This is a genomic window from Leptolyngbya sp. BL0902 (assembly GCF_016403105.1).
In the GTDB taxonomy this organism is placed as follows: domain Bacteria; phylum Cyanobacteriota; class Cyanobacteriia; order Phormidesmidales; family Phormidesmidaceae; genus Nodosilinea.
Genome location: NZ_CP046155.1, coordinates 4,013,679 through 4,071,349 on the forward strand (window position 1 = coordinate 4,013,679; position 57,671 = coordinate 4,071,349).

The 57,671-nt window shown below is 57.5% G+C and carries 50 protein-coding genes (2 of these 50 cut by a window edge); 18 read left to right on the forward strand and 32 right to left on the reverse strand.

Annotation, left to right across the window (positions count from 1 at the left end; genetic code table 11):
* Window positions 1-36, reverse strand: partial view of a hypothetical protein gene (locus GFS31_RS17765; RefSeq protein WP_198806068.1) — the 5' portion only. It extends 243 nt beyond the left edge of the window; the window shows 36 of its 279 coding nt (coding positions 1-36); it begins with the start codon at window positions 34-36; the stop codon falls past the left edge of the window.
* 184 nt (window positions 37-220) lie between these two features.
* Here GFS31_RS17765 and GFS31_RS17770 point away from each other — a divergent pair, with 184 nt between their 5' ends.
* Both GFS31_RS17770 and GFS31_RS17775 read left to right on the forward strand, forming a co-directional pair.
* On the forward strand, window positions 221-970 hold the full coding sequence (locus GFS31_RS17770; RefSeq protein ID WP_198806069.1) for a class I SAM-dependent methyltransferase: 750 nt from the start codon (window positions 221-223) through the stop codon (window positions 968-970).
* A 31-nt stretch (window positions 971-1,001) separates the two neighbouring features.
* Window positions 1,002-1,601: a Uma2 family endonuclease gene (locus GFS31_RS17775; RefSeq protein ID WP_198806070.1), complete on the forward strand. Its 600-nt coding sequence runs from the start codon at window positions 1,002-1,004 to the stop codon at window positions 1,599-1,601.
* A gap of 7 nt (window positions 1,602-1,608) precedes the next feature.
* Here the strand turns inward: GFS31_RS17775 and GFS31_RS17780 are convergent, their stop codons facing one another.
* The 5 genes from GFS31_RS17780 to GFS31_RS17800 all read right to left on the reverse strand — a co-directional run bounded on the left by GFS31_RS17780 (window position 1,609) and on the right by GFS31_RS17800 (window position 6,746).
* Complete coding sequence (locus GFS31_RS17780) at window positions 1,609-2,517, reverse strand: AAA family ATPase (protein WP_198806071.1); 909 nt, start codon at window positions 2,515-2,517, stop codon at window positions 1,609-1,611.
* Between the two features lie 71 nt (window positions 2,518-2,588).
* Window positions 2,589-3,689: a bifunctional riboflavin kinase/FAD synthetase gene (locus tag GFS31_RS17785; protein WP_198806072.1), complete on the reverse strand. Its 1,101-nt coding sequence runs from the start codon at window positions 3,687-3,689 to the stop codon at window positions 2,589-2,591.
* Window positions 3,690-3,842: 153 nt separating this feature from the next.
* Window positions 3,843-4,724 (reverse strand): MBL fold metallo-hydrolase, encoded by an 882-nt coding sequence (locus tag GFS31_RS17790; protein ID WP_198806073.1) that lies wholly within the window; start codon window positions 4,722-4,724, stop codon window positions 3,843-3,845.
* Between the two features lie 191 nt (window positions 4,725-4,915).
* Window positions 4,916-6,328 (reverse strand): NupC/NupG family nucleoside CNT transporter, encoded by a 1,413-nt coding sequence (locus GFS31_RS17795; protein ID WP_198806074.1) that lies wholly within the window; start codon window positions 6,326-6,328, stop codon window positions 4,916-4,918.
* 238 nt (window positions 6,329-6,566) lie between these two features.
* On the reverse strand, window positions 6,567-6,746 hold the full coding sequence (locus GFS31_RS17800; protein WP_198808302.1) for a hypothetical protein: 180 nt from the start codon (window positions 6,744-6,746) through the stop codon (window positions 6,567-6,569).
* Between the two features lie 270 nt (window positions 6,747-7,016).
* Between GFS31_RS17800 and GFS31_RS17805 the strand changes: the two genes are divergently transcribed.
* Together GFS31_RS17805 and GFS31_RS17810 are read left to right on the forward strand one after the other, a co-directional pair.
* Window positions 7,017-7,268 (forward strand): type II toxin-antitoxin system Phd/YefM family antitoxin, encoded by a 252-nt coding sequence (locus GFS31_RS17805; RefSeq protein WP_198806075.1) that lies wholly within the window; start codon window positions 7,017-7,019, stop codon window positions 7,266-7,268.
* Entirely contained in the window at window positions 7,265-7,519 is a 255-nt protein-coding gene (locus GFS31_RS17810; RefSeq protein WP_198806076.1) for a Txe/YoeB family addiction module toxin, read from the forward strand. Before GFS31_RS17805 ends, GFS31_RS17810 begins: the two co-directional genes overlap by 4 nt.
* 108 nt (window positions 7,520-7,627) lie before the next feature.
* On the opposite strand, the gene GFS31_RS17815 is transcribed toward GFS31_RS17810, so the two are convergent.
* Both GFS31_RS17815 and GFS31_RS17820 read right to left on the reverse strand, forming a co-directional pair.
* Window positions 7,628-7,912 (reverse strand): hypothetical protein, encoded by a 285-nt coding sequence (locus GFS31_RS17815; RefSeq protein ID WP_198806077.1) that lies wholly within the window; start codon window positions 7,910-7,912, stop codon window positions 7,628-7,630.
* Window positions 7,902-8,198, reverse strand: coding sequence for a BrnT family toxin (locus GFS31_RS17820; RefSeq protein WP_198806078.1), 297 nt, complete (start codon window positions 8,196-8,198; stop codon window positions 7,902-7,904). The genes GFS31_RS17815 and GFS31_RS17820 overlap by 11 nt, the downstream gene beginning before the upstream one ends.
* 326 nt (window positions 8,199-8,524) lie before the next feature.
* Between GFS31_RS17820 and GFS31_RS17825 the strand changes: the two genes are divergently transcribed.
* Window positions 8,525-9,955: a DNA cytosine methyltransferase gene (locus GFS31_RS17825; RefSeq protein WP_225907489.1), complete on the forward strand. Its 1,431-nt coding sequence runs from the start codon at window positions 8,525-8,527 to the stop codon at window positions 9,953-9,955.
* Window positions 9,956-9,991: 36 nt separating this feature from the next.
* Here the strand turns inward: GFS31_RS17825 and GFS31_RS17830 are convergent, their stop codons facing one another.
* The 4 genes from GFS31_RS17830 to GFS31_RS17845 form a co-directional block, all read right to left on the reverse strand.
* Window positions 9,992-10,792: a hypothetical protein gene (locus tag GFS31_RS17830; RefSeq protein WP_198806079.1), complete on the reverse strand. Its 801-nt coding sequence runs from the start codon at window positions 10,790-10,792 to the stop codon at window positions 9,992-9,994.
* Between the two features lie 444 nt (window positions 10,793-11,236).
* Entirely contained in the window at window positions 11,237-13,147 is a 1,911-nt protein-coding gene (locus tag GFS31_RS17835) for a fumarate reductase/succinate dehydrogenase flavoprotein subunit (RefSeq protein ID WP_198806080.1), read from the reverse strand.
* An 83-nt stretch (window positions 13,148-13,230) separates the two neighbouring features.
* Window positions 13,231-14,229, reverse strand: a complete 999-nt coding sequence (locus tag GFS31_RS17840) for a phosphotransferase (protein WP_198806081.1) — start codon at window positions 14,227-14,229, stop codon at window positions 13,231-13,233.
* An 82-nt stretch (window positions 14,230-14,311) separates the two neighbouring features.
* Window positions 14,312-14,950: a trimeric intracellular cation channel family protein gene (locus GFS31_RS17845; protein ID WP_198806082.1), complete on the reverse strand. Its 639-nt coding sequence runs from the start codon at window positions 14,948-14,950 to the stop codon at window positions 14,312-14,314.
* A gap of 515 nt (window positions 14,951-15,465) precedes the next feature.
* Between GFS31_RS17845 and GFS31_RS17850 the strand changes: the two genes are divergently transcribed.
* The 5 genes from GFS31_RS17850 to GFS31_RS17870 all read left to right on the forward strand — a co-directional run bounded on the left by GFS31_RS17850 (window position 15,466) and on the right by GFS31_RS17870 (window position 20,282).
* Window positions 15,466-15,897, forward strand: coding sequence for a hypothetical protein (locus tag GFS31_RS17850; protein ID WP_198806083.1), 432 nt, complete (start codon window positions 15,466-15,468; stop codon window positions 15,895-15,897).
* A gap of 160 nt (window positions 15,898-16,057) precedes the next feature.
* Window positions 16,058-16,672, forward strand: coding sequence for a methyltransferase domain-containing protein (locus tag GFS31_RS17855; RefSeq protein WP_225907490.1), 615 nt, complete (start codon window positions 16,058-16,060; stop codon window positions 16,670-16,672).
* 17 nt (window positions 16,673-16,689) lie between these two features.
* Window positions 16,690-18,138 carry a sensor histidine kinase gene (locus GFS31_RS17860; protein WP_198806085.1) on the forward strand — a complete coding sequence of 483 codons (1,449 nt, stop codon included), beginning with the start codon at window positions 16,690-16,692 and terminating at the stop codon, window positions 18,136-18,138.
* 50 nt (window positions 18,139-18,188) lie between these two features.
* Window positions 18,189-18,857, forward strand: coding sequence for a response regulator transcription factor (locus tag GFS31_RS17865; protein WP_198806086.1), 669 nt, complete (start codon window positions 18,189-18,191; stop codon window positions 18,855-18,857).
* 150 nt (window positions 18,858-19,007) lie between these two features.
* Window positions 19,008-20,282: a glycosyltransferase family protein gene (locus tag GFS31_RS17870; RefSeq protein WP_198806087.1), complete on the forward strand. Its 1,275-nt coding sequence runs from the start codon at window positions 19,008-19,010 to the stop codon at window positions 20,280-20,282.
* A 26-nt stretch (window positions 20,283-20,308) separates the two neighbouring features.
* Here the strand turns inward: GFS31_RS17870 and GFS31_RS17875 are convergent, their stop codons facing one another.
* A complete protein-coding gene (locus GFS31_RS17875) occupies window positions 20,309-20,551 on the reverse strand; it encodes a hypothetical protein (protein ID WP_198806088.1) in 243 nt (80 codons plus the stop codon).
* Between the two features lie 275 nt (window positions 20,552-20,826).
* On the opposite strand from GFS31_RS17875, the gene GFS31_RS17880 reads away from it, so the two are divergent.
* The 3 genes from GFS31_RS17880 to GFS31_RS17890 are packed head-to-tail and all read left to right on the forward strand — an operon-like array spanning window position 20,827 to window position 25,395.
* Window positions 20,827-22,137, forward strand: coding sequence for a glycosyltransferase family 4 protein (locus tag GFS31_RS17880; RefSeq protein WP_198806089.1), 1,311 nt, complete (start codon window positions 20,827-20,829; stop codon window positions 22,135-22,137).
* Window positions 22,137-23,489 carry a glycosyltransferase family 4 protein gene (locus GFS31_RS17885; RefSeq protein ID WP_198806090.1) on the forward strand — a complete coding sequence of 451 codons (1,353 nt, stop codon included), beginning with the start codon at window positions 22,137-22,139 and terminating at the stop codon, window positions 23,487-23,489. The genes GFS31_RS17880 and GFS31_RS17885 overlap by 1 nt, the downstream gene beginning before the upstream one ends.
* 58 nt (window positions 23,490-23,547) lie before the next feature.
* Window positions 23,548-25,395, forward strand: coding sequence for an ABC transporter ATP-binding protein (locus GFS31_RS17890; RefSeq protein ID WP_198806091.1), 1,848 nt, complete (start codon window positions 23,548-23,550; stop codon window positions 25,393-25,395).
* 184 nt (window positions 25,396-25,579) lie between these two features.
* On the opposite strand, the gene GFS31_RS17895 is transcribed toward GFS31_RS17890, so the two are convergent.
* The 11 genes from GFS31_RS17895 to GFS31_RS17945 all read right to left on the reverse strand — a co-directional run bounded on the left by GFS31_RS17895 (window position 25,580) and on the right by GFS31_RS17945 (window position 39,685).
* Complete coding sequence (locus GFS31_RS17895) at window positions 25,580-26,071, reverse strand: DUF3368 domain-containing protein (RefSeq protein WP_198806092.1); 492 nt, start codon at window positions 26,069-26,071, stop codon at window positions 25,580-25,582.
* Window positions 26,068-26,319 (reverse strand): UPF0175 family protein, encoded by a 252-nt coding sequence (locus GFS31_RS17900; RefSeq protein WP_263974865.1) that lies wholly within the window; start codon window positions 26,317-26,319, stop codon window positions 26,068-26,070. Before GFS31_RS17900 ends, GFS31_RS17895 begins: the two co-directional genes overlap by 4 nt.
* Window positions 26,320-26,824: 505 nt before the next feature.
* Window positions 26,825-27,214 (reverse strand): VOC family protein, encoded by a 390-nt coding sequence (locus GFS31_RS17905; protein ID WP_198806094.1) that lies wholly within the window; start codon window positions 27,212-27,214, stop codon window positions 26,825-26,827.
* A 284-nt stretch (window positions 27,215-27,498) separates the two neighbouring features.
* Window positions 27,499-28,713, reverse strand: a complete 1,215-nt coding sequence (locus GFS31_RS17910; RefSeq protein WP_198806095.1) for an acetate/propionate family kinase — start codon at window positions 28,711-28,713, stop codon at window positions 27,499-27,501.
* A gap of 51 nt (window positions 28,714-28,764) precedes the next feature.
* Complete coding sequence (locus GFS31_RS17915) at window positions 28,765-31,290, reverse strand: glycogen/starch/alpha-glucan phosphorylase (protein WP_198806096.1); 2,526 nt, start codon at window positions 31,288-31,290, stop codon at window positions 28,765-28,767.
* Window positions 31,291-31,527: 237 nt separating this feature from the next.
* Window positions 31,528-32,838 carry an NAD(P)H-dependent oxidoreductase gene (locus GFS31_RS17920; RefSeq protein ID WP_198806097.1) on the reverse strand — a complete coding sequence of 437 codons (1,311 nt, stop codon included), beginning with the start codon at window positions 32,836-32,838 and terminating at the stop codon, window positions 31,528-31,530.
* Between the two features lie 144 nt (window positions 32,839-32,982).
* On the reverse strand, window positions 32,983-33,516 hold the full coding sequence (gene rfbC / locus GFS31_RS17925) for a dTDP-4-dehydrorhamnose 3,5-epimerase (protein ID WP_198806098.1): 534 nt from the start codon (window positions 33,514-33,516) through the stop codon (window positions 32,983-32,985).
* A gap of 43 nt (window positions 33,517-33,559) precedes the next feature.
* Window positions 33,560-34,690: a CDP-glucose 4,6-dehydratase gene (rfbG, locus tag GFS31_RS17930; RefSeq protein WP_198806099.1), complete on the reverse strand. Its 1,131-nt coding sequence runs from the start codon at window positions 34,688-34,690 to the stop codon at window positions 33,560-33,562.
* Between the two features lie 183 nt (window positions 34,691-34,873).
* Window positions 34,874-35,647: a glucose-1-phosphate cytidylyltransferase gene (gene rfbF / locus GFS31_RS17935; RefSeq protein ID WP_198806100.1), complete on the reverse strand. Its 774-nt coding sequence runs from the start codon at window positions 35,645-35,647 to the stop codon at window positions 34,874-34,876.
* Window positions 35,648-36,178: 531 nt separating this feature from the next.
* On the reverse strand, window positions 36,179-39,304 hold the full coding sequence (ppc, locus tag GFS31_RS17940; protein WP_198806101.1) for a phosphoenolpyruvate carboxylase: 3,126 nt from the start codon (window positions 39,302-39,304) through the stop codon (window positions 36,179-36,181).
* Window positions 39,305-39,457: 153 nt separating this feature from the next.
* Entirely contained in the window at window positions 39,458-39,685 is a 228-nt protein-coding gene (locus tag GFS31_RS17945; RefSeq protein ID WP_198806102.1) for a hypothetical protein, read from the reverse strand.
* 586 nt (window positions 39,686-40,271) lie between these two features.
* On the opposite strand from GFS31_RS17945, the gene GFS31_RS17950 reads away from it, so the two are divergent.
* Complete coding sequence (locus GFS31_RS17950) at window positions 40,272-43,409, forward strand: hypothetical protein (protein WP_198806103.1); 3,138 nt, start codon at window positions 40,272-40,274, stop codon at window positions 43,407-43,409.
* Complete coding sequence (locus tag GFS31_RS17955) at window positions 43,406-44,893, forward strand: MBOAT family O-acyltransferase (protein WP_198806104.1); 1,488 nt, start codon at window positions 43,406-43,408, stop codon at window positions 44,891-44,893. The genes GFS31_RS17950 and GFS31_RS17955 overlap by 4 nt, the downstream gene beginning before the upstream one ends.
* A gap of 49 nt (window positions 44,894-44,942) precedes the next feature.
* Here the strand turns inward: GFS31_RS17955 and GFS31_RS17960 are convergent, their stop codons facing one another.
* From GFS31_RS17960 to GFS31_RS17970, 4 genes are all read right to left on the reverse strand, one after another.
* Window positions 44,943-46,649: a SulP family inorganic anion transporter gene (locus GFS31_RS17960; RefSeq protein ID WP_198806105.1), complete on the reverse strand. Its 1,707-nt coding sequence runs from the start codon at window positions 46,647-46,649 to the stop codon at window positions 44,943-44,945.
* Between the two features lie 108 nt (window positions 46,650-46,757).
* Window positions 46,758-46,880, reverse strand: a complete 123-nt coding sequence (locus GFS31_RS21360; protein WP_263974866.1) for a hypothetical protein — start codon at window positions 46,878-46,880, stop codon at window positions 46,758-46,760.
* 10 nt (window positions 46,881-46,890) lie between these two features.
* Window positions 46,891-47,754: a universal stress protein gene (locus GFS31_RS17965; protein ID WP_198806106.1), complete on the reverse strand. Its 864-nt coding sequence runs from the start codon at window positions 47,752-47,754 to the stop codon at window positions 46,891-46,893.
* Between the two features lie 10 nt (window positions 47,755-47,764).
* The gene (locus tag GFS31_RS17970) at window positions 47,765-49,234 is read right to left on the reverse strand and encodes a SulP family inorganic anion transporter (RefSeq protein ID WP_410503871.1); all 1,470 of its coding nucleotides are present in this window, start codon (window positions 49,232-49,234) and stop codon (window positions 47,765-47,767) included.
* Window positions 49,235-49,714: 480 nt separating this feature from the next.
* On the opposite strand from GFS31_RS17970, the gene trxA reads away from it, so the two are divergent.
* The gene (gene trxA / locus GFS31_RS17975; protein ID WP_198806108.1) at window positions 49,715-50,035 is read left to right on the forward strand and encodes a thioredoxin; all 321 of its coding nucleotides are present in this window, start codon (window positions 49,715-49,717) and stop codon (window positions 50,033-50,035) included.
* Between the two features lie 78 nt (window positions 50,036-50,113).
* On the forward strand, window positions 50,114-50,659 hold the full coding sequence (folK, locus tag GFS31_RS17980; protein WP_225907491.1) for a 2-amino-4-hydroxy-6-hydroxymethyldihydropteridine diphosphokinase: 546 nt from the start codon (window positions 50,114-50,116) through the stop codon (window positions 50,657-50,659).
* Window positions 50,660-50,764: 105 nt separating this feature from the next.
* Here the strand turns inward: folK and GFS31_RS17985 are convergent, their stop codons facing one another.
* From GFS31_RS17985 to GFS31_RS17995, 3 genes are all read right to left on the reverse strand, one after another.
* Entirely contained in the window at window positions 50,765-52,516 is a 1,752-nt protein-coding gene (locus GFS31_RS17985) for a hypothetical protein (RefSeq protein WP_198806109.1), read from the reverse strand.
* Complete coding sequence (locus GFS31_RS17990; RefSeq protein WP_198806110.1) at window positions 52,516-53,952, reverse strand: PP2C family protein-serine/threonine phosphatase; 1,437 nt, start codon at window positions 53,950-53,952, stop codon at window positions 52,516-52,518. Before GFS31_RS17990 ends, GFS31_RS17985 begins: the two co-directional genes overlap by 1 nt.
* Window positions 53,953-54,496: 544 nt before the next feature.
* Window positions 54,497-55,414 carry a precorrin-6A/cobalt-precorrin-6A reductase gene (locus GFS31_RS17995; RefSeq protein ID WP_225907492.1) on the reverse strand — a complete coding sequence of 306 codons (918 nt, stop codon included), beginning with the start codon at window positions 55,412-55,414 and terminating at the stop codon, window positions 54,497-54,499.
* A gap of 407 nt (window positions 55,415-55,821) precedes the next feature.
* Here GFS31_RS17995 and GFS31_RS18000 point away from each other — a divergent pair, with 407 nt between their 5' ends.
* Window positions 55,822-56,340, forward strand: coding sequence for a hypothetical protein (locus tag GFS31_RS18000; protein WP_198806111.1), 519 nt, complete (start codon window positions 55,822-55,824; stop codon window positions 56,338-56,340).
* A gap of 125 nt (window positions 56,341-56,465) precedes the next feature.
* Here the strand turns inward: GFS31_RS18000 and GFS31_RS18005 are convergent, their stop codons facing one another.
* Window positions 56,466-57,671, reverse strand: the 3' portion of a protein-coding gene (locus GFS31_RS18005; RefSeq protein ID WP_198806112.1) for a hypothetical protein. Its footprint extends 3 nt past the window's final position; 1,206 of the gene's 1,209 nt are visible here — the last part of the coding sequence; its start codon lies beyond the right edge, outside the window; the stop codon is at window positions 56,466-56,468.

Genomic DNA, 57,671 nt, shown 5'->3' on the forward strand with positions numbered 1-57,671 from the left:
CGTCCAGTCGGGCGGGAGAGGGGAAAAAGCGTCCATAAACAAGGCAGCGCGACGATAGGCCACGCCCTAGAGCATACCTCCAATATTATGGGGTGCTAGACCATCCTAGACGATCTTGATACCGCGCAATTCCGCTGGAATCCGTCGGTCGTTAAGGGTTTGGAGGGCATTGGCCCAGTCCATCAACGCTATGATAGGGCGGCCCTGACGAGCCATCGCCATGACCTCCCCCTGGATTGCCTACAACGACCTCGCCTGGACAGAAGACTGGCTTGCCGATCCTGCCGACTACGAAGACGAAGTCGCAACCTTCGTAGGGCTAATTCAGCGGTATGCCGCCACGCCACCCCAAACCCTGCTGCATCTGGGAAGCGGGGCCGGGGGGATGGATCACGTCCTCAAGCGGCACTTTACCCTCACCGGGGTGGATCTGAGCGCAGGCATGTTGGCCAAAGCCAGAGCCACCCACCCCGATATCGAGTACCTCGAAGGCGATATGCGGACGCTGCGACTGGGGCGGCGGTTTGATGCTGTGGCTATCCCCGACAGCATCGACTACATGGCCAGCTTGGAGGATCTCCGCCGCGCCATCGCCACCGCCGTTGCCCACCTGAAGCCGGGGGGCGTTCTCCTGGTGGTGGGCAAACCCCAGGAGCAATTCCAAAACAACAACTTTGCCTACACGGGGGAGAGTCAGGGCATCCACATCACCGTTTTAGAAAATAACTACATCAATCCCCACCGCCCCAACACCTACGAGGCCACGCTCATCTACCTGATTCGCCAGGGCGGGGAACTGACGATGCATCAGGATCGCCACATCCTGGGTCTGTTCCCCCAAGCCACCTGGGAACAGGTCTTTCGGGAGGCTGGCCTGACACTACACCAACACACCCTCGACGGCATTTACGACCCCTACCTACTGGCTGATGGCTGCTATCCGCAAACCATTTTTGTCGGCGTAAACTAGGGGCAAGGCCAGTCCTGTGGAGCCATGACCGATGATTGCCGAACCCAAATTTATGCCCATGTCGCCCCAGGACTACCTCGCCTGGGAAGCTCAGCAGCATGAAAAATACGCCTACGTAGACGGCGAAGTTTTCGCCATGACCGGGGGCACCATTCCCCATAACCTGATTGCGCTAAACCTGGCTTCTGCCCTAAAATCCCATCTACGAAAAAAGGGCTGTTTGGTGGTGATGGCCGATGTGAAAGTGCAGGTTTCTCGCCATGGCCCCTATCACTATCCTGATGTGATGGTCAGTTGCGATCCTAGGGACAAAAAGGCCATCAAGCTGATTCAACACCCTTGCCTGATTGTTGAGGTACTGTCTCCCAGCACCGCCGCCTACGACCGGAGCGACAAATTCACCCACTATCGCAAAATTCCCACCCTGCAAGACTACGTCCTGATTGATGCCGAAGAAATTAGCGTTGATCGCTATCGCCGCATTGCCGACCGCCATTGGGATTTGCAAACCTACCTGGCCGGAGAAACCCTAGATTTACCCAGCCTTGATTGGGAAATTCCCCTGGATCACATTTACGAAGACGTACCACTCTCATCCCAAGACAGCGCAGACGATAACGAAGCCCCGTAGGTTAGCCCTAGGGAATTGGGGTCGCGTCCAGAATTTCGGTGATCAGATCCTTGGGGCGGGCATTGCCAACGGGGATCAGGCGGTGAGCAAGGACGTGGGGGGCTAGGGTTTTCACATCGTCGGGGATGGCGTAGTCGCGGCCTTCTAGGTAGGCGAGGGCTTGCACAGCGCGATAGAAGGCCACGGAACCACGGGGGCTGACGCCAAGGGTGATGTCTCGATGGGCACGGGTGGCGCGGACGAGGTCAAGGATGTATTGCTGAAGGGAGGCTTCAAGCGTCACCTGGGCGCACTGTTGGCGCAGGGCAACCACCTCTTCGAGGGTGATGCAGGGCTGGATGTCGCGGTTAGTGGCGCTGCCCCCTAGGCGATTCAGCATACTCAGTTCTTCAGATTCGGTGGGGTAGCCCAGGCTAAAGGAGAGGGCGAAGCGATCCATCTGGGCTTCGGGCAAAGGAAAGGTGCCCTGGTATTCCACGGGGTTCTGGGTGGCGACCACAAAAAACGGGTCGGGCACGGGGCGTGAGAGGCCGTCGGTGGTGACTTGGTGTTCCTCCATCACTTCCAGTAGGGCGGATTGGGTGCGGGGGGTGGCGCGGTTAATTTCGTCGGCCAGCAGAATGTTGGCGAACACCGGCCCCGGCATAAACTGAAATTCGCCGCTGCTGGGGTTCCAAATGCTGGTTCCGGTGACGTCGGTGGGCAGCAGGTCGGGGGTGCATTGAATCCGCTGGAAATTGCCGTCGATGCAGCGGGCCAGGGACTTCGCTAGCAGGGTTTTGCCCACACCGGGAACATCCTCTAACAAAGCATGGCCATCGGAAAACAGCGCCACCAGCACCAGCCGAATGGCCTCGTCTTTGCCCACAATGGCTTTACTGAGGTTTTGAACCAGCGTTTCAATCCGATCTCGCATGAGCCTTGCCTTTGGTGTTCTGGGTCTGGTGGCGGTTTTGGTGCCCTATCCTAGGCTTATCTTGACCCCAATTAGCCCCAATTGCCCACCGGAGTTTTTGCTAAAGCGGCCAAGGCGGTCTGGCAGTCCTGCTCAATTTGGGCCTTCAGGGCATCGAGGGAGGAGAAGCGCTGCTCCGACCGCAGGTGCTGGTTCAAAAACACCTGGAGGGACTTGCCGTAGAGATCCCCCGACCAGTGCAGCAGATGGACTTCCAGCGTGAGGCTCAAGCCTTTCACGGTAGGTCGAATGCCCAGATTCATCACCCCCGGTAGGCGTTGACCTGCTACCGGACTAGCCCCCTCCACCCACACGCTGTAGACCCCATGGGGCGGCAAGAACTTGTCGTCGGAGATGGCCAGGTTGGCGGTGGGAAAGCCCAGGGTGCGGCCTAGTTGTTGGCCCTTCACCACCCGCCCCGACAGACTATAGGGACGACCCAGCAGGGCTTCGGCGGTGGCGAGATCGGCTTGGGACAGGGCGGCACGAATGCGGGAACTACTGATGCGCTCTCCGCCGAGGCAGGTGTGGGGCGTAATATGCACGTCTACGCCGTAGGGACGGGTGAGGCGTTGCAGGTCGTCCACGGTGCCCTGGCGCTTTTTGCCAAAGCAGAAGTCTTTGCCGACACTGATGTGCTGCACCTTGAGCTGCTTGACCAGCAGGTCTTCCACAAATTCTTGGGGAGTCAGGTTTGCCAAGGCTTGGGTAAAGGGCAGCAGCACCAGTTGGCCCACGCCGAGCTGGCTGATCATCGCGGCCTTTTCGGTGATGGGGGTGAGGGCAGGGCGAGATTGGCCAGAGAAAAATTCCTGGGGATGGGGAAAGAAGGTCATCACCGTGGGGATCGGTGTGGTTCGCAGATCCCGTTCCCGCTGGGTGGGGTCTGGAATGGGAGACGCACCAGGAGCCTGCCCAGTGCGATGGCTCAGTCCTCGCAGGGGGGGCGGCGCAGAAACGGAGGTCACTGCTGGGGTTGAACCTGGAGCAATCAGATCAGCGGGATCTAACCCCAACACCTGGGCAGAAATCTGCTGAATGACAGCCTGGTGCCCCAAATGGACGCCGTCAAAGTTCCCCAGGGCAATGGCCGTTGGAGTAATGGCAGTCGTTAGGGAAGAGGTAATCCACACGCTTTACATTCTGACACAACCGCTCCCCCAGACCGCATCCTTGCCTCCGCAGATCCTCAACCCATTCGTTTACCGTGGCAGGGGCATTACAGAAGTTCCGGCTCCCCTCTCCTCCCTGGGAGAGGGGCTGGGGGTGAGGGCCACATAGACGGGCTAACGGACGGGCAACAGGGTGGCGGGGGTGGGGGCATAGAGATCGAGGGCCATGCCTTCGCGGGCCACAACGCTGTGGGGGAAAGCGGCCTTGGTGTCGGCAGCGATCTGATCCATAAAGTCGTCGTCGTGGGCAGGGTCGTGGTGGAAGATCACCAGGGTTTTGACGTTGGCGGCTTGGGCAATTTTCACGCCTTCCTGCCAGGTGGAATGCCCCCAGCCGACCTTGCTGGATTTGGGATCGCTGTATTCGGCGTCGGTGTAGGTGGCGTCGTAGATCATCACGTCGGCGTCGCGGGCGAGGGCTAACACGTTTTCGTCGAGGCGATCTGGGAAATGCTCGGTGTCGGTGATGTAGGCGGCGGCTTTGCCCTGGCAGGACACCCGATAGCCCACAGATTCGCCGGGGTGATTCAGCAGGGCGTTTTCCACCACCACATCGCCAATGGTGACGGTTTCACCAATGTCAATGTCATGGAATTTGAGGTCGGCCCCCATAATTTGCAGCGGCACCGGGAAGTTGGGGTGCAGCATTTGGTCGTTGAGGCGCTGCTCGATGGTGGATCCGTTGGGGGCGATGGTGCCGTAGATATTGAAGCGGTTGCCCTTGACGAAGGCTGGCACAAAGAAGGGAAAGCCCTGGATGTGATCCCAGTGGGAATGGGTGAAGAACAGGTTGGCCTCTAGGGGCATGTGCCGCAGCAGCGTCACCCCCAATTCCCGCAGACCCGTGCCACCATCAAAAATCAGGCGATGGTCGCCCACCATCATTTCAATGCAGGAGGTATTCCCCCCGTAGCGAACCGTGGGTGCCCCCGGACAGGCGATACTGCCGCGAACGCCCCAAAACCTGACTAAAAATTGCGGGTTTAGCTCGGCCATGAATCTTTAGGTATCAAAAGGAACGCGGGCAGGTATAACCAGTCAATTCTGCCTTGGGGTAACGTTATCAGGATAGTGCGGAGGATTCTTCTTATAGTAATGAAGTTTTTGGGTTCTGGTCAGTGATTTCTGTCAACACTTATCTTACTGAGCAACAGCCATCACCGTTGCTTTTCCGTATCGACCCTGTCCTATCGCCCTAGGACGGCAGCCCCTTCGTAGAAGAAGATTCCGGCAACGCAACCTGTCATCAGGGTCGCCAAGGTTCCGGCCCACAGGGCTTTCCAGGCGAGTTCGCTAATTTCGTGGCGGCGGGAGGGCACAATTCCCGACAGCCCACCCACAAAAATCCCCACGGAGGGCAGGTGGGCAAAGCCGCAGAGCACATAGCTGACAATCACCAGGGCACGGTCGCTGAGGGTGCCATCTTGGGAGAATTGGCCCAGAGCCAAGTAGGGGGGAATGGCGGTTTCTAAGAAGCGACTGCCAATTAACTGCGAAGAAATCCAGAGTTCTTGCCAGTCTAGGGACACTCCGGTCAAAAATGTGAGGGGCAGGAACACGGCTCCCATGATGTTTTTGAGCGTGACCACCTGGAACACCTGGCCAATGATTCGCCACAGGAAGAAAGAACTACCCGCCAACTGGGCCAACTGACCAAACACAATGTTGAGCAGCGCAATGAGTCCCAGAATGGCGATCAGCGCGGCGGCGATGCCCGTGGCCATTTTGACTCCGTCCAGTGCGCCGAGGATCAGGCTATCCATGGGGCTTTGGCGTTCCTCTTCGGCCATTTCCACGGCGGGCACCTGGCCTAGGGTTTCGGGCTCCTCAGTTTCGGGCACCAAAATTTTGGCCATCACAAAGGCGGCGGGAATGGTAAGCACCGAAGCCGCCATCAGGTGTCCGGCGATGGAGGGGAAGGAGCCCCGCAAAAATCCGGCATAGAGCCCCAACACTGTGGAGGCAATCGACCCAAACATGGAAGCCAAAATCGCGCAAAGTTCGCTGCGGGTCATCCGTTCCAAAAAGGGCTTAATGGCAATGGCCGACTCAATGCCCACAAAAATGTTCGCCGCCCCCGCTAGGGCTTCCGCTCCACTAATGCCCATCGCCCACCGAAAGAACCGGGCAAATACCCGCACCACGGGCTGGATCACCCCCAGGTTATACAGCAGGGCAAAGATAGACGAGAAAAACACCACCTGCGGCAGCGACCGAAAGGCAAAGATGTAGCCCAAATCTAAGTTTGCCGCCCCCAGCCGATCCCCCGGCACAGGCACAAAGGGGTCGGTTAGGGCACGGGCAATCCAGCGTCCGGCCCCCGCTGGCCCCGCCGGAGTGGCCGGGGGTACCAAAATATTGCCAAACAAAAACCGCGCCCCAGCATCGGAGGCATCGATCAACCCGTTCAACAGCCCGCTCAACCACACCACGGCATCGCGGCTGATGGGCAGCAGAAAAATCAGCAGCCCCACCACCAACTGCACCGCAATGCCCCACTGAATAATCTTCCAGGGCACCCGCTGCCGATCCTCCGACCCCAGCCACGCAATAAAGCACAGTCCAGCTAGTCCCAAGAGCGAAATGAAACGCAGAGCCATGGTGCCATCCTTAGCAAACCTGCCCCCGATTATGCCGAAGACTGCCCCCATCGCAACAAAATAGCGACGGAGCTTAACGTTCCCAACCAGCAGCAGATCTCCTCGATACCAAGAACTGAAGCAGCCCAACGGTGAAGTTATGCGGCGGCAAATGACCTTGAACACTCACCGATAACCTCCGCTCTGTCCGCACCAACGACGTGTTAGCTGGCTCGACAGTGCACAGGCCTTTACTGGCTCAGTGGCCTAAAATAGTGAGGATAGAATCGTCCCGTTGGGCTTCGCCATCGGGGGTTTGGTGTTCTTCTCGGAAGTGGCCACCGCAGGATTCTTCCCGTTGTAGGGCATCCCGTGCCATCAGTTCAGCGAGGTCGATGAAGTCGGCGACTCGTCTGGCACATTCGAGGTTTTTGTCGATGCTTTTGTGCGGTGTCTAACCCCATTCCCCTGGCTGACTATCAAGTTTATGGGGCTAGAAATCGACGCCGGGGTAGACCGCTATGCCCACCAGCAGGGACTATTTTGATGAAACAATCTGGGATACTGTGGTCATCGCTAACGCTGGAGTCAAGTCGCCGCGCGTAGAACAGTCGGCTTGAACGACTTGTTATGCCCCCAGTCTAACCATATTAGTTGTAGCTGTCTTTAATGTACATGTACAATATAATGTACATTAAAGAGGTGCCCTATGGACGCTATCTCGTATACTGCTGCCCGCCAAAACCTGGCAAAAACCATGGATCGAGTTTGCTCGGATCATGAGCCCATCATCATTACCCGCAACAATGAGCAGTCTGTAGTGATGATTTCCCTGGAGGATTTCAATGCCCTGGAGGAAACCGCATACCTGCTACGTAGCCCCAAAAACGCCAAGCGACTGCTTGAATCCATTGCTCAACTCGAAGCCAGCGGCGGCACAGAAAAGGAGCTGGATGATTGAAAATAATATTTGCTGAAGCCGCGTGGGAAGATTATCTGTATTGGCAGAAAACTGACAAGAAAATGCTTCAACGCATCAATGAACTTATCAAAACCGCCATCAGAACCCCATTTGAAGGAATCGGTAAGCCTGAACCCCTCAAGCACGGATTGAAAGGATATTGGTCTCGCCGAATCACAGACGAACACCGTCTTGTATATAAAGTTCAAGATGACTCAATCCTGATCGCTCAGTGTCGATACCACTATTAGCATAATGTTCCCAACCAGCGGCGGCAGATCCCCTCGATGCAGCATCAGCGGCTTTCGTCCATCCACTGCGTTGGGGTTGTTGGGATGTTGGCTGTACCCCAGTTCAAACTAACGCCCAGTCACTTCACCTAGTGACGCTTGAATCACCTCATCACTGACACCATGACGCTTAAGACTTGCAATCAATGCAGATACCGCGTCACCTTCCAAACGCTCTAGGTCAGCTCGCAACCCTTGCCCGATATAAGCACGTACTAAAGGTTGATACCCAGAAAAACCAAGCAGGGGTGCAACTTGCTTCAAGTCCTCAATCACATCTTCAGGCATCCGAATGGTGATTGTTGTCATGGGACGATTTCTATCCAATCGCTTCTTCAACGCTTCAGGCTTCATAAAATTCCCGATCCTTCCGTGTTGCTTTACGAGCTGAAATGATCCGAATGATGTCGTTTTCCCGCTCAACGAAGACAACATACAGCAAGTTCCAACGTCGATCTAGACCAATAACGGCATCTCGCGCTTCATCGTTACGACTTGCATCGACAACCACAAGCAATGGATCGAAGAAGACTTCTGCGGCTTGTTGAAACGTAACACCGTCGTGGTTTATCGGGTTGATCCCGGCTTTCTTGTCATTCCAGACAAACGTAATGCCATTGAGAACGAAATACACATCCATGCCTATAGTGTAGTCAGGACGTATTTACATTGTCAATACGTTTTAATGCTGCAACTGGGTTGGCGAAATCGCTTTCGGCACTCAACAGAAGCGATTTGAGTACCATCCCAACCAAGGACTGAATCAGCCTAACGTTCCCCTTCAGCGGCGGTAAGCAGCCTAGAACTCAGGACAAGCAGCTATCTACCGTCCGCTGCAAGGGGGTTGTTATACGGCTGTTGGCACTTAGGAACTTATAGCACTAACACAAAGGTTTATAGAACTTGAAAAACAACTGTACTTACCTTAAGATAGGGTACTTAATTCTAGTTTCGCAGGCGAAACCCATGTCTACAGGATATTTTTCTGTGAAAGAAACCTCTGAAATGCTTGGCTATTCAGAACAATACGTTCGCAAGCTGCTTAGGAGTGGTGAACTCAGCGGAGAATTGATCAGTAATAGATGGGTGATCGCATCAGAATCAGCTAATGAATATCGCTATAAAGAAAATGAAGTGGATTCTGTTATTCCAGATCATGAGAGACGGTCTTCTAGTAAACCTCATTTGAAGGCTTTAAGCTTTTTTTCTGGCTGCATGGGACTTGATTTGGGGCTGGAAAAAGAAGGAATTGAAGTAATCCTTGCTTGCGAAGTAGATAAAGCAGCACGAAGGACAATCGAATCAAATAAACCTGATATTGCTCTAATTGGCGATATCAGAGACTATTCAGCTAGCCAGATCAGAGAAAAGGCAGGATTAACCCTTCAAGACGATATTGATGTAATAGTTGGTGGTCCACCATGCCAAGCCTTTAGTAGTGCTGGCAAGAGACAAGGTTTCAATGATGATCGAGGTAATGTGTTTCTAACGTTCATCGATTTGATTATTGAACTGAGACCCAAATTTGCAATTATTGAAAACGTCCGAGGTTTATTATCTGCTCCGTTAAAGCACAGACCCCACGAAATGAGAGGGAGCCAATATCCACCACTTTCTCAAGAAGAACAAAGAGGGGGGGCACTTCTCCATATTATTCATAAATTGAAAAAAGCAGGCTATGGCGTGTCTTTCAACCTGTATAATTCAGCTAATTTTGGCTCACCTCAGCAACGAGAGAGAGTTGTCATCACTTGTAGTCGAGATGGAGAAAGGCTCCCTTACCTCACACCTACGCATTCCGAACAGGGCTTATATGATCTGCCGAAGTGGAACACCCTCAGAGACGCACTTGCAGGATTGCCAAAAGATGGACATAATTTTGTTAAATTCCCAGATAAGCGTCTTAGATACTATCGACTTCTCAAGTCTGGACAATACTGGCGTGATCTACCAGTGGAGTTGCAACCAGAGGCATTAGGAGCGTCGTATCACGCCGGAGGTGGAAAAACAGGTTTTTATCGGAGATTATCTTGGGATAAACCTTCTCCTACCCTCGTTACTCACCCAGCAATGCCTGCAACAGATTTAGCACATCCAGAAGAGGATCGACCTCTTAGTATTCAGGAGTATAAACGTATACAAGAGTTTCCTGACGATTGGATTATTGAAGGTACTTTATTAGATCAATATCGCCAGGTTGGAAATGCCGTCCCTTGTTCTCTGGGTCGAGCGATCGGAAGGGCGTTAGTAAACCATCTTAATGGTATAGAAGTAGTTTCTTATAAGGACTTTCCCTATTCTCGATATCTTAAAACTGATGATATCAGTTGGGAAATGGATATTGTAGGAAACACTCATTCTAGTTCTATGAAACAACTTTCCCTATCTTTGATATAGAGCAATATCTTTGATATAGAGCAATTTCCAGCATCCTTAAGTAGGATTCTTTTGTTGGAAATCTATGTAAGCAGCTTGAATTTTGAGTATCATTTGCTTTACATGAGACTTCAGTAGCTCATAATCAAGTCCTACCATAGACCAGAATTCAGCACCACAAGCGCGAGGAATACTTGTGCTTGAAAACGTCCAATTACCTCCTGTACAAAAAGCGGCTGCGAAAAGCCGATTTTGATGAAGTTCTAGCTCACTTCTTGATCTTGGTGCTTGACTTCCTGTAAGAGTATTCCGCTGTGTTTTGATTTGCACAAATACAGGGGCACCTTCTCCTTCTCTGAGAAGAATTGAATCGATACCCGTAATTTTGATCCCAAAATCTTTTTCTGGGCTGATCGCATAGGGACTAATATTGGCGATTGTCTCCCATAGATCTCCCATCGGTCTACTTAACTGTCTGGAGATCGAATTACTTTCAACAAAAACGGCGGCTCCACACAGTTCATAGAGATTGCGTGGGCTGGCTTCCATTTCCGCTGGTGATCTCACTAGTGCTGGAATTGCTGTGATAAAGCGACTTGCAAACTGTTCGCACTCGTTTGAGATTGCCGTAGACTGACGATCCCGTTCGAGAATAGATCCCTGAGAAATATCCACTTGAATCTGGTGGTGGATAAATTCAGGCAAAGCTGGTGTGAGTACGGACGAAATCTGGTAAGCGCGATGTAGGTCACTATTCAGTTCCCCAGGCACATTGACCAAGCTTGCAGATTCTTCGATCAATTTTAATCTGGCTGAAATTGAGAGCGGTATGAGTTGATCGGCTTGAATTGGTTGCATAGAACTTAATAATTGGCTGCTTATCAACTTTACCTGCTGTTGCTGGCTGATAACAGCCTGAGACTGTGAACTCAGCTAGGCAACCTAGATGTACTGCCTTCACATATAACTTGAAGCCGTATAACTCTTTATTAGAGGGAAATTTTCCGCCTAATACCCTTATACGGGATCTTAGGTGGAAATCTGTCCGTCTAAACACCCCTATAGGGATCTTAGGTGGAAAAAATTCAGCCTAAATGCCGAATATGGGATCTTAGGTGGAAAATTTCAGTATAAACACCCGACGCTATGGGCACCCTACAACTTAAGTTTTCCTTATGAATAGTACGAATTTACGTATGGATGCATCGCCTCCTCCACCTAAACGACTGCTTGACCAAGTGCGGGACGCCATTCGGCGGAAATGCTGCTTTTGCCGAGTAGATCAGGCTAAATGCAAAGGTGCTACTTATAGCTGCGCTGAGTAAGCTGTACATTTTCAAACGCCAGGTCTTCCTGATGCAGTTGTGGCACTTGTCCTTCGCCACGATATTCCCAGGCCGAAACCACGGCGAAGTTATCGTCGTCCCGTTGGGCTTCGCCGTCGGGGGTTTGGTGTTCTTCGCGGAAGTGGCCGCCGCAGGATTCTTCCCGTTGCAGGGCATCCCGTGCCATCAGTTCAGCGAGGTCGATAAAGTCCGCCACTCGTCCGGCAAATTCCAGGTTTTTGTTGAGGGTGTTGGCCTCACCGGGGAGTTTGAGGTTCTGCCAATATTCGGTGCGTAGGGCTTGGATTTCGGTGATGGCCTGTTCCAAACCTTCGCGATTTCTGGCCATGCCAACGTTGTCCCACACAATGCGGCCCAGCTCTCGGTGAAATTCCATCACGGTCTTTTCGCCCTGGATAGACAGCAGCTTGGTGATGCGGGCTTTGACCGTGGCTTCCGCTTCGCCAAAGGCATCGTCGTCGGTGGAAACAGGGGCGAGGGATTGGTTTGCCAGGTAGTCGCCTAGGGTGTAGGGGATGACAAAATAGCCATCGGCCAAACCTTGCATCAGCGCACTGGCCCCCAGGCGGTTGGCTCCGTGGTCGGAAAAATTGGCTTCCCCCAGCACAAACAGGCCGGGGATGGTGCTCATCAGGTGGTAATCGACCCAGAGGCCGCCCATGGTGTAGTGAACGGCGGGGTAGATGCGCATGGGCACTTCGTAGGGGTTTTCGCCGGAGATGCGCTGGTACATGTCGAACAGGTTGCCGTAGCGGGCGGCGATGGTGGCTTGGCCGTGGCTTTGGATCGCTTCCCGGAAGTCCAGGTACACCGCCAAGCCCGTTTCGCCCACGCCGCGCCCTTCGTCGGTGATGGCCTTGGCGTTGCGGGAGGCCACGTCCCTAGGGACGAGGTTGCCGAAGGTGGGGTAGCGGGTTTCCAGGTAATAGTCCCGTTCGTGGTCGGGGATGTCGTTGGGGTGGCGGGGGTCGCCCGGTTGTTTGGGCACCCAGACGCGGCCATCGTTGCGGAGACCCTCGCTCATCAGGGTGAGTTTGGATTGGTAATCGCCGGAAACCGGGATGCAGGTGGGGTGGATTTGCGTATAGCAAGGGTTGGCAAAAAACGCCCCCCGCCGATGGCAGCGCCAAGCCGCCGTGACGTTGGAATTTTTGGCGTTGGTAGACAGGTAATAGACGTTGCCATAGCCGCCCGTGCAGAGCAGCACCGCATCTCCGGCGTAGCGCTCATACTCCCCCGTCACCAGGTTGCGAACGACGATGCCCCGCGCCTGACCATCCACCAGCACCAAATCCAGCATTTCCCGGCGGGAGTAGACCTCGATGTTGCCCGCCCGCACCATCCGCATCATGGCGCTGTAGGCTCCGAGGAGAAGCTGCTGTCCGGTTTGGCCCCTGGCGTAGAACGTCCGCGATACCTGCGCCCCGCCGAAGGATCGGTTGTCCAACAGACCGCCATACTCCCGGGCAAAGGGCACCCCCTGGGCCACACATTGGTCGATGATGCCGTTGCTAATTTCCGCGAGGCGGTGAACGTTGGCTTCCCTGGCCCGATAGTCGCCACCCTTGATGGTGTCGTAGAACAAGCGCCAAACGCTATCGCCATCGTTGGGATAATTCTTACTGGCGTTGATGCCGCCCTGGGCCGCAATGCTGTGGGCGCGGCGGGGAGAATCTTGAATGCAAAAGCTTTTGACGTGGTAGCCCAGTTCCGCCAGGGAGGCCGCTGCCGAAGCCCCCGCCAGTCCGGTACCCACAATCAACACCGTATGCCGCTGCTTGTTTTTGGGACTCACCAGGCGGCAGTGATCCTTAAAATCGCTCCATTTTTGGCTGAGGGGGCCGGAGGGAATGCGGGAGTTGAGCATGGGGCCAGGGGAGGGAAGGACAAGCTCGGACAGTTAGCACTATTATCTAACCGAACTTCAGAAACGGCATGGTGGAGGCTGGATCAGCGACAAAGTCGTTGTTCGCAGAGGTCGATCAGGTGGGGGGTGATGGCTTGGCGGCTGGGCATTTGGTGGCTGATGGCGATGTGGCGCACCAGGGTGAGGGTTTTGTACGCCGCGATGGACTCGCGGTCAAGGGCTGGATTGAGGCGGCAGGCACCCTCGACAAAGGCGGCTTCCTGGGCAGAGTGGCCGTTGGGATGGCCGAAGGTACGGAGGCTGTGCTCTGTCAGGTGGGCGACGAAATTGCCGATATCTAGAGCCGGATCGCCTTCGCAGTACAGGTCAAGATCCAGCAAATACAGACGATCATGGTCTGATCGTTGGGACTTTGGGCCGTCCGCTATCAGCACTTGATCGGGGTAAAAGTCTCGATGGATGCCTGTGGGGGCGGCGGGGGCCAGGGTGGCAGCGAGAGCGGTGCAGCGCTCCAATAGACCCGTGAGCCGATCTCGCCAGTGGGGATAATCCGTGGCGACGGCAGGCAAGCGTTCGTGCAAAATCCGCAGTTCGTCCTCTAGGGTATGAGATTTTGCGGGGGCGATCTTAGCCTGGTGGAGCTTGGTGATGGCGGCGGCCACCTGTTCCCACAGCCCTGCGCTATGGGATTGTCCTAGGCAATCCGTGGTGATTTTCCCCGGCACCCAAGCCTGAAACCACAGGTGAAAATCCGGCAAAATGCCGAGGGGCTGCGGCACCGAAAGACCATCGGCACTGCCATCGTCAAAACTCTGGTGCCAAAGCTGCTGCTGGAGCTGGTAGGTGCGATGATCGGCCCCACGGGAGCGGCCCTTGCCCAGCAGGGTCAGGGTTTTGCCATCAGCCAGGGATACATCATAGGCTATCAGCGCCCGACGCCCAGGTTTGTGGCGCAGCACCCGAATGTCTTGCAGGGTCAGCGGTTGGCCCACCATATTCGCAAGGTGAGGCGCGATGGTGGCACCCTCCAGCGCCGGAGCGAGGGCCGCGAGGGCAGAGTCTTGCATGAGGGAAATCGCCATAGACAGAGAATCGAAATTAAGGTGGGCGGAGAGGGCTGGACTGAGGACAACGATGGGGCAACGAGCGGATCAAGACAAGCTCCTAGGGGTCGGGCGTGTCATCAAAATGGTGGGGATCTACCTTGAGGGTGAGGCGCAGGGGCAGAAATAACTGCCAGCGAATGGCCACCGCCCGAATACCAAAAATTAGCCCCATCGCCACAAGCCGACCCAGGGGAGCAGGCAAGGTTTTCAGCAGCAGCACGTAGAGGATACCGCCAAACACAATCGGGGTGGCATAGAGCTCCCTCGACAGCAGCATCGTAGGCCGATGGGTGACAACATCTCGCAAAATCCCTCCGGCAATGCTGGTAATCAGACCCATCACCACCGCCACCGCCGCCGGATGTTCCAAGGACAGAGTCTTATCAATGGCCTGCACCGAAAACAGCGCTACCCCCATGGCATCCAAATAGGACAGCAGCCGAGGCGGCAGTTTGAGGATAAAACGAAAGCCGAGGAACGTGGCAAAGGACGCCCCCAACGCCACCCAAAAGGCGGTGAGATCCAGCAGCCAAAAGACAGGCACGTCCAAAATTACGTCCCGCAGGGTGCCGCCGCCAATGGCCGTTAGCAGCCCCACCACCACCACACTAAAAATATCCAACCGCTGCCGCGCCGCCGACAACACCCCCGAAATCGCAAACACCGCCACCCCCACCTGGGCCAAAATATACTCCATCACTGCACCCTCTATCGCCAATGTTTCCTATTGTGCAGGCATTGCTCCAGCACTAAAGAACTGACTTCAACCATACTCCAATTTTTTAGCCCTTAGTTTCGTTACCTTTTGCTTCAAAAAAACACCTTAATAGCCTTTTTCGGATAGAAATGAATAAGACTCTAGAATAAAAAATGATGCTCTCGCAACAAGAGCAGATCGCTTGAACTACGAGTCTATCCGCTAAGTCATAAACGACGTATTCCTAAGAAATAAACCTTCTGATTAGAATCCGTCGAATGAGGGCAACATCATCTCCGTCCGGTGCGAGACCTAGATTCTTGTTGCTCCCTTCTTGGTCGGTCAATCCTTCTGTTGTTGTTTGTCGTTTGTCGCTATTTCGTCTAGCTCAAGCATTTAGCTTTAGCTAGATCAACCTATGGCGACCTAATAACATCACGATGATCCAGGATGCTAAGCATTTCAGGGTTCATTGTGTGTTGCACGTAAACACCTTTCACAACTGTGAGGTTAATATGACCAACACTCGCGCTTTCCCATGGTTCCGAGGTTTTCTATCTGGTTTAATTCTATCTGCGGTCGCTGTGCCAACTGCCATGACGCTAGCCCAATCCTATCCCCCTTCATTCCAAGACCTATGGGAAGTTCAGGGCGATATTCGCGGCTGTCGAATGGTAATTGAGGCAACCCAAGCTGAAGTTTTTGATAACACTGAGCTGTATGCCAAACCTGCAAACCAAATTGGCACCTTTCCAGGTGGAACATATGTCTTCTTAACGGGGGTTTTTCGGAAGTTTGATGGGACTACGGCTGTGCAGGTCTACACCTTTAATGAAGCTTGGTTTGAGAATGAGGATACCCAGGCCAATTTTAGACCTCTTGGAGCACAGCATTTCCCACAACCCGTGGGATGGGTTGATGCCAGAAAGCTAACGCCCTGCTACTAAGGCGTGCGACTAAGATAACTCGCCTCTTTATCGAGCTAGCTTTAGCAGCCTGAAGCCTCTCTTCACTTTATCGTTAAAATGATGCATGACTATAGGCTGGGGCGATTGTGAAACTCAGCCTATTTTTTGGGCTATCCCGTTCACGATGTTGGAGCTGTCTGTGACCACTACCCCTGATCCTTCCCTCACCGCTGCCGATTGGGAACGCCGCTACCAGGAAGGCAGCACCCGCTGGGACTTGGGCCAAGCCGCCCCCGGACTCCAGGCATTACTGGCGTCTGACCAAGCTCCGATTCCCGGTCGGGCGATGGTGCTGGGGGCAGGGCGGGGCCACGATGCGCTGCTGTTGGCTCATCATGGCTTTAGCGTCACGGCGGTGGATTTTGCCCCTTCCGCCATTCGGGCCATGGCCGAACAGGCCACCGATGCCAACCTCGCCATCACCCTGTTGGAGCGGGATATTTTTGACCTGGTGCCAGAGTGGGCCGGGCAGTTTGACTATATAGTGGAGCACACCTGCTTCTGCGCCATTGCCCCCAGTTTGCGTCCAGCCTATGCTCAATTAGCCGCCAAATTATTAGTGCCGGGAGGAGAGTTACTGGCGATTTTCTTTACCCATAGCCGAGGGGGTGGGCCTCCTTTTGGGGTTTCTCCTGACGAGCTTCAGGCCACCTTTTCACCCTACTTTGCGGTGGATAGTCTACATCCCGTGGCTAATTCCATTCCCACCCGTCAGGGGGAAGAACACCTAGGCCGATTTCGGCGATTGGAGTAGATTTGGTGCCCTCACCCTTGGCTTGGATATCTGCGGTTTGGGGTCGTGCCCAGACCCGGATTTTGGTGTGGGTTACGGTACTGGTGACGACAGCGGTAGTGGGTTCTACCCTAACTACCCGGCAGCTTTTGCGGTTTCAGCTCGACCAACGTATCAGCAGCGCCCTAGAGCAGGAAATTTCTGAGATCAAGCGCCTGATAGATGGTCGTAATCCGTTAACAGGCCAACCCTTCGATGGGGATGTAAAAGCTATTTTTAAGGTATTTCTGTCGCGCAATATTCCTGACAATGACGAGGTTTTTATTACCCTCATCAATGGTGAACAGCACGCCACCAGCCCAGCACCGCTGCCCATTCCTACAGATCAGCAGGCGCAGATTGTCACGCAATGGCAAGGCTTAAATCAACGCCAACAAGGCCAGCTTCATCTAGGTCAAGACACTTGGGTTTATTTAGCCTATCCATTACCCACTGAGGGGCCAGATCACGGGGTCTTTGTGGTGATGCAGTCGCTTACAAATCAACAGCGAGACCTCAATCGATTAGTTTGGCTAGAGGCACAGGTATTTGGCATCAGTACCCTGGTGGCTCTAGTGCTAGTTTGGGTTGCCACCGGACGCATTCTTGCCCCCCTGCATGATCTGACCCAAACGGCACGGTCTATGACCGCTACTGATGATCAACTTCAACGGCGTATTCCGGTGCGGGGAACAGTAGAAATTGCTGAATTAACAGAAACCTTTAATGCCATGCTGGCCCGTCTACAAGCCTCCTTTGCTAGCCAGCGCAACTTTTTGAACGATGCCAGCCACGAGCTACAAACACCCATTACCATTATTCAAGGGCATCTAGAATTACTGAGTCAGCACCCCGAAGATCAAGCTGAGGCTGTAGTTCTGATGCAGGATGAGCTGCAACGAATGAGTCGTTTAGTTAAGGATTTGCTTCTGTTAGCCACCGCAGAGCGGCGAGACTTCTTAGCTCTCACCATAGTACCTGTCGATCAGTTTTTGCAGGCTATTTATAGCAAGGTTGGGGTTATGGCGGCACGGCAGTGGACGCTAGCCCAGGCCCCTGCTGTACAGATAGTGGCAGATCGAGATCGACTCACCCAGGCGATGATGAACCTGATTCAAAATGCCATTGATCACACGCAGCCCAATGACACCATTGAGCTAGGGGCAAAGTTAGTCAAGCATCAAATTCATTTCTGGGTTAGAGATACGGGGGTTGGCATTAACCCTGTGGATCAAAGTCACATTTTCCAGCGTTTTGCCCGAGGCACCGGGGCTCGAGAACGAAGCGAAGGATCTGGGTTGGGGCTCTCCATCGTTCAAGCCATTGCCGAAGCGCATGGCGGACAAATCAGGCTTTCAAGTACGTCTTTGCAGGGTAGTTGTTTTATCCTTATCTTGCCGCTAGAACCCCCCCAAGATCGGCCAGCGGTGCCAGTCTATTCCCATTAATCAATCACTCAAAAACCGTTACTTCTCTTGGCCAGGTTATGGTGTGCCCTATGCCCAAAATTTTGATTGTTGAAGATGAGCCACGCATTGCTTCAGTATTAAGCAAAGGACTGGTCAACCGAGGCTTTGAAACCGTGGTGGTAGATCAAGGACAGAGTGCGATTCACCTCACCCAAGGGGGAGATTTTGATTTGATACTGCTCGACTTAGACTTGCCCGATCAGAATGGATTGTCGGTACTGAAGGCGATTCGGGAATGGGGTGAAACACTGCCAATTATTTTGCTGACGGTGTACGACGACTTACCCCACAAGATACAGGGACTCACAGGCGGGGCTGATGATTATTTAACCAAACCCTTCCATTTAGAAGAACTCATAGCTCGTATTCAGGTGCAATTGCGCAAGCGATGCCAGGATCGGGAATCCCCTCAGATGACGCTTCAAGTAGGCAATATCACACTAGATTTACACCAGCGCCAGGTTCAGCAGGCAAATCGAATTATTGAGTTATCTACCCGCGAATTTATTTTGCTGGAGCTGCTGATGCGGCGGTCGGGGGAGGTGGTAGAACGAATGGAATTGTTACAGGAAGTCTGGGGTTATGACTATGACACAGCCTCCAATGTAGTCGATGTATATGTGGGCTATCTCCGCAAAAAGCTAGGCCGTCGAGCCATCGAAACTGTGCGAGGGATAGGCTATCGCCTACGGGGTTAGCGAATCTTGAGACGTCTGAGGCGATGTTCTGAATTAAGAGTTTTCTTAGAAACGGAACGGAGACTGAGGGCTCTGGTCTAGAAGGGGTAATCATGGTTGTTACGACATGCTTGCATCATCCTTGGTTCGCCCCCCAGGAGTAAATGAACGATGACCGATTCCAGTACCCTCCAGCCCCCAGCAGTTCTCTACAATGGTGACTGTTCTCCTCCAGCCTCCAAGCATCTGCGGATTGCCCTCTATTCCCACGACACCATGGGTTTGGGGCACAAACGGCGCAACTTGCTGATTGCCCAAGCCCTGCGTCAAGCGTTGCCCCATAGCTCGGTGCTGCTCATTTCTGGCATGGCCGAAGCCAGCGACGGCAACCTGCCCGACGGCATTGATTACCTCACCCTACCCGCTTGGCAAAAGACCGCCGAGGGCGAGTATCAGTCGCGCCGCCTGGGGCTGTCGGTGGAAGATTTGCGCTTGCTGCGGGCCAAGACCATTCGCGCCGCACTGAAGGCGTTTAAGCCCGATGTGTTTATTGTGGATAACGTGCCACGGGGGGCCATGCAGGAGCTAGATTTGGCCCTAGAACTGCTGCGCCGCCGCCCCACCCGCTGCATTTTGGGCCTGCGCGATATTTTGGATGCCCCCCAAACCGTGCGCCGCCAGTGGCGACAGGCCAAGAATATTCCCGCCATTCGTCGCTATTTTGACGGCATTTGGGTCTACGGCGATCCTACCGTCTACAACCTGGAAGCCACCTACCGTTTTCCCGCCGATATTGCCGCCAAAATCCGCTACGTCGGCTATTTAGATGCCCAGGCGCGTCTCGATGTGGCGGCGGCCTCCCCCTCCCCCGTCCCCAAGCCTCCCTTTGCGTTGGCCATGGTGGGCGGTGGACAGGACGGAGTAGCTTTGGCCAAAGCCTTTGCCCAGTCGGCGTTTCCCCCTGGTTGGCAAGGCATTCTAATTACTGGCCCACTGATGCCCCAGGCCCATCGCCAAGCCCTGCACCACCTCGCCGCCCAGCGCACGAATTTGACGGTGCTAGAGTCTCACCCAGAACCGACCCAACTGCTGGCCCAGGCCAGTGCCGTGGTGTCCATGGGCGGCTATAACACCACCTGCGAAATCCTGGCCTTGGGCACTCCAGCGCTGATTGTGCCCCGCACCCAACCCCGCCGCGAGCAGTGGATTCGCGCCCAACGGCTGCACCATTTAGGGCTAGTAGACGTGCTGGCACCAGACAACCTCAGCGCCCCCGCCATTACAACCTGGTTGAATACCGTAACCCATCAACGCCCCTCGCAGCGGCCCATCGCCCGTCATTGCATTGACCTCAATGGCCTGAAGCGAATCCCGCAGTACATCAATCAGCTTATGGCGCGTGCAGAGCAGGATCGGTCGTCCCACTATCCCTTAAAAGCGGTGTAGGGAAATGGCAGCATGGGTTAAAAAAACTACCGATTATGAAGGTAATTTGTAATCCCTTCTTCGACCTTGATAGTGGGCAAAAAGACCTGGTATTCCCAGCCTTCCCCAGCGGGCCGATCTCGTTTAGTAATGTAGTCTTTCCTTGGCCCGCTTTTGCCCTCGGCTCCTGTGTATTGTTCTACCGCATGAAACACAAACACCCTAGCGTAGGCATAGCTCAGCAAATAGGCCCCCAATAAACCGAATCCAACCGCCTTAGCCCGCCGCATATCTACGCTTCCTAAACGATGCTTAGTCTAGTCTAAAGAACTCAATCCGATTTGTGTCTTGCCAAATCTCAATGATTTCTAAAAGCCAGGTCAATCATCGTTGTTGCTAACCTCTTTGCCAATCTCTTAATACGGAAAATATCTTGTCCCGTCAGGACACTTCTGAATTGAGTAGCGGCATTCTATCCTTACCGTTTTCCCCAACTTCTCATTCCCTGTTCCCAACTCCCAACTCCCGATTCCCGATTCCAACTCCCTTTATTCCCCCCAGTCCTATGTCCATCGCCTACGTCCTCAAACGCTATCCCCGCTATTCCGAAACCTTTGTGGTGTCGGAAATTTTGGCCCATGAAGCGACGGGGTTGGAGATTAAAATCTTTGCCCTACGTCCACCAATGGACACCCATTTTCAAGACATCATCAGCCGAGTGAAGGCTCCAGTGCGGTATTTGCCATCAGGGGCAGGCCGTCGCACCAACTTCTGGCAAGCGCTCCAGGCGGCGGCGGATATGTTGCCCCAGTTTTGGTCGCGGCTGGCCATGGCGGCGGGGGAGCCTGTCCAAGAGGTGTATCAGGCGGCGCTATTGGCCTGTGAGGCGGTGGCCCAGGGCATCACCCATTTCCACGCCCACTTTGGCACCTCGGCAACGACGGTGGCCCGCTTGGCCAGCCATTTCACGGATATTCCCTACACCTTCACCGCCCACGCCAAGGACATTTTCCACGAAACTGTGCAGCCCGACGACCTGCGCCGCAAGCTCAACGATGCCGCAGCGGTGGTAACGGTGAGCGATTACAACATGCAGTATTTGCGCCAGCAGTATGGTGAATCTGCCGCCTCGGTGCAGCGCATTTACAACGGTCTGGATTTGGAGCAGTTTGCCTACGCAGAGCCGCGCCAGCGTCCGCCCCAGATCCTCGCCGTGGGCCGCTTGGTGGAGAAAAAGGGCTTTGGCGATTTGATTAAAGCCTGCGGGTTGCTGGTGCAGCGCCAGGTGGAGTTTCGCTGCAACCTTGTGGGCACTGGGGAACTCGCGGCTGAGCTTCAGGCCCAGATTGAGGCAGCGAATCTTCAGCCCTGGGTTTCGCTGGTTGGCCCCCAGCCCCAACGTGAAATCAAGCGGTGGGTGCAGGAGGCAGCAGTGTTTGCGGCCCCCTGCGTGGTCGGCAGCGATGGCAACCGCGACGGCCTGCCCACGGTATTGCTGGAGGCTATGGCCCTGGGTACGCCCTGCGTTTCTACGGACGTGACGGGCATTCCCGAAGTGTTGCAGCATGAGGTGACAGGGCTGCAAGTGCCCCAGCGAGATCCCGTCGCCCTCGCCCTGGCCCTAGAACGACTGCTGCGGGATGCCCACCTGCGGGTTTCCCTTGCCACCCAAGCTCGCCAGCAAATTGAGGCTAACTTCGACATCCACACCAACGCCGCTCAATTACGCCGGGTCTTTCGCCAAGTCGGCGGAAAAACGCCCCGTTCCCAGTCGCCTGCCGCTGTAAAAGCGGATTCTCTCAATCATGCCTCATCCCAGGTGTCGGGAAGCTCGAACACTACGGAACCCAACTCCACCCTCCAGGAGGTGCGCTAATGCAGATCGCCTACGTTTGTGCCGACTATGGCGTGCCCGTCTTTGGCCGTAAGGGTTGCTCTATCCATGTTCAAGAGGTGATTCGCGCCCTGCTCCAACAAGGCCATCACGTCACCCTGATCGCCGCCCGGTTGGGGGGAGACCCACCCGCCGACTTGGCCAATGTGCCCGTGCATCGCCTCCCTGCCATCCCCAAGCAAGACCGCGCCCAGCGAGAACAGGCCGAACTCAACCTCAACCTCAACCTGCGCTTTGCCCTCGAAACCACTGGCCCCTTCGACCTGGTGTATGAACGCTATTCCCTCTGGAGCTTTGCGGCGATGGAGTACGGACGGGATCGCGCCCTTCCCACCGTCCTGGAAGTGAATGCCCCGCTGATTGAAGAACAGGCCCGCTATCGTCAGTTGGTCTATCCCCAAAAGGCCCAATGGGTGGCCCGTCGAGTATTTGCGGCGGCGGCTGTGCTGGTGGCCGTCTCCCAAGGCGTAGCCGACTATTTGGCAACGTTTGCCGAAACCAAGAACCGCGTTCACGTCATTCCCAACGGGGTCAACGTGGCGCGATTTGCAGACCACTCCCAACCTGCCATCGCACAAGACAACCCCATCCAGACGGAGACGTCCCCCTGTCCCCCCGTCCCCGCATCCCCGGCTTCCTCTGTCCCCACCTTTACCATTGGCTTTGTGGGAACGATGAAAACCTGGCATGGCCTGCCCACGCTGATGGCAGCATTTCGGCAGTTGCATGACCATTGCCCCCAGGCGCGGTTGCTGATGGTCGGCGAGGGCCCCGCCCGGTTAGACTGCGCCGCCGAGATGGAACAGTACGGCCTGGATACAGCGGTGGACTGGGTAGGGGCCGTAGAACCATCGCAAATCCCCCACTGGCTGACCCGGATGGATGTAGCCGTAGCTCCCTATCCCAAACTGGAGCAGTTCTACTTTTCGCCCCTCAAGGTTTACGAATACATGGCCGCTGGGTTGGCCGTTATCGCCAGCGACATCGGCCAACTGCGCCAGGTCATCACCCCCGGCACCACCGGACTGCTCGTGCCACCGGGGGATGAGGATGCTCTAGTTCAGGTGCTATTGCAGTTGCAGCAAAACCCGACTTTGCGTCAACACCTGGGCCAACAAGCCCAGCAGCAAATCGCCAGCCATCACACCTGGTTGCAGGTGGTCGAACGCATTTTGAACGTGGCTTTTGGGAGTGCGGTGATCGGCAATCGTCACAGCGAATTAGCCGATGGCAAAGCCCCCGTTGGCCCTCACCCCCAGCCCCTCTCCCAGGGAGGAGAGGGGAGCCGGAAGTTCCCTTCAAAGTCCCTCTCCCACCTTGGGAGAGGGATTTAGGGTGAGGGCCAACCCATCCACAACACAACCCATTTCCTAACCCCACTCCCCATTCCCTATGTCCCGACCCACTCACCTCAAAGACATGGTGCCCAGCCTTGCCGACATGGTGCGGCGGTTTTGGCCCTACATTCGTCAAGAACGCGGCCTAGCGACGATGGCCCTCGTAGCTCTGGTGGCCCAAGTAGCGCTGCGGTTGCTGGAACCTTGGCCCATGAAGGTGATCTTCGACCATGTGATTCCCGTGGGCGGCGCGACCTCTACGCCCCACCTCATCACCACGCCCTTCGGAGAGCTTTCGACGACCTGGGTGCTGTGGCTCTCGGCGGCAGGGTTGGTGGCCATTGTGGCGGTGCGGGCCATGGGGGAATACTTTAGTACGGTGGGGTTTGCCCTGGTGGGTAGCCGTGTGCTCACCCAGGTGCGGGATGATTTGTATCGCCATTTGCAGCGGTTGTCGTTGCGGTTTCACAACCAGGCCCGCAGTGGCGAACTGACCCTGCGGGTGATTAGCGATGTGGGCATCCTCAAAGAAGTTGTCGTCACGGCGCTGCTGCCGATGCTGGGCAATACGATGATTTTGCTGGGCATGGTGGGGCTGATGCTGTGGCTGCATTTGGAGCTCACCCTGCTGGCCCTGGCCACAATTCCGCTGTTTTCGTTGACCACGGTGCGGCTCAGCCACCGGATTCGGGAAGTGTCGCGGCAACAGCGGCGGCGGGAGGGTTCCATGGCCTCGGCGGCAGCGGAATCCATGGCGGCGATTAAGGTGGTGAAGGCGCTATCTTTGGAACCCGCGTTTGCCCAGGTGTTCACCCGCCAAAGCCAAAAGACTCTTAAGGATGGCGTCAAGTCCAAACGACTGGCGGCTAAACTAGAGCGTTCCGTAGACCTAATCATCGCCGTCGCCACCGCCTTGGTGCTGGGCCGGGGGGCGCACCTCGTCACCCACGGAGCCCTAACCCCAGGGGATTTGCTGGTCTTTTTGGCCTACCTCAAAAACGCCTTTCGCCCCGTGCGCGACTTCGCCAAATATACCGCCCGCTTGGCCAAAGCCTCGGCAGCGGGGGAACGCATTTTGAACCTGCTCGACGAAACCCCCGACATTGTGGATGCCCCCCACGCCGTCGCCGCGCCCCCCTTCCACGGGCACATCGAACTGCGCCACGTTTCCTTTGCCTACGACCCCGAACAGCCCATCCTCAAAGATATTTCCCTTCAAGTTGCGGCGGGGCAACAGGTGGCCATTGTGGGGCCATCGGGCAGCGGCAAATCCACCCTCGCCAGCCTCATTTTGCGCCTTTACGACCCCGACCAAGGCCAAATCTGCATCGACGGCACCGACATCCGCGACTACACCCAAGACTCCCTACGCGCCCAAATCAGCGTGGTGCTGCAAGATAGCCTACTCTTCGCCGCCACCATCGCCGACAATATCGCCTACGGCAACCCCCAAGCCACCGCCGCCGAAATTCGCCACGCCGCCCAACTCGCCAACGCCCACGAATTCATCGAACGCCTGCCCCAAGGCTACGACACCCCCGTCGGAGAACGCGGCGTCACCCTCTCCGGTGGCCAACGCCAACGCCTCGCCATCGCCCGCGCCGCCGTGCGCCAATCCCCCATCCTGCTCCTCGACGAACCCACCACCGGACTCGATAAAGATAACGAACGCACCGTCATCGAAGCCCTACAACGGGTCGGCCAAGGCTGCACCACCCTCACCATCACCCACGACCTCACCCTCGCCGCCCAGGCCGACCACATCATCTACATGGAACGCGGCACCATCCTAGAACAGGGCAGCCACACCGACCTCCTCCACCGCCAAGGCCACTACGCCACCCTCTATCGCCTACAACTCGCCCATAACGGAGAGTCGCCCTTACTCATGCCAAGTGTATGAGCAGGTCAGATAAGTAGGGTGGGCAATGTCCATCGTCCAATTTAAGCTATCCTAGCCAGCCCAATCTTCATTACAACTAGCCTGGTTTAGGCGAGCCTTATTGGGCAGTTTTGCGTTATTCCTGAAAAAGCCCGCTGTCACGCCGTGTTCGCTTGCTTTCTCTACAGACTATCTCGGATTATCCTTACTCAGGCTCTTGAGCAAGGATTAAGATACGCTGATATAGTTGAGGACTGACACGAAAACCAGCCTGGTTGATCAAGGCATCCATAACGGGTTGAACTTGAGGAATGAGACTTCTTTGTTTGGCCACAAGCAGAATACCCAGAATGCCGATGATAGATAGCCCAAGCCGGATAGCTTCTTGTCGTCCCAATCGCTCATCAATAAGCAAATCATCGGCTTGTAGCTCAAATGCCAACGCAATCGCATTTGCTTCTCCGGCATCAAATCCCCGTTCTTGTTGTAGTTGATCAGCAAGTTTGATGTTGGCGAGTGATTGGGTTTGAATCCAACCCAACTTGAGAATAGCTGAAATAGTAGGATTGCTGGCAGCTGAAAGTTCGGTAGCAACGACATCAGGAATCAACACGTTTTGGTAAATGGTTTCTAGCAACCAGAGATGATCGACAATTGCAAGGTTGGAGAGGGCAGAGGTATCGCTGACAACGATCATAGCCAGCCACGATCACGCAGATGCTGAACATCTTGCTCCAAGTCCTCTACATCGTAGTGAACACAAATGTCGCGATCTGCCAGCAGCTTTTGAAAGTCCATAACTTCCATCCCGGCAATCTTGCTGGCGCGGCTAAGAGAAATCCGTTCCTGTTGAAACAGCGCAATAGCAATTTCCCGGAGCCAGTCACTCTGGTTAAAGGTTTCGGCTTGATTGAGGATGTCCGGTAGGTTCAGGGTAATTTTCATCGAGTTACCTTCAAGCACTGATTTTCTTAATTTTAAGGCTTTGACGACTGGGACTGCCTACCTACTGATCGCCCTAAGGCTTAAGCTCTTCCTATCGCCGAACATACCACCAGCCACCTGGAGCTGTAGAAGCGTGATCTTAGCTAGAGAACCTGCTCTGGCACTGCTTCTTGAACTGCCTCAATATCTCGCAAGACCTCGTCAAACACCTCATGAATATAGTACGGGTTTACCTATGAGCACATGAACTCCTGCACCCAAACGGCTGCTTGACCAATCGCGGGATGCTATTCGGCTAAAGCACTATTCTTACCGCACAGCATAAGTAGGGTGGTCACTGACCACTAGGTTTAATTCATCGTGGTCAGCCCCAGCTGAATTCTACTTAGGACTAAGACAGTTCAGTCGAGCCGTGTGGGTTGATTTTGCATTCTTCCTGCGGTGGCATTGTCTGTCCTGCCGTGGCTGTCCCAAATAGCCAAATCTTCCTTAAACTTAGATCAACTTAGTTGTCCAGATTAGAGTTTTCGCTCATCATCTTCACTGATGGGCCAATGAAGCCAATCAAATTGCCGAAAGGATCCTTCACTTGGCACATATAACTGCCGTCCTTTCGATCCAATGGGCCTCGATAGAGAACAGCCCCCAGTGTTATGGCTCGTTCTAAAACGGCATCAAAATCATCAACTTGCCAATAGGCAACGTGTCCGGCTACACCTGACGGGACTTTGTCATCCGCCTGATGGAACCAAACTTCCTGTTCACCTACTTTGACAAAGAAGTAATCTGGATTAGCTAAAACGGTAATTTCAATGTCAAAAAAACGTGAATACCACTCTGCTGCTAATTTGGGGTCAGAAACGAAATACATGACTTCAGCAACACCGCTAAACATTGCCAAGTCTCACCAAGTCAATATGGATCTTAATCATGCTTCGTTTTTCATAAAATTCTTTTCAGAAATCTTTCAACGTGATTCTATTAGCCTATTCTAGAGGACTGGCAGTTTAATAAGTAAGGGGTCACAATTATGGGTAAAGCGCATTTCGACTTCGCTCAATGCCCACGTACAAGGCAACAGGAGGGTTGAGCGCAGTCGAAACCCGGAGCCAAACTTAATTTTAATTTGGCCATTCTACTTAAGCCCGTTGTCGATTAGAAGGAAACATTCATTAAAGGTTAGGCTTCAATCAACGTGAGGCAGGCTTGGGCAATGGCCCATTCTTCTTGGGTGTGGATGACCAGGACGCGGACGGTGGAATCTGGGGCAGCGATGTCTTGATCGGCGGCGGATCGGCTGGGGTTTGCCTGAAGGTTGAGGCCCAAAAAGGCGAAGGGTTCGCAGGCATTTTGCCACACGAGGGCGCTGTTTTCGCCGATGCCAGCGGTAAAGGCGAGGGCATCTAACCCGCCCAGGCTGGCCAGCATGGAGCCGATTTCCCGGCGCAGGCGGTGGAGGAACATATCGACGGCAAGTTTGGCCCGGTCGTTGCCCTGTTCCATGGCTTCAATCACCAAGCGCAGGTCGTTGGAGACGCCGGAAATCCCCTTGAGGCCGGATTCTTTGTTGAGTAGCTTATCTAGGGCGTCGCCGCTGTAGCCCTCTTGGCGAATTAGGTGAATCAGAATGCCGGGATCCACGCTGCCGGAGCGACTGCCCATCATCAGCCCATCCAGGGGGGTGAAGCCCATGGTGGTGTCGATGCTGTGGCCGTTTTGCACTGCGGCGAGGGAGCAGCCGTTGCCGAGGTGACAGGTGATTAGCTTTAACTCGGTGAGGTCTCGGCCTAACATATTGGCGGCCCGCTGGGAAACGTAGCGGTGGCTGGTGCCGTGGAAGCCGTAGCGCTGGATGCCTTGATCTAACCAGGCGTAGGGGCCGGGGTAGGTGGCGGCGGCGGCGGGCATTCGGGCATGGAAGGCGGTGTCGAAGACGGCCACTTGGGGAATGTCGCCTAGGATAGCTTCGATGGCGTGGATGCCCTGCAAATTGGCGGGGTTGTGGGCGGGGGCGAGGGGAATCAGCCATTGAATCGCCGCCTTTACGTCGTCATCAATTCGCACACTATCGACGTAATCTCGCCCACCGTGGACGACCCGATGCCCCACGCCATCGATGTCGCTGAGGCTATCTAGGACTTGGGTTTCGCCCTCGACCAAGGTTTTCATCATGGCGGCGATGCCCTCGGCTTTGTCGGTGATGGGTAGCGACTGTTTGAGGGTGGTTCCAGTGGCGGTTTCGGCGGAAAGTTCCACCTGACCCTCGGCGTGGGTCCAATCCAGTGTGGCCCGCCAGATGGGAGTGGGGGCGAGGCTGGGGTCGGAGACCTGGGTGAGGTCGAACAGGCAGCTTTTGTGGCTGCTAGAGCCTGCGTTGAGCACCAGGATTTTCATAGACAAGGCCGGGTGGAGGGGCGCGAGATCGGTGGAACGTAGTTGTGCGGGCTACACCTTAAATCCGGCTTGGGATTGGACGTACTCTTTGAGTTCGATGGGTACGGGCTCAACCTGCCAGATTTTGCGGCAGTAGTCGCGGATGGATCGGTCGCTGGAGAATTTGCCCATGCGCACGGCGTTGATAATAGACATGCGTGACCAGGTTTCGGGATCTTGGTAGACGGCATCGGCGCGATCCTGGGCGTCGATGTAGCTCTGGTAGTCCGCCAAGAGCAGGTAGGGGTCGCCGTAGAGCAGGTTGTCGGTGAGGGGTTTGAACAGGCCCCCATCGCCCTTGGCAAAGAAGCCGGAGTTGATCAGGTCGATGGTTTGCTTCAGCCGAGGGTTGCCGTGATAGTAGTCCCAGGGGTTATAGTGGCCGCTGGTCTTGAGGTCATGGACTTGATCGGCGGTGAGGCCGAAGAGGAAGAAATTTTCGTCACCTACCAGTTCGCGAATTTCCACGTTGGCCCCGTCTAAGGTACCGATGGTGAGGGCTCCGTTCATGGAGAACTTCATGTTCCCGGTGCCGGAGGCTTCTTTTCCGGCGGTGGATATTTGCTCGGACAAATCCGCTGCGGGGTAGACCCGCTGGCCAAAGGTGACGTTGTAGTCGGGCAGGAACACCACCTTGAGCCGATCTCCAATGGTGGGGTCGTTGTTAATTACATCCCCCACGGCGGTGATGAATTTGATCATCAGTTTGGCCATGAAGTAGCCCGGAGCCGCCTTGCCGCCAAAGATAAAGGTGCGCGGCGTAATCTCTAGGTTGGGATTTTGCTTCAGGCGTTCGTAGAGGGTGATGATGTGAAGGACGTTGAGGTGCTGGCGTTTGTACTCGTGGATGCGCTTCACCTGCACATCAAACATCGAGTCGGGGTTGACGGTGATGCCCGTGTGCTGGCCGATGTAGGCGGCGAGATCCTGCTTGATGGCGTGCTTGATCTGCCGCCAGTATTGCCGGAATCCGGCATCGTCGGCGTAGCCTTCGATCTGGCGCAGTTGCTCCATATCTTGCAGCCAGCCCTCACCCACTTTTTCGGTATAGAGGGCGGCGAGGCGGGGGTTGGCCAGGGCAATCCAGCGGCGGGGCGTGACGCCATTGGTGACGTTGTGGATTTTGCCGGGGAAGAGTTCGTGGAAGTCCTTGAGGATGGTCTGTTTTACCAGTTCTGTGTGCAGCGCCGCCACGCCGTTGATGGCGTAGCTGCCGAGGCTGGCTAGGTTCGCCATCCGTACATAGCGATGGCCCGATTCGTCAATCAACGACAGGCTTGCCAGCTTGGCCGGATCGTTGAGGTACTGAATCCGCACCTGATCCATAAAGTGCTGGTTGATTTCGTAGATGATTTCCAAATGGCGGGGCAACATGCTGCCAAACAGGTAAATCGACCATTTTTCCAGGGCTTCGGGCAGCAGGGTGTGGTTGGTGTAGGCAAAGGTGCGGCGGGTGACGTTCCAGGCTTCCTCCCAGCCCATGCCGTGGTCATCCACCAACAGGCGCATCAGTTCCGCCACGCCCACCGCCGGGTGGGTGTCGTTGAGCTGGGCGGTAAATTTTTCGTGGAAGGTGCTGAGCTTGCGGCCCGACCCCAGGTGAATGCGGATCATGTCTTGCAGAGCGCAGGAGACGAAGAAAAACTGCTGCTCTAGGCGCAATTGCTTGCCTTCGATCTGCTCGTCGTTGGGATAGAGCACCTTGGAAATATTTTCCGATGTCACCTTGCTGTTGACGGCCCCGTAGTAGTTGCCCACGTTGAAGGACTGGAAATCAAAGGATTCCACCGCCTCCGCCTTCCACAGCCGCAGGGTGTTGACGGTGTTGACCCGATAGCCAGGGATGGGCGTGTCGTAGGGGATGCCCTTCACCTGCTTGGCCGGAAGCCAGCGCTTGCGGAAGCGGCCATCGGAATCCACATAGCCCTCGGTATGCCCGCCAAAGCCCACGGTCACGGCGGATTCGGGGTGGGCGATTTCCCAGGGGTTGCCGTATTGCAGCCATTTGTCGGTGCTTTCCACCTGCCAGCCGTCGCGGATTTGCTGGTCAAAAATGCCGAACTCGTAGCGAATGCCGTAGCCAATGGCGGGAATCTGCAAACTGGCCATGGACTCCATATAGCAAGCGGCCAATCGCCCCAGACCACCGTTGCCCAAACCGGGCTCCTCTTCCTGGGCCGCGATGGCGTCAAAATCCAGCCCCGATTCCTGCACCGCCTGCTTCACGGGGGCTTCAATGCCAAGGTTAATCAGGTTCCGTCCCAGGTGCGGCCCCAGCAGAAATTCCGCCGATAGGTAGGTGACAATCCGCACCTCCGGACGCAGGTAGTTGCGGCTGGTGTTCAGCCAACGCTGCATCATCCGATCCCGTACCGTGTAGGCCAGGGCCAGGTAGAAATCATTGATGCTGGCCACCTCCGGCCACTTGCCCTGGATGTAGTACAGGTTATCGGCAAAGGCGCGGCGCAGGGTTTCTACGCTCAACCCTGTGCGATCATCTTCAACATCAACCGTGGGGCAAAAGGGAGGAATAGTCATAGCGCGACTCCGGAACAGGGGCAGAAGGGATAGGTTTGTTATATCTATAATGCCTATCTGCTACTGTAAGGGCGCTAGGTTCCGAAAGGGTTTAGGCCCGGAAAGGTTTAAGGTTTATGGCCCAAGACTGAAACCCCTGGTTGACTGACAAAACTTGCCAGAACCCATAGCTATTGAAGGGCCAGAAGACCTCACCCCTACACCAATCTAATGCTGTAGGGGCGCGGTTTTTGTGCCCTACGCCTCAACCAGGACTTTGGCGGGGGCAAAGCGGGCATCCTGTTCGGCCCGGAGCTTATCGCACAGCCGTCCTTCCGGCAAAATCACGTCGTCGTAGGTGATGGCCTGATCCCTGGGGATATCCCGCTTCAGGCGACAGCCCTCAGCTAGGCCCATGGGCAATAGGCGCTGGGTCTGCACCACGTCAGCATTTTCGCACTGGCCGTAGGTTTTGTAGTAGCCGATGCCGTCTAGGGTTTCTCCGGCCTTCAGATCGGTCTTGGCGAGGGTAATCACATCCACCATCGGCCCTGCAATGGGTGCTAGCACCACATCGTTGCACAGCACCACCCGCGCCACCGAGAGCGGCACTTCCAAATGGCACAGGTGGTAGGGCGTGTAGAAGGAGTAGAGCGGCCCGTCGCCTTTTTTGTAGTAGCGCAGGTAGTGCTGCTGCTTGGGGTCTTCCATCAGGCCGATGACGTAGACCCCCGGCGAGGGCTGGGCTCCCACCACGTAGTCCACAATGCCGCCCCAGGTTTTCAGAGATTCGACGTCGTACACCTGGGTGAGTTCGTCAATGTGGCCCCGAAAGTCTAGGCCAATCATGCCCCGCTGGGAGACCTTCATGCCTGTGGCGTTGGCCACGATGGCTTGCTCAAAGGAGATTTTGGTGCCGTCGGCAAAGCTCGTGACCATGTGGGCAGCTTGGCCCCACTGGGCGGCAAAGCTGGCCTGGGTGGTGGGGTTGCGGTAGGGGTCTTGCAAGCCCTTGATGTTGCCGCAGACCAGGGGCTTCAGACCAATGCTCTTGACGTAGCGGAACAGGTTCATCTCCACACCGGGCTGGTCGCCGTCGCAGCCCGATAGGATAACGCCCGCCTCGTCGGCGTAGGCTTTGAGGATGGGGCCGATGGTGCCGTCCAGTTCGGCGTTCATCATCACCACATGCTTGCGATGGGCGATAGCTTCGAGGATGACACCCGCCGCAAACTCAATGGTGCCCGTTACTTCAATCAGGGCATCGATGCCCTCCGCCCGACAGAGCAACGTGGCGTCGTCGGTGACGGCGGGTTTGCCAGCCCGGATGGCGTCCTCTAGGGCGGATTGGGTGGTCACTTCCAGGGGATCATCAATTCCGGCTTCGGCGTAGGCTTTGCGGGCGCTGGCTAGGGTGCGGCTAGACACCGCCACCAGTTCCATCCCTGGCAGGTAGTTCACAATTTGATTGGCAATGCCCCAGCCCATAAAGCCAGCCCCAATCATGCCCACTTTGACCGGGTTGCCCGCTTCGTGACGGGCCTGTAGGGCGGTATCCACAATAATCATAGGGGTTCAGTCCTTAGCGAGTTTGGGTTAAGTGAGTTTGGGTTAAGCGTGGGTTGAGTTGGATGGATCATCAGGGAAAGGCACGTCCCGGCAGGCCCTCACCCCAGCCCTTCTCCCAGGCGGGAGAGAGGCTGGGGAAGACGCTTAGGCGTCGGCTAACAAGTCCCAACTATTGTCTTTGTCGGAGATCAGGCTGGCAGGCAGGGGCCACTGAATGTTGAGTTTCGGGTCGTTATAGCGCAGACCCCGTTCGCAGCCCGGAGTGTAAAACTCGCTGACCACGTAGACGATTTCGGCCTCTGGGGTCAGGGTTTGGTAGCCGTGGGCGAATAGTTCAGGCACGTACAGCGCCCGGTAGTTGTCCGCCGTGAGTTCGACCCCAAAGTGCTGAAGGTAGGTGGGCGAGTCGGGCCGCAGATCGACGATGACATCGTAAATTGCGCCTCGCGTGCAGCGCACCAGCTTGGTTTCTGAGGCTGGGGGCACCTGGTAGTGCATGCCCCGCACCGTGCCCTGGGTGCCGTTGTAGCAGAGGTTAATCTGGGCCACCTCTGGCTTCATGCCTAGTTCGGAAAACTCGTTGGCGCAGAAGGTACGGGCAAAAAAGCCGCGATTATCGGCCTTCTTGTCAATGTCAACGACGTAGGCTCCGGCCAGGGGCGTTTCGGTAAAAATCATAGGGGTCAACCATCACGGGGGATAGATTCCGAGAAATGCGCGGCTAGGCGGTGGGCAGGGGCACTGAGGTGGGCAACACACCCTGGGGCAAAATCGCTTCGCCGGGGGTGCGGGCCTGGTAGCGCTGGATTTGGTTCTCGGCAATGGATCGGGCCGATTGTCCTCCATAGTAGCCCTGGTAAAACTCCACCACCCATTCCAGAGTATCCGCCAGGGTAAGGCGGGGTTCCCAACCGAGGCGGGCCTTGGCCTTCGAGCAATCCAGCTTGAGGTAGTGGGCTTCGTGGGGATGGGATCCGCCATCCAGTTCCCAGGTGGCCCCATCGCCCCAGAGGGTGGTGAGCCGATCCACAATCCAGGAGACGGGCTTGGCGTCTTCGTCGTGGGGGCCAAAGTTCCAGCCGCCCACAAAGTCTGGGCCGTGGTGCCACAGCTTTTCCGCCAGCAGCAGGTAGCCCCCCAGGGGTTCCAGCACATGCTGCCAGGGCCGAATGGCGTGGGGGTTGCGGATCAGCACGGGCTGACCCTGGTGGAAGGCTTTAATCATGTCGGGAATCAGCCGATCCAAGGCCCAGTCGCCGCCGCCGATGACGTTGCCCGCCCGCACCGACGCCACCGCCACCCGGTGCTGATCGTAGGTTTCGGGAGCAAAGAAGGAGGAACGGTAGGCCGCTGTCACCAGTTCGGCACAGCCCTTGCTGTTGGAGTAGGGATCGTGGCCACCCATAGCTTCGTTTTCGCGGTAGCCCCAAACCCATTCCCGGTTTTCGTAGCACTTGTCGCTGGTGATGATCACCGCCACCCGCACGCTGGGGGTGTGGCGCACCGCTTCTAGGACATTGACCGTGCCCATCACGTTGGTGGCGTAGGTTTCTACCGGGTTTTGGTAGGAATAGCGCACCAAGGGCTGGGCGGCGAGATGAAGCACAATCTCCGGCTGGGCGTTGTCCATGGCCTGGGTGATGCCCTCCAGATCGCGCACGTCGCCCACGAGGGAGGTCATTCCTTGGGCCACTTGGGCCGCTTCAAACAAGCTCGGTTCCGTGGGGGCAGGCTGCGAAAAGCCCACCACCTCAGCCCCTAGCTGCTGTAGCCAGAGGGACAGCCAACTGCCCTTAAAGCCCGTATGTCCGGTAACAAAGACCCGCTTACCGCGCCAAAATTCAAGATCCATGGATGCCTCTTCAGGTAGAACTGCTGTCAATGGGATTGCTGTCAAATCAAGGTTGATCAATCAGGCTGATCAAGACGGGTTGCCGACGAATACCGATCAAGGCCGACCGCAGGGGTCTAACTTCCCCGAGCATGACGGGAGCGCTGGCTTCAGCCTTGCCAAAACCAGCGCCCTAGGAGAGATTTACCACACCTTCCAGGGAGCCTGGCCGCTGCCCCAGAGGTCTTCTAGCAGGTTTTTGTCGCGCAAGCTGTCCATGGGCTGCCAAAAACCATCGTGGCGGTAGGCGGAGAGTTGCCCCATCGCCGCCAGTTTGCGAAGGGGTTCGTGTTCCCACATCACGGAATCATTCTCCACGAAGTCGATCACCTGGGGATCGAGCACAAAGAACCCGGCGTTGATGTAGGCTCCGTCGCCGTCGGTTTTCTCCGAGAAGGATTCAATGATGGTTTGGCCCTCATGGAGCGCAATGGCCCCAAAGCGTCCGGGCGGTTGCACAGCGGTGAGGGTAGCCAGGGTCTTTTGCTGCTTGTGGAACTCAATCACCTCGCTGATGTTGACGTTGGCCACACCGTCGCCGTAGGTGAAGCAGAAGGGCTCGCTGCCGATGTATTCCCGCACCCGCTTCAGACGGCCCCCGGTCATAGTGGTTTCTCCGGTGTCCACCAGAGTAACTTTCCAGGGTTCGGCCTTGCCGCTGTGCACGTTCATCTGGTTGTAGCGCAGATCGAAGGTGACATCGGACATGTGGAGGAAGTAGTTAGCAAAGTATTCCTTAATCACATAGCCCTTGTAGCCGCAGCAGATGATGAACTCATCAATGCCGTGGGCCGAGTAAATTTTCATGATGTGCCAGAGAATGGGCTTACCGCCAATCTCCACCATCGGCTTGGGTCGAATGCTGGTTTCTTCACTGAGCCGTGTCCCCAAACCACCCGCCAAAATAACTGCTTTCATAGAACACCTAACGCATAAGGGTTGAATGCCACGTCGGCGGATCCTCCTGGCGGCACAGCCCTAGGTGTGGCCACCTAGGCTTGGTTCCCTGGGAGCGCGCGCTTCACGGTCTGAACCACTGGATCCACAGGTACCGTCCGGTTGGTTGATCGGTCGAGTCGGTCTTTGAGATGTGTCCATCGCTGGGAAGTCTAGGGCTAGGGTACCCCACCCACCCCTAGGAGTCACCCTACACGATGGGAATTTTTACGCAGCCGATCACCACCATAAACCGGGGGCATCTGCTAGACGTATGGAGACAGGCTAGCAAAATGACCTAGGAATGGCATGAGCCGTCGGTGAAATTGCTCAAGCCCTACGTAAAAAGCTGGTGAAGAGGCTGACGGCTGGGCATTTCTGGGCGTCTGGTTCACCGTCTAATCCGCATTATTACGGTGATTTATCGCCCTACTCTATCTAGCCTAAAGTCGCCGTTGGGTGGTGAGCCCCCCAACGGCGATGCGTCAACATTTCCTGACGGACTAGCCAGCGTCAACCCGTATTTCGCATCCCAGCGGCAATACCGTTGATGGTGAGCAGAGCACCGCGCAACAGCTCACCCTGGCTATAGCGGGATCGGATGATGCCTGTGGCCGCTTGGTCTTTGTACTGGCGCAGGCGCTTCAGCAGGGCCACTTGCAGGAAGCCTAGGGGGACGATGGTGCCGTTCCGCAGGTAGACGGATCGCTGGAGATCGGGGTCGCTGTCCAGCAGGCGCTCGTGGCCTGTAATTTGCAGCACCTTGTCGCGGGTGAGGTGAAACTCCTTGGAGATAGATCCAAACAGGGCGATAAAGCGCTCCCGGTCGTCGGGGTTCGACAGTTCCCGCACGTAGTGTTCGGCAATTTGCAAATCCACCTTGGCCAGGGTCATTTCCACCTTAGACACCACCATCTTGAAGAAGGGCCACTTGTGATAGAAGTAGCGCAACAGCTTCAGGTGCTCTTCGGGGGCCTCCTGCAAGAATTCTTCCAAGGCCGTGCCCACGCCATACCAGGAGGGCAGCAGGAACCGGGCCTGAGTCCAGCTAAACACCCAAGGGATGGCCCGCAGGCTGCTGAGATCCTTTTTGCCGCCGCGACGGGCAGGCCGAGAGCTAATCTGCAACTGGCTGATTTCTTGAATGGGCGTGACCTGGTGGAAGAAATCCACCAGATCCGGCTGTTCGTAGATGAGCTGGCGATAGTGGCGACGGGAACGGGCCGCCAGTTCCTCCATGGTGGCGTTCCAGGGTTTGATGTCGTCGAAGCTGTTGCTGAGGATGCTGGCCTGGAGCACCGCCGTGGTCACGGTTTCGAGGTTATACAGGGCCAGGTCGGGTAGGTTGTACTTGGAAGCGAGCACTTCCCCCTGCTCGGTGATTTTGATCCGGCCCTTGATGCTGCGTCCGGGCTGGGCCAGGATGGCTTCGTAGGCGGGGCCACCGCCGCGCCCCACGGAACCGCCCCGACCATGGAAAATCCGCAGCGCCACCGAGAACTTGTCCGCCGTTTCCTGGAGCGCCTGCTGGGCCTTGTGGATTTCCCAGTTGCTGCTGAGAAAGCCGGAGTCTTTGTTGCTGTCGGAGTAGCCCAGCATCACCTCTTGCAGGGGCACCGGGGTGGAGGTGGCCACATGGCTGGCGGCAATTTGGGCGGCGCGGCCTTGCAGCATTTTCAGGTAGAGGGGAATCTCGAACAGCTCCTCCATGGCGCTGGGGGCGCGTTGCAGGTCTTCCACAGTCTCGAATAGGGGCACGGGCTGAATGCCGCTCAGCCCGGTGACGGGGTCGTAGAGTCCGGCTTCCTTGGCCAGCAGCAGCACCTCCAGCATGTCGCTGACGTTGTGGCTCATGCTGATCACGTAGCTGAAGCAGATGTCGGGGCCAAACTCTTGGTGGAGTTGGCGCACCATCCGCAGAGTGGCGATGGTTTCGCAGGTTCTTTCGGAAAAGGGCAGTTCTCCCGGAATCAGCGGACGACGGGTTTGCAGCTCTGACACCAGCCACGCCGTTTTCTCCCCCTCCGACAGCTCGCTGTAGGGCTGGGGCAGCACTTGGAGGTACTGGGTAATTTCGTCGATGGCATCGGAGTGGCGGGAGCTTTCCTGGCGCAGGTCAAGCTGGGCGAGGTTGAAGCCAAAGATTTCCACCTGGCAGATCAGGGTATCGATCTCCTGGCAGTGCAGCCCGGTGGCCTCCAGGTTGCGGTGAATTAGCCGCAGTTCGGCCAAAAACTCTTCGCCATCGCGGTAAATCGAGGCATCGGGGGCAACGTCCCGAATGCGATCCACGATGGGATCGCCCTGGTAGAGGCGTTCGCTGCGGGCCAGGGTGTTTTTAAGCCGCTGCTTGATATAGGCCAGCTTCAGCCGATAGGGTTCCTGGCGATAGCGGATGGCGAGCTGGTCGTAGATTTCCGGCATTTTCACCTGGTCTTGCTCCAGGGATTCCAGCAGTTCCGGCAGCACCTCACTCCAGTGCAAAGACAGGCTCAGCAGATCCGTCAGCCGCTCGATGGAGGTGATGTACTTGCTGAGCACTAGGTTGCGCTGGTAGCAGGCGGTTTTCCACGTCACCGCTGGGGTAACGGAGGGGTTGCCATCGCGGTCGGCCCCCACCCAAGAGCCAAAGCGACAAAACCGATGGCGCGGCGGATCCAATTCTGGGAAGGTGGTGGTAATGGCCCGCTCAAAGCGCTTGTAGAGCTGGGGCAACGCCTCAAACAGCACCACCTGGAAGTAGTGGAGGGTGTAGTCTACTTCATCGAGCACCGAGGGCTTGAACTGGTGCAGTTCGTCGGTGCGCCACCAGAGGCGGATTTCCTCGGTGAGCTGGGCCTTGAGCGACTCAATTTCCCAGGAGGAGGTGAGGCCCAGGGTTTGCGCCCCTTCCTCCGCTTGATCCATCTGGCGCAAAATGTTGGCGATGCGGCGCTGCTTATCGCGGATGGTGTGGCGGACAATTTCTGTGGGGTGAGCGGTAAATACCAGGCGCACATCCAACTGGTTGATCAGGTTTTGGATCAGTTGGGGGGGCACATTCAGCCGCTTCAGGGTCGGGAAGAGCCAGTGGAAGGTGCCCGCCTCCCGGCGCTGGCTGGCGGGGTCGGCCATGCTGCGGTGCAGCAGATCCGCCTGGAACGAGTGGCCGTTGATGCCCTCTTCGCCCTCCTCGGCCTCCGGGCTGGGATGGGTCTCCGGGCTGGGCTTGCTGCCCCACTGGGCCAGGTCGGAGGTGTGGTAGGCGGCTCGATACTGCTGCTGCTGGCCCCGCTGTTCGTAGTGCTGCTCAACAATATTGATCAGCTGAAAATAGAGGGCGAAGGCCCGCGAAGCCCGAATGGCGTCCTCCAAATCCAGTCCCTCCACCACATCCACCACCGCCTTCACCCGTGCTTCATCGGTGGTAGGGGCTTGGCCCTCCGGAGAGCACATCCGGCGCAACTGGCGCAGCAGATTGAGCAATTCTGGCCCACAGGCGTGATCTAGCACGTTCTCCCACAGGTCTTCTACCACCCGCAGTCGATGGCGCAGGAGCAGGTCTTGGCTGGTGGGCGTAGGCAGGGGCTCAGGCGTCTCTGGTTGAGGGGATGGGGGAGTGGGCAGAAGATCCCCAGAGGGATGCAGCATTGAGCTCATGGGTTCGGGTAGGGAGAGAACAGCGGTATCGCAAGAATTCTATAGGATTCCCTGCTATAGAAGAAGTTTATGGGAAGGGCAAACGAAAAAATAGGGATGGTAAGAACAGAATCAAGGGGCAACATCAAGGCGTAACAGGATACTCCTCACCGCCTACTCTCGCAGGGGCACATGCAGATGGGGGAGGCGCTGGCCCTGGAGCAGTTGCTCGCTGACCAAGCCCGCCTGACGGAAGCCATTGGCCACCAGGCGGGCAGCCACCAGGCCCAGGAGCACCGGAGGCACCAAAGCACCCACCAGAAGATGGGAGCCATAGACCGCCCCAGCACGGGTCGGATGAGGGGAGGAGGTAGCGGTGGGCCGAGGACGAGAAGAGGGCATAGGGCAACGCGCACAACCGTCGCGCACGAACGGACAGACAACCTTTCCCCATCATACCCCTGGCGATTCCGTCCCTGGGGCCGGGTCAGAGGATGCCCATGATTTCCCACGGCGGCGAGGAGTATCCCCCAATCCCGGCACGATCCCCGTCCTGACAATGGTGGTGCCACCCCCAGCCCTGGGGATCAGGGGCCGGGGCTAGGGATCAGGGGCAGGCAGAATATTGCTGCCGAATGCAACCAATGGGCTAGACTACGCTATGCTTCAGTGCTATGTCAGGGCTGGCCCTCTCACCGCCGCCTTTCCCAGGCCCCAACACAGGTCTCCCCGGCGGATTGAGCCCAGCGGCGACGATGAGAGACGATGCCTAGAGGCCGGGTGCAGCCCAGGGGCATCGAGACGATCCTAGCGCCGGGGAAGAGTCGGTCGTCGGGGGGAGGATGACTAGACAGCGGGCACGATACCCTGGTATCAGGGAGTCCGTGTAGGCTCCTCCAGACGTCCCCTAGGATCGACCGTCCTAGAGAGACACGACCCATCCACCCAACTAAAATCATGAGTTAAAGGGTTTAGCCCCTCTGCGCCTATGCCTGTCTCCCTCTCCCAATCCAAGGTCTCGACGAGTGCAGCAGCGCCGGGGGTTGTAGGCTGGCTGAAGGAACACTTGGGACAGCCCGATGCCCATCTGCACATCAAGCTGCGGGGCAATATTCTCCATGTGCTGTGCGAGACGGCCCAGGCGCTGGATCAGCCCACAGTACTGCTGCGGATTGTCCGCGCCCTGCTGGAAGATCGCGACCAGGGCTGGCTCCACCAAACCTACCCCCAGGTGTATCAGATCTATCTCTATAGCCGTCGCCAGGGGCAAGCCAACCCCGACTGGACGGCCCCCCTCTACCTCAATCGGCTAGAGCGTCACCTGGCTCAACTGGTGCTAGAAAACCAGGACGAAGACGACTTACAGGCGGCCCAAACGCTGCTAGCCACCTACGCCCAGGATCATCCCCAACTGTTGCAGGCTGGATCTGAGGGGGGTGGGGCGGTCGTGCTGTCCAACCTCAGCCTCGCCCGCAAGGGGGATCCTGAGGCCATTGCCTGGTACCTCAGCGAAACCCTCAGCGCCCTAGATGTGGGGGTCTGGGTCAGCGTCAAGGCGATTCCTGGCCTAGCCCACCTGCACCGCAGCGCCGTCGGCATTGACTATTACCCCAGCCCCGACCGGGCCTCCCCTGAAGCCTCCCCCCCCAGCGACGACGGCCCCGCCGATGCCACCATTCCCCGGCTGTGGATTCTCTGCGAAGCGGCCTACAGCCCCGATCCTTCCCTGATTGCCCGCCCCACCGCCGAGCGCCTGCGCCTGCTGCAACTCACGCAGTTTAAAGACGCAGTGATTTTGCTTCAGGTGCGGGGGGAGACCCAGCCCGACTGGAGCCTCCGCGTTGACCTGACGCCGCCAGAGGAAATGCTGCGGGAGTGGAGCCGCTGGGGCGATGGGGATTCCCTAGAACGGCTGCTGGCAGCCACCCTAGAGCGCTATCACCTGACGGTGGAAGCCACCCTCAATGGCGATACCCTGCACCTGCTTTGCCAACCCCAGGGCGCGACGGGCGCAGTGCCCACGGTGGTGCAGTCCCAGGCCGAGATCATCGAAACCCTGACCCTGACCCTCGAAGAACTGGCACCCCAGGGCATTCACCGCGCCATTCTCTACGGTCAGGCCGAGGCCAGTGCCGATCCCGCTTGGGTTCACTACCTCGATCTCCCTGCCGCCCAGCACAGCGCCCTCGCCGACTCGCCGGAATACCTGGGGCAAATGGGGGATCTTCCGGCCATGGCCTTTTTGCTCACGCGCCAGCTCAACCCCAACCTCGAGGATCGACTGGCCACAGGGGGGCAGCGGGTGCAGCTCTTGCGCCGCGATCAACTGCTGCACATTATGGTGGATGGCCCCGTGGTGCCCCAGCGCCGACTGGTGGCTCCGCTGCTGCATAACTATCTGCTCAGCCTCAGTCCCGTGGCCCTAGAGGGGGTGCGGATCTACGGGCGACGGTCGGGCCAGCCCCGCCCCGCCTGGAGCTATGGCCGCGACTTTGCGGTGCGGGATCGGCTGGTGCCCGAAGCCGCGCCAGAATTCACGGCCTCCGATGCCTACGTCAACGAGCTGCTGGTGCGGCCCGACAGCCCCATTACCCACGCCGAGATTTCCGCCGAGGAGGAAGCGGCGGCCCTAGCCCACTGGTGGGACACCGTCCGAGATCGATGGCAGAGCCTGCTGGTGCAGTCTCAACTATTCAGCCGCATCCACCCCCTCAGCGTGCTAGATCGCGCTCCCAGCCCGTCCCGTTCTGAGGGGCTGAAGGTAGCAGCGGTGTGGGCGGCGGCAGGGCTACTTTTAGCCCTCCAGGTCGATTGGCTGCTAGGGCAAACCCTTCGTCCTCCCGCCAACGTAGCCCGGGCCGAACCCATGGCTACCCTCGCGCCGCCGCCCCCCAGCCCCGACGACGAGTTTGCCCAAGCCCTGGCCGAACTCGATTGGCCCAACGGTCAGCAGGCCCAGGCGGGGGAAGGATTTGTGGCGGGCAGCACCGACCTATTTACGAGCCCCAACCAGCCCCTCGCCGCCATCGACGACCTGGTGGAGGCCTCTCCCTTCTCCACCTTTAACAGCGATCAACTGGATCAAAAAGTCGCCCTCTATGCCCAACAGGTGGCCGCCGAAGGCCCTGCGGATGTGCTGATTGTAGGCAGTTCGCGGGCTCTGCGGGGGGTTGATCCAGAAGCCCTGCGGCGTGAGTTAGCGGCCCTCGGCCACGACAATGTCAGGATTTTTAACTTTGGCATCAACGGGGCCACCGCCCAGGTGGTTGATTTAGTCCTGCGCCAGGTGCTTGAGCCAGAGCATCTGCCGCGACTGATCCTCTGGGCAGACGGGGCTAGGGCCTTTAACAGCGGGCGCACAGACGTCACCTACAACGCCATCGTCGCCTCACCGGGCTATCGAGAGCTGATCACCCAGCGCCCCGATCTGCCCCCAGCCCCAGGGGAGAACACCGCCGGGGCCACCCCCCTCGCCCACGGACGATCCCTACCCCAGAGCTACGCCGCTATGGATGAATGGCTTAGCGACCGGATCGGTGCCTTTTCGGCCATTCACCCAGAACGGGAGACGCTGAAGCAGTGGCTTCAAACCCAGATGGGGGCGATGACGCCCTCCGTAACGGGGGCGATGGCCGCCACCGAGGAGCAACTGGATGCCCCCATGCCCGCTGGCAGCGCCATTGACCGCGATGGCTTTTTGCCGCTTTCGGTGCGGTTTAACCCGGCCACCTACTACCAAACCTTTGCTCGCGTGGCCGGACGCTACGACGGCGACTACCAGGATTTTCGTTTGGATGGGGGGCAGATGGAGGCCCTAGACGAACTCCTGCGGTTTACCCAGGAGAAGCGCATCCCCATCGTGTTCATCAACACCCCCCTCTCCGACGAATACCTCGATGACTATCGCCAGTCTGCCGAGGCCGAATTTTTGCGCTTTATGGTCAGCCTCTCCACCACCGAGTCCGGGTTCTTGTTCCGGGATTTGGGGCAGGCTTGGCCCCAGCAGTACGACTATTTCTCTGACCCCAGCCACCTCAACCGCTACGGAGCCTTCCAGGTATCCCAACGGCTGGCCCAGGATCCTCTGATTGCTTGGCCTCGACGGTCGGCCCCCCCTGCCCCATGATTCTGCCGTCTATTACCTACGCCCTATTTTTGATCAGCGTCATCGGCATTTTTTGGGCGCTGGAGTCGTCGCGGGCGCGACTGTGGCTGCTGTTGGTGGCTAGCCTCGTGTTCTACGCCTCCCTCCAGGTGCAGTATTTGCTGCTGATGGTGGCCCTGCTGCTGGTCACGTTTTTCATCGGCACCGCCCTTGTTGCCCCGATGGACTGGCGCACCCCCAATGCCCGCTGGCAGGTGGCCGAGCAGGGTTGGAACCGCCGCCGTCGGTGGCTGCTGGGGCTGGGAATTGGGGCAAATGTCCTGTTGCTGCTGGGCTTTAAGTACCTAGAAGGCATCGGGCGGCTGCTGGGCTGGACGGGGATCAGTTTGGCTCGTCTAGACGACACCTTCACGGGGCTGGTCATGCCCCTAGGGCTCAGCTTCTTTGTGTTCGAGTGCATCGCCTACCTGGTGGATGTATACCGAGGCTCCCCCGCCGCCGTCAATATCGTGGATTTTGGGGCCTACAAGCTGTTCTTTCCCAAGCTGATCTCCGGCCCCATCACCCGCTTTCACCCCTTCCTAGAGCAGGTGGAGCGCCCCAGGGATCCAGGTCTGAATGGCGTGGTTGAGGGGCTGTGGCTGATTGCCTACGGGGCCGTGAAAAAACTGCTGCTGGCCGACCACATCGCCATTTTGGTGAATCTCAGCTTCGACAACCTACCCCGTGCGGGCAGTGCCGACATTGCCCTAGCGGTCTTTGCCTACGGCCTCCAGCTCTACCTCGACTTCAGTGCCTACGTCAACATCGCTCGCGGCAGCGCCCTACTGCTGGGGATTAACCTACCCGAAAACTTCGATGCCCCCTACTTCACCACCAGCCTAGCCACCTTCTGGCGGCGCTGGCACATGACCCTAGGCGACTGGCTGCGGAACTATCTCTACTTTCCCCTGGGCGGATCTCGCCAAGGGCTGGGGCGCACCTGCGTCAACCTGATGATTATTATGCTGATTGCCGGAATTTGGCACGGCAACAACTGGGGCTTTGTCATCTGGGGGGGCATCCACGGGGCGGGGCTGGTCATCCATCGCTTGATGCAGTCCCTAGGAAAGGCCGTGCCCGCCATGGCGGCATTTTGGCTCAGCCTCCCCGGCACGATCCTCGGCTGGATGATCACCCAGGGGCTGGTGTTTTCAAGCTGGCTATTTTTCCGCCTGCCCGACCCTCAGCAGTTTACCCTGGCTCTGCAACGGCTGGCGGGCACCACCGCCGACCCCCAGTTTGTCCAAGGGGTTTATCTAGAATCCCTGGGCTTTAGCTACGGCCAGCTTTGGCTGCTGCTGGGGGGATTGTTTGGGCTGATGGGGATCGCCTATGCCCTCCGGCGCGGGCTCAAGCTGGAGCTAAGTTGGCCCGTCAAGCTGCTGCTGATTCCCCTCTTTAGCCTACTGGCTTGGCTGCTGGCCCCTGCCGAAACCCTGAGCTACATTTACTTCGACTTCTAGGATCAAGATGGCGAGTCTGGGGCGCTGAGGGCCTCCGTCGGGCTTGAGGTCAGATCGCCCTTTCCACCGCAGCCTCGGCATACACACTGTCGAAGGCCGCTTGTAGGGCCTGCATACGGCTGTCTACCTGGTAAATGGCCGGGGGCGATGGGTAATCCGAGGGTTTGCGCTGGCGCACAAAGCGGTCTAGTTCTAGGGTGGCGAGGCGATCTTGCACCTGGCCCGGTTTGACCACAATCCACACCTGGCGGTTGCGCTGAATGGAATCTTGCACGATGGATTCGATGGCGAGGGCGGCGGTGACGCCGAGGGTGGGCACATCGCCCAAATCTAGCACCAGGGCATGGTAGTTTTTCACAAAGGACAGGCGGCGAGAGATGCTTTTAGCGGCCCCAAAGCTCATCGGCCCGCCCAGTTGAAACAGCAGAATATCTCCCTTCGACCGGGCCAAAATCTCTTTTTCGGCGAGGGCGAGGTTGCTTTCTTCGGTGCCGTCAGTGAGGGTTTTAATGCGGCTGCTTTGCACATCCGTGAGGCGTTTGATAGTGAGCATGTTGGCCACAAAGGCCCCCACCAGCACCGCCGTAATCAGGTCAATAAACACCGTCAGAAACAGCACCAGATACATAATTCCGGTGCCCTTGAGGGAAATTTTGGGGGATCGCTTAATGAAGCCCCAGTCCAAAATGTCAATGCCCACCTTCAGCAAGATTCCGGCGAGGACGGCGTTCGGAATTTGCGCCGTTAGGGGGCCAGCCCCCATCAGCACCACCAGCAGCACGAGGGCATGAACCATTCCCGACAGCGGCGTTTTACCCCCAGCTTGGACGTTAACCACCGTCCGCATGGTGGCCCCCGCCCCCGGCAATCCGCCAAACAAACCCGATACCAGATTGCCAATCCCCTGGCCGATCAGTTCCTTATCCGAATCGTGCTGGGTGCGGGAAATACTGTCGGCCACCAGGGAGGTGAGCAGAGAGTCAATGGCCCCCAACACTGCCAACATCAGGCCGTAGCGCAGCATCTCATCCAGTTCGCGCAGGCTAAAGGTTGGAAACTTGAGGCTGGGGAACCCGGTGGGAATCTCGCCAATGCGGGGCAGCGCTCCGGGGTCAAAGGCGATGACCGACAGCAGCGTGGCCACCACCAAGGCCACCAGCGGCGCAGGCAAAATGCGGTTCAGCCGTCGAGGAAAGCAGAACACAATGGCTAGGGTCAGCAATCCCAAGCCCAGGGCCACCCCGTTGGGATTCTGCAAAAACTGAGGCAGATCTTGCAGGGTGCCCACCACGCCACCGGACGCGGCATGGCCCAACAGCGGCGGCAGTTGCAGCAGGATGATAATCACCCCAATCCCAGACATAAAGCCGGAAATTACCGTGTAGGGCAGTAGGGTAATATACTGCCCCAGGCGCATCAGGCCAAACACCATTTGCAGAACTCCGCCCAGCATCACCACCGTAAAGGCCATGGCCAGCCCGGTGTCGGGATAGCGGGCCACCAGGGAGGCCACCACCGTGGTCATCACCACCGTCATAGGGCCTGTGGGGCCAGAAACCTGGGTGGGGGTACCGCCAAACAGGGCGGCAAAAAATCCGGTAAAAATCGCGCCGTAGAGTCCGGCGGTGGCCCCTGCCCCGCTGGCTACACCAAAGGCTAGGGCCAAGGGCAAGGCCACAATCGCCGCTGTGATGCCGCCAAACAGATCGCCGCGCCAGTGCCGGAAGCTAAGGGAGTTGATGAGAGGGAAAGCCACAGTAGGAGCCTAGCCATAGAAAGGGTAATGGAACATAACGTAATCTATCGCCTCCCGTTGACCCGTGATTTAAGGGAGAAAATTAAGGTTGATGGCCAAACCATTCCCCTAGCGGCCAACATCTAGGGGAGTGGTCACGACATGGCTCTCAGCAACCCGCAAAATCAGGGCGCGGTTGAGGCCCGACCGCACCGTGCGGCCTCCGGCGTTGCACTCTCCCCATCGATCCATTCAGGGCTCCTCAGCGGTACAGCAACACCGGAATTTGGCTGCTCCTCAGCAGTTGCACCGTGGTGCTGCCAATCACCAAATGGCGAATGCGGCGATGGCCGTAGGCCCCCATCAGCAGGAGGTGGATGGCGTGGTGGTCGATGTATTGGGCAATGGCCTTTTCCGGTTCACCCATCTGCAAGGTGGCTTTAGGATTAAGGCCAGCGGCTTGCAGGGTTTCCACCGCCTTGGTTAGGCTGCGCTTTCTTTCCCCCTCGGATTCCGCAGAGGCCACCGTCAGCAGATGAAGGTCTAAATGGTGCAGGCTGGGGGTGTTGGCCAAAAAGGACAGCAGCTTTTGCCCGGTGGGGCTGCCGTCGTAGGCCAGCAACAGCCGCTCGATGGGCGCAAACTCGCGGGGGGTGACTAGGCAAGGCTTTGGGCTACTGCGCACGATGCGATCCACATTGGCCCCCAGGTGTCCGGTGGCAAAGTCCGCCGCCTCTCCCCGCTTGCCGATCACAATCAGATCCACCTCCGCCGCCAGGTTGTCGAGGCAGTCCACCAAAAATCCGGTTTTATGGATCAGCTTTACGGTGGCGGCTCCGTGCTCGGTGATGGCTTGTTCCGCATCATCTAAAATCAGCTTCGACTTTTGGTGGTTAAGCCGCGCCCGTTCGTGCTCCACCTCCACCAGCTTCTTCAGCAGACTTTCTGCGGCCCCCAGGCCAATGCTGCCACTGAGGTCGCTGGCTTCAGCCGTCGCCTGCCCCCGAGCATCGGAAACATAGAGAACATCGACGCTGGCCTCCATGCGCTGGGCAAACCAGGCCGCATAGGGGTAGCTCGTTCGGGCAAAGGCTGACCCATCGGTACAGAGTAAAATTCGACGCATGGTGTTCCTACTAGGCTTCGATGGTGGGCTGATCGGCGGGCTGACTGTGGATGGCGAGCTTCTTCACCAGGGTGGCGCTGGCCTCGTTCAGCCCGACCACCTCCACCTCCGCGCCAGATCGCCGGAACTTATTGACGACCTTATCCAACGTGGCCACGGCCCCTTGATCCCACAGGTGGGCATGGGTGAGGTCAAGGGTGACGCGATCAATAAACTCGCTGAAGTCAAAGGCTTCTAGGAATTCATCTTTGGAAACAAAGAAAATTTGCCCGGAGACGTTGTAGACCCGGTGGCCGTCCTCTGGCATGACCTTGTCCACAAACACCAGTTGGGCAATTTTGCGGGAGAAAAACACCGTGCTCATCACAATCCCCGTGGCTACCCCCAGGGCAAAGTTGCGGGTGAAGATGGTCACTAGCATGGTGGTCAGCATCACCGCCGTTTCAGTGCGGGGAATTTTGGCCATATCCCGAAACGACGCCCAGCGGAAGGTGCCGATGGAGACCATGATCATCACCGCCACCAGGGCCGCCATGGGCATTTGCCGCACCCAGGTACTCAAAATCAAAATAGCAAACAGCAAAAACACCCCCGCCGCCAGGGTAGACAGCCGCCCCCGTCCGCCGGACTGCACGTTAATCACCGATTGGCCAATCATGCCGCAGCCCGCCATGCCGCCAAAGAAGCTGGTGATGATGTTGGCGATGCCTTGGCCCTTGGCTTCGCGGTTTTTGTCGCTGGGGGTATCGGTCAGATCATCGACGAGGGCCGCCGTCAGGAAACTGGCCAGCAGCCCCACAATCGCCATGGTAAGCGCCGTGGGCAGCACAATTTGCAGGGTTTCTAGGGTAAAGGGCACCTGGGGCAGGGCGAAGATCGGCAGGGCCGTGGGTAGTTCGCCCATGTCGCCCACCGTGGGCACCTCAATATTTAGGGCAATTTTGGCGACGGTCATCACAAACAGCGCCACCAGGGGCGAGGGCACCCCCTTGGTAAAGCGGGGCAGGAGGTAGATAATCGCCAGGGACAGCGCCGTCATGATGTACACGGCAACGGGCACATTAGTGAGCTGGGGCAGTTGGGCCAGAAAAATCAGCACCGCCAGGGCATTGATGTACCCCACCATCACGGATCGGGGCACGTAGCGCATTTGTCGCCCCAGCCGCAGCAGGCCAAAGATGACCTGAAATATCCCACAGAGCAGGGTAGCTACCAGCAGATATTCCATACCGTGATCGCGCACTAGGTCAATCATCAGTAGGGCCATGGCCCCAGTGGCGGCGGAAATGGAACCGGGTCTGCCCCCCAGAAAGGCTGTCACCACAGCAATAATGAACGACGCATACAGCCCCACCTTGGGATCTACCCCAGCGATGATCGAAAAGGCAATGGCCTCTGGAATCAGCGCCAGACCCACCACAGCCCCCGCCAAAATGTCGGCCTGCGTATTGAAAAACCACTCCCGTTTCAGCCGCCGCAGCCGCTTTTGTAGTGCTTGAGTATTCAAGATCGCTCCTTAACTTTGAGTCTTCAACTTTAAAGCTTCCCCACAGCCGACGTTCCCAAGAGGGGGGTAGCCCCTGTAGCGGTGGTTTAAGGCCATAGAGAAAACCGCCCCAGGCATTACGGTCGCGGGGACAGACGCACCATATCCATAGCGATAGAATGAACTGGGTGAGCGCCAAAAGCCTAGCCATGAAGGTGCTGCGACCCGTTGCAAGGCGCGATTCAAAACCTGGCTAGGGTCAAACGGTCTGTCTAAGGTTCTTTCGTTAACCTCACAGCGCTAAGCGCCCCTAGGGTGGACTGACCCAGGCTGGGGAATACCTTTGACAACGCAGCAACCGCATGACCGTAGCTAGCACAATTCACAAAACTTAGTCAAAAGTATTAAACGGGAAATTGGGCTATCTGTCTAGGATCGGCATTGAACTTCATCAATCCCTTAAGGAGCAACCCCATGGCCACCAAGCAACAATTTCGCAACCTCGAAGACGTCATCACGGGGTCTGACCTGCCTGTATTGGTAGATTTCTACGCTACCTGGTGCGGCCCTTGCCAGATGATGGCCACCATTCTTACCCAGGTGAATGAACAGTTGAAGGGCCAAATCAAAATCGTCAAAATCGACAGCGACAAGTACCCCCAACTGGCCTCGAAGTACCACATCGCCGCCCTGCCCACGCTGATTTTGTTCCGGGGCGGGCAACCCATCGACCGCATTGAGGGCGTGTTGCCTGCGGATCAACTAGTCAGTCGGTTGCGGGGTAAGCTGGGCTAACCTAGCTTGAGGCGTCACCATAGGCGTCACCATAGGCGTCACAACAACGATAGATCAGCGGTGGAGAGAGCAAATTCGGTGGAGTCAACCCGTCCTAACCCAACCAACCCGAAGCAGCCGCCCTCCGCCACCATTCCTTGCGCCGTTGCCCTGGGCAGCAACCTAGGCGAATCCCAGCGCATCCTAGCGGCGGCTCTGCAACAGTTGGGTAGCCTTACGGAAACTACTGTCACCGCTCGATCTAGCCTCTACAAAACCGCCCCCGTTGGCCCGCCCCAGCCCGACTATCTCAACGCCTGTGCGCTGATCGAAACCCACCTTTCCGCCCAGGATCTCATGGCCGCACTCTTGGCCATCGAAGCCGACTTTGGCCGCATTCGCCAAGAGCGTTGGGGGCCGCGCATCCTCGATTTAGACCTGATTCTCTACGCCGATCAGGTAATTAACGAACCCGATTTGCAACTGCCGCACCCCCGCTTTCGGGAACGGGCCTTTGTGCTGGTGCCCCTGGCGGAAATTGCCCCCCACTGGGTTGACCCCGTCACCGGGCGCACCATCCTTGACCTATGCAGCGCCCTAGATCGCAATGGCGTCGAACCGTTGTCCTCAGCCGAATCTGCATAATCCATCCAGCGGCCTAGATTCAGTATGGTGAATTGGGTAGGGGCCGAGTCTCCTGGCCTATCCATGCCGCCAGTAGTTTGCCCAATGGGGCATCGCGAACATCCATCAACGGGGCAAGTCGCGCAGCCACTCCACCGAGGTGAGATACAGCGTTCCTTGGGGCAGGGTGTCTAGCACCAGATCCAGGCTGTCTAGATTAGCCAAATCCACGCCCTGGAACTGGGCCAGGGGAATCCGTAGGGCCGTGGGATAGACGGGCAGGGCAGCGGAACGGTTGGGGGCATCAAAGCGGTAGAGGGCTGGCGTGGTGGGCGGAATGTCTACCCGGGCCGCTCGTCCAGATCGGTCGCGCAGAACGACGGCAAAGCTGGGGTTGGGGGTGCTGGGGTCGGCGGCAAGGCGCAGTTGCAGGGCGCTCACGCCTCGGACGTCTCCCTGGGGCAGGGGGAACCGCAGCCATTCGGTGGGGGTGTCCCAGCGCAGCCGCAGCAACGCAGGAAACTGAGGGTGGGGCCGGGGCAGGTTGCCGCAGGGGGCAAAGGCGGGGCAAGGGGTCAGGCGCAGTTGGGGGCTGGCGGCGTAGGTGGGACGGGGATCGGCGTCCCAGGTGGCCGGATGGTCATGGGCTGAAAATAAACTGTGGCGCTGGGCAGCGGGCCAGACCAAGTGAGTCATCACGGGCACCTGGGCAATCTGGGCGGGGGCGGGCTGCTGGGCTGAGATGCCAAGGTTCACAGCAGTCGCGAAGGACTCATCCGCGACGGTCTGCGCCAAGGCGGCGGAGAAAAACGATTGGCTGTAGCGGGTCAGCCAGGTTTCTTGGGCCACCCGCGAGAGGCGCTGGCGGGACTGCTGGGGGTTGCACAGGGCAGCATGGTCGGGGCGGCGGTAGTAGTCGTCTTCGCGAACGGCGGCATTGAAAAAGTTGTGGTTGGCCCCCAGGGGCATCACCACGGCCACGGGGGCGGTGCGATTTGGATCCTGGTCGGCGGTTTCGGCATAGTAGAGGCTGCTGAAGTCGGTGATATCACGATCACAGCCCCCTAGCAAAATCGCCGTGGGGAGGTCGGGCAGTTGGTAAATTTCATCCCACTGGGCGAGGGGTTGGCTGCGAGTGGGGGCCACCAATATCAAGGCCGACACCGGGCCAAGGCCGTTGGCAATCTGCGCTGGACGGGTTCGATCTTGCCGGGTGAGGGCATTCAACGCCGCCGCTCCACCCCCCATGGAATGGCCCACCATCCCCAGGCGATTCCAGTCTAGCCGACCTGTGATTTGGCGGGTGAGATCCGCGCCAAAGCCAGGATCTTGCCCCTGGTGGGCGTCGGCCAACCGGGACAGGTGGGCATCAATGATGGCCTGACTGCGTTGGTCAGCTAGAATGTTGCGCCGTTCGGGGGTGGCTCCGTAGGTGGCAGAAAAGGCGGCGTTGAGGTTTGGGACAATCACCCCAAAACCCGCGTCCACCAAGCCCTGGGCCAGGTAGGCCAAGCCTTGATCGTAGGGGGGATCCGCGCAGGGCCACTGGCTGGGGCCATGGACGGCAAAATGACAGCCCCCGTGGCGACCATGGAGCAGCACCACCCAGGGCACCGGGTCAGGGCCGTCGGGCAGGCCAATCACTCCGGTCAACGGTACAGGCATTGTGGCCAAGGCTGGATCCACCCCCGTTTGCACCAGGGACAGGGGGCCTAGGTCGTAGGGACGAAGGGCGGCGTAGCGACGGAGATCGATAGTCGGTCGCTGGGGACGCGGCACCGTCTGAACTTGGGCTAGTCCCGCTGCTGAACTCAGGCCCAGCCACACCCCCAGGCCCAGGCCCACCCTAGCCCAGCCGCGTTGCCAGAGGACACCCATCAGGCGGCGTCGGGCTTCACCCGCATCACCACTAGGGTCATGTCGTCTTCGTTGCTGCGGTCGCCACCAATGAACCGAGTCAGCAGGTCAAAGGTGTAGTTGAGGATTTCGTCGGCGGTGGTGAAGTTGCGACAGGCCCACTGCAAGGCCCGCTCCAGGTTTTCCTCCTCGAAGCGTTCGCCTCGCCCGTTGGCCGCTTCCGTGAAGCCGTCGGTGTAAAAAATCACGGTGTCTCCGGGCTGGAGTTCGATGGAATCCTCGTAGTATTGGGTGGTCATATCTAGGCCCAGCAGCATCCCTTCGGTATCTAGGCGGGTCATGGTGCCCGTGGCCGCCCGCCACAAGAAGGGCGGATTATGGGCGGCGTTGCCGTAGGCCAACAGACGACGGGTGGGGTCGTATTCGGCATAGAACAGAGTGACGAAGCGGTTGGAGTTTTCCAAGTCGCTGTGCATCACAAAGTTGAGGTGCTGCAAAATCTGGGCCGGGGAGTGGCCGTTCAGCACCTCCGCCCGCAGCATTCCGCGCATCATGGTCATAATTAACCCGGCGGGAACGCCCTTGCCCATCACGTCGCCAATGGCCAAACTCCAGGGGGCCACCGCCGACACCTCCGACCCCGGATAGCGCAGTTGGTCGTAGGTGGTGGGGATGAAGTCGTAGTAGTCGCCGCCGACCCGCTGGGCGGTTTTGCACTGGGCGGCCAAGTCCATGCCAATGATGCTGGGGCACTGGCGCGGCAGCAGTTGGAGCTGAATTTCTGCGCCAATTTCCATCTCCCGATCTAAGCGCTCTTTTTTCCGCAGGGCCACGGTCAGCTCGTTGTTTTCAATGGCCACGGAGGTTTGGTCAGCCACCAGGCGCACCAGCTTTTGGCGGGTTTCCGTCCAGGCATAGTCGGGGTCGCGGCTAAACACATAAAGCCGCCCCCGCTCCACATTTTGCACAATGATGGCGGTGCCAAAGAGCTGAAACTCGTCGCCTAGGTAGCGGTTGACCTGATGATCGAGGGCCACCATGGCGTTGCGGGCGGTGGCGGTAATGCTGCCCTCGGCAGTGGGCTGCAAACTGGCGGTAACTTGCCGGGTGGCCGCTTCCAGGGCCGAGCGCACGTTCTGACAGTGATCTTCGCTCTGGCAGTGCAGTCGCTCCAGTCGCACCTGACCGTCGGCCCGAAACAGCACCAGCGCCCCACCCCCCGCATCGGTGACGCGGCTGGCAATCATGGGGATGAGTTCTAAAAACTGGTTGAGATTGTTGAGGCTGCGCAGGGCAAACCCCAAGGAACTCAGCAAATCTTGAATTTTGTACTGTTCGCGCTGTAGCCGTGCCACCAACTCTTTGAGGGCGAACACCGGAGGAGCCTCTGGCAATCCGGTGCTGCCAGTGACTTCAAAGGAGGGCGATGACCCCGACGACATGGGAACAGATGTCATGGACGACCTAACCAAAACGCATCTACACCAATCAACAACACGAGGCGCGAACTCCTATCACACCGGAGCCATGCCTCAACCGAATTCAACGCCGTGCAAAGGTTTCTCATCTCTGGAAGGCCAATGTGTAGGCTTAGCCATCCTGGGGTTTGGCCCATGAAACCGAGATCACTCGCCAAACCGCACTGAGCGATAGCCCATACTAGCGCATAACTTTAGAACGAATTAGAGAGTTTGTAAGAGATTATGCCCAGTCTAAAGTGGATAATTGAGCCGGACGCTTGAAATCGATCACTCCTTACCTTGCAGGCCACGATTCTGGCTTACCCCTACCCTCTCATCTAGCGACACTATTGCCCCTAACCCTATCTGCATAGGCTCCAGGGGCAGACCCCCCAGACCCAGGGCAGAGGATAGATGCAGAATCGGTCTTGGCCCTGGGCCGTTGAGCCGGGGTAATTCCCCTGAACAGCGGCATAGCGGGATCCTAAACCTAGGACATCCGCCCTCCTCACAAAAACTTGCGGATATTCTAACGGATGAATTAAAAAGTGGCGCGCGGTTTTTGGGTTTGCCACCAATCTTCGCAGCGGGCCACGGTTTCCTCTAAGCTGCTACTCACCACGGGGTAGGCTAACTGAGGCCGATCAATCAGGATCAACGCCACCCCCAGGCGCTCCGCCACTCGACGTTTGGTGTCTTCGCCCCCCGGCTGTCCAGAGGCTTTGGTGATCACCGTGGTGATGCCCCACTGCTGCCAAAGGGCCTGTTCCAACGCTTCCCCAATGGGCGGACGCAGGGCCATTAGCCGCTCCGACGTAAACCCTGCATCTAGGGCAGCATTGAGGGCCACCGGAGAGGGCAAAATCCGGGCAAACAGAGTTGCCTGATCTTGCCAGGGCCGAAACGCCGCCAGCCATCGGTAGCCCAGGGTCAACAACACCCGCTGTCCGGTCAGAATATCCGGCGTTAGAGCTGCGGCCAAATCCGGCACTCGCAGCGGTTGCCCTGGGTATTTCGAGGCTGGGACTTCTGAGGCTGGGGCGGCTGAGCATCCTGGGGCAGCGGGTTCGGCAGCGGCAGCCTCGGCGGCACCAAAGTCCACATCAACCGACGGGGGACGCTCGTAGCGCCAGTAGGGTAGACTCAGGGTCGCGGCCTGGGCGATGGCTCCCTGGGAAATTTCTACCGCAAAGGGGTGGGAGGCATCGAGAATTGCGCCGATGGCCTGGGCTTGAATAAAGTCTGCCAGGGCATCCGTGGCCAGAGTTCCTACCCGCACCGTTAGCCCAGGGGCTTCAGGATAGGCCCGCTTTGCCGCCGCCGTTGTCACCGTCACCAGGCAGGGAATCCCCCCTTGGATTAGCCTTTGGGCCAAGATCACCGCCTCCCCCGTGCCGCCAATCAGCCACAGCCGAGGTCTTCGATCATCCCTTCCTTGAGAAAGCTCCTGCGTTACCACTTACAGCATCACCACAGTTTTTACCAGCAGAGTCAACGCGCTCACCACTAGAGCCACCGTCGCAGCCATTCGGTCTGGTAGCCATGGCCACTGCCGCCCATGCCGCTGCTGTATGCCCCCTCCCATCCTAACAATCCGCGCCAATCCGCGCCCAAGCCAAGGCACTTCGACCGCTGGAGATTCGGCTAAGATTCGGTTTCTGGACTAGGGCTGTCCTGATCATCCTGGCATCAACGCGAACCCTATGAAGAATTACACCAAATCACCACAGACCTGTGACAATTCCTGACAACGCTAGCTGGGCTTTTTAAGATAGGTAATATAGGTCTTTTTTTATACACTGGCATCTACATCTATTCACCCATTTTCCTCCGCAACGACTCTTATCCCGACGTCAGGTGTGAACTATGAAATCCCATGCTTTCTCACCGTTAAAAACCGCCGCCCTAGGACTGTTAGGGTTAAGCGCTGGGTTGGGCTGTCTGAAGGCAGGCAGCGTGATTGCCCAGGCTTGGCCCAACTGGAGCGGCACACCACTCTACGGAGAAATTAGTTTATGGTCAGGATTTGAGCCCGACCCCTACACAGTAGACATCGTGGCTGGCGGTAGTTCCAGCGTCAGCAGCATGGGTCTAGGTTCGGGCTGTACCGGATTTATTACCGCTGAGCAGCCCGATTTTCGGGTGCACTATGAGGCGGGCCAATATCCCCTCAGTTTCCTGGTCGAATCGTCGGCAGACACCACCCTCGTCATCAATGGGCCAGGAGCTGGGTGGTACTGCAACGATGACTTTGATGGGGCCAATCCCATGGTGATGTTTAGCGCACCAGCATCTGGTCAGTACGATATTTGGGTTGGGGTCTATGGCAGTAGCTCGACCCACGGGGCAACTTTGTATGTCACGGAATATGACCTAACCCGTTAGGGATACCCCCCTATCCCCCATACAACCGTTGCCCCCATACAACCGTTGCCCCCATGGATGATCGGGCGATCCATCCACGGGGGCAACGGCGGGGTTTTACGGTGAACTCGGCCACACTAGGCGACCTAGCGGTACCTAAAGTTGCGGTAGACCAATCGAGAATTGAACCCGGCACTTCGGAGGTAGCTCACCATCGCCTCTGCTTGGCTGCGATCCGTACATTCGGCGGCGTTGATAAACTGACCCTGGCGAGCATTCTCAAACCGGGGCGACACCGTGCAGGTGGTAAGTCGGCGAGGCGTGGCCACATCGCGATCTAGCAAGGCATTGATGGCGTCTAGCTCCCGCTGTTCGCCAAAGACCGCTGCCACAAAGGGAGCCAGGGCCGCACCGGGAATTCCGCCGCCCACAAAGCAAGCGGGCCGATCCTCGATGGGAACATTCACAGTTAGGGGAATGGTGTTAATGCGCGCCTCCGAGAGCAGCAACGCGCCATTTGTGCCAATGATCTCTAGGACAGCCTGCCCCCCAGCATTGACCCGAGCATGGTAGCGCGCCGAAACCCCATTAAACTGGGTGCCGCCAAAGTAGGAAATCCAGCACTCATAGCCTGGAATATTACCGGAGGTCTCGGGTGTGGCCACTTGGCCATTGACCAGGGTGGTGGAGGTCTGCTTGAAGTAAATATTCATCTTGCGCAGGTTGTCTGCCGGGTCGCGGAAGACGCGCACTGCGTAGTTAGCGGTTTCAAACCCCAGCAGCGTGTTGCGCTCTAGGGCTCCAGTGATGGGCGCTTCCGGCATTTGGGGGGCATCGATGCCGCTGGCAAATTCGGTGAAAATCACCTGCTCATTGGCTTCGTCCAAAATTTCGAGGCGGGCTTGGCGGCTGCCTCGGTTGTGGCTAGCTCGGAAAATGACGTTGCGGCCAAAGCGAGAGCCAAAGCTTTCGTAGGTCAAAAAGCCGTCGGAGGTGATGGCTCCCCGGAAGCTCGCGGGTTGGGCATTGAGCTCCAGTTCCGTTGGAGCCGTGCGCCGAAATACGTTCATCCGCGCCACGGTGGAACCCGCCGGAATGAATACCCGCACAGCATAGGTGGGCGTGTTAAAGACCAACACATTCCGCTGGGTATTGTTGACCTGAGCCAGCAGGGTTTCCTCGGGCAAGGAGGATGTCCAGGCTGGGCCGATCTCGGTTGTAGGAGACGGCGCAACGGCCCCCACAGGCACCGCCAAACTAATCGACAAAAAACAGGCCGCTAGGGCAAAGGACAGAAACGAGATGAGCCGCCTTGACCAACGATGGAGGCGGTGACTCGGCCAGGCTAGCTT

Excerpts from the sequence above, each read along its gene's own strand:
- GFS31_RS17905 (WP_198806094.1), bottom strand. The coding sequence starts at position 27,214 with ATGTTTAGCGGTGTTGCTGAAGTCATGTATTTCGTTTCTGACCCCAAA.
- GFS31_RS17875 (WP_198806088.1), bottom strand. The coding sequence starts at position 20,551 with ATGCGGCGGGCTAAGGCGGTTGGATTCGGTTTATTGGGGGCCTATTTG.
- GFS31_RS17850 (WP_198806083.1), top strand. The coding sequence starts at position 15,466 with ATGACCAACACTCGCGCTTTCCCATGGTTCCGAGGTTTTCTATCTGGT.
- GFS31_RS17795 (WP_198806074.1), bottom strand. The coding sequence starts at position 6,328 with ATGGCTCTGCGTTTCATTTCGCTCTTGGGACTAGCTGGACTGTGCTTT.
- GFS31_RS17835 (WP_198806080.1), bottom strand. The coding sequence starts at position 13,147 with ATGCTCAACTCCCGCATTCCCTCCGGCCCCCTCAGCCAAAAATGGAGC.
- GFS31_RS17985 (WP_198806109.1), bottom strand. The coding sequence starts at position 52,516 with ATGGGTGTCCTCTGGCAACGCGGCTGGGCTAGGGTGGGCCTGGGCCTG.
- GFS31_RS17780 (WP_198806071.1), bottom strand. The coding sequence starts at position 2,517 with ATGCGAGATCGGATTGAAACGCTGGTTCAAAACCTCAGTAAAGCCATT.
- GFS31_RS17825 (WP_225907489.1), top strand. The coding sequence starts at position 8,525 with ATGTCTACAGGATATTTTTCTGTGAAAGAAACCTCTGAAATGCTTGGC.
- GFS31_RS17945 (WP_198806102.1), bottom strand. The coding sequence starts at position 39,685 with ATGCCCTCTTCTCGTCCTCGGCCCACCGCTACCTCCTCCCCTCATCCG.
- GFS31_RS17915 (WP_198806096.1), bottom strand. The coding sequence starts at position 31,290 with ATGACTATTCCTCCCTTTTGCCCCACGGTTGATGTTGAAGATGATCGC.
- GFS31_RS17815 (WP_198806077.1), bottom strand. The coding sequence starts at position 7,912 with ATGAAGCCTGAAGCGTTGAAGAAGCGATTGGATAGAAATCGTCCCATG.
- GFS31_RS17910 (WP_198806095.1), bottom strand. The coding sequence starts at position 28,713 with ATGAAAATCCTGGTGCTCAACGCAGGCTCTAGCAGCCACAAAAGCTGC.
- GFS31_RS17955 (WP_198806104.1), top strand. The coding sequence starts at position 43,406 with ATGATTCTGCCGTCTATTACCTACGCCCTATTTTTGATCAGCGTCATC.
- trxA (WP_198806108.1), top strand. The coding sequence starts at position 49,715 with ATGGCCACCAAGCAACAATTTCGCAACCTCGAAGACGTCATCACGGGG.
- GFS31_RS17805 (WP_198806075.1), top strand. The coding sequence starts at position 7,017 with ATGGACGCTATCTCGTATACTGCTGCCCGCCAAAACCTGGCAAAAACC.
- GFS31_RS17885 (WP_198806090.1), top strand. The coding sequence starts at position 22,137 with ATGCAGATCGCCTACGTTTGTGCCGACTATGGCGTGCCCGTCTTTGGC.
- rfbF (WP_198806100.1), bottom strand. The coding sequence starts at position 35,647 with ATGAAAGCAGTTATTTTGGCGGGTGGTTTGGGGACACGGCTCAGTGAA.
- GFS31_RS17830 (WP_198806079.1), bottom strand. The coding sequence starts at position 10,792 with ATGCAACCAATTCAAGCCGATCAACTCATACCGCTCTCAATTTCAGCC.
- GFS31_RS17920 (WP_198806097.1), bottom strand. The coding sequence starts at position 32,838 with ATGATTATTGTGGATACCGCCCTACAGGCCCGTCACGAAGCGGGCAAC.
- GFS31_RS21360 (WP_263974866.1), bottom strand. The coding sequence starts at position 46,880 with ATGGATCGATGGGGAGAGTGCAACGCCGGAGGCCGCACGGTGCGGTCG.
- GFS31_RS17890 (WP_198806091.1), top strand. The coding sequence starts at position 23,548 with ATGTCCCGACCCACTCACCTCAAAGACATGGTGCCCAGCCTTGCCGAC.
- GFS31_RS17990 (WP_198806110.1), bottom strand. The coding sequence starts at position 53,952 with ATGACATCTGTTCCCATGTCGTCGGGGTCATCGCCCTCCTTTGAAGTC.
- GFS31_RS17820 (WP_198806078.1), bottom strand. The coding sequence starts at position 8,198 with ATGGATGTGTATTTCGTTCTCAATGGCATTACGTTTGTCTGGAATGAC.
- ppc (WP_198806101.1), bottom strand. The coding sequence starts at position 39,304 with ATGAGCTCAATGCTGCATCCCTCTGGGGATCTTCTGCCCACTCCCCCA.
- GFS31_RS17950 (WP_198806103.1), top strand. The coding sequence starts at position 40,272 with ATGCCTGTCTCCCTCTCCCAATCCAAGGTCTCGACGAGTGCAGCAGCG.
- GFS31_RS18000 (WP_198806111.1), top strand. The coding sequence starts at position 55,822 with ATGAAATCCCATGCTTTCTCACCGTTAAAAACCGCCGCCCTAGGACTG.
- GFS31_RS17840 (WP_198806081.1), bottom strand. The coding sequence starts at position 14,229 with ATGGCGATTTCCCTCATGCAAGACTCTGCCCTCGCGGCCCTCGCTCCG.
- rfbG (WP_198806099.1), bottom strand. The coding sequence starts at position 34,690 with ATGGATCTTGAATTTTGGCGCGGTAAGCGGGTCTTTGTTACCGGACAT.
- GFS31_RS17900 (WP_263974865.1), bottom strand. The coding sequence starts at position 26,319 with ATGAAAATTACCCTGAACCTACCGGACATCCTCAATCAAGCCGAAACC.
- GFS31_RS17870 (WP_198806087.1), top strand. The coding sequence starts at position 19,008 with ATGACCGATTCCAGTACCCTCCAGCCCCCAGCAGTTCTCTACAATGGT.
- GFS31_RS17965 (WP_198806106.1), bottom strand. The coding sequence starts at position 47,754 with ATGCGTCGAATTTTACTCTGTACCGATGGGTCAGCCTTTGCCCGAACG.
- GFS31_RS17895 (WP_198806092.1), bottom strand. The coding sequence starts at position 26,071 with ATGATCGTTGTCAGCGATACCTCTGCCCTCTCCAACCTTGCAATTGTC.
- GFS31_RS17790 (WP_198806073.1), bottom strand. The coding sequence starts at position 4,724 with ATGGCCGAGCTAAACCCGCAATTTTTAGTCAGGTTTTGGGGCGTTCGC.
- GFS31_RS17880 (WP_198806089.1), top strand. The coding sequence starts at position 20,827 with ATGTCCATCGCCTACGTCCTCAAACGCTATCCCCGCTATTCCGAAACC.
- rfbC (WP_198806098.1), bottom strand. The coding sequence starts at position 33,516 with ATGATTTTTACCGAAACGCCCCTGGCCGGAGCCTACGTCGTTGACATT.
- GFS31_RS17865 (WP_198806086.1), top strand. The coding sequence starts at position 18,189 with ATGCCCAAAATTTTGATTGTTGAAGATGAGCCACGCATTGCTTCAGTA.
- GFS31_RS17845 (WP_198806082.1), bottom strand. The coding sequence starts at position 14,950 with ATGGAGTATATTTTGGCCCAGGTGGGGGTGGCGGTGTTTGCGATTTCG.
- GFS31_RS17770 (WP_198806069.1), top strand. The coding sequence starts at position 221 with ATGACCTCCCCCTGGATTGCCTACAACGACCTCGCCTGGACAGAAGAC.
- GFS31_RS17775 (WP_198806070.1), top strand. The coding sequence starts at position 1,002 with ATGATTGCCGAACCCAAATTTATGCCCATGTCGCCCCAGGACTACCTC.